Origin of the sequence: Pseudomonas brassicacearum, assembly GCF_000585995.1 — a bacterium.
GTDB lineage: Bacteria > Pseudomonadota > Gammaproteobacteria > Pseudomonadales > Pseudomonadaceae > Aquipseudomonas > Aquipseudomonas brassicacearum_A.
The window spans coordinates 169,530-227,200 of sequence record NZ_CP007410.1; the positions used below are offsets into that span (position 1 = coordinate 169,530).

General features: G+C 62.0%; 32 protein-coding genes and 4 pseudogenes (2 of these 36 cut by a window edge). 18 read left to right on the plus strand and 18 right to left on the minus strand.

The genetic code is table 11. The features are described from left to right. A protein-coding gene (locus CD58_RS00800) for an AraC family transcriptional regulator (RefSeq protein WP_025211200.1) crosses the window boundary here: on the minus strand, window positions 1-179 show its 5' portion. Its footprint begins 826 nt before the window's first position; 179 of the gene's 1,005 nt are visible here — the first part of the coding sequence; its start codon is at window positions 177-179; the stop codon falls past the left edge of the window. A 100-nt stretch (window positions 180-279) separates the two neighbouring features. Here CD58_RS00800 and CD58_RS00805 point away from each other — a divergent pair, with 100 nt between their 5' ends. After that, entirely contained in the window at window positions 280-1,353 is a 1,074-nt protein-coding gene (locus CD58_RS00805) for a fatty acid desaturase (RefSeq protein WP_025211201.1), read from the plus strand. 140 nt (window positions 1,354-1,493) lie between these two features. On the opposite strand, the gene CD58_RS00810 is transcribed toward CD58_RS00805, so the two are convergent. From CD58_RS00810 to CD58_RS00820, 3 genes are all read right to left on the minus strand, one after another. Then, window positions 1,494-3,998 (minus strand): TonB-dependent siderophore receptor, encoded by a 2,505-nt coding sequence (locus CD58_RS00810; protein ID WP_025211202.1) that lies wholly within the window; start codon window positions 3,996-3,998, stop codon window positions 1,494-1,496. An 85-nt stretch (window positions 3,999-4,083) separates the two neighbouring features. Further along, window positions 4,084-5,085, minus strand: coding sequence for a FecR family protein (locus CD58_RS00815; RefSeq protein ID WP_025211203.1), 1,002 nt, complete (start codon window positions 5,083-5,085; stop codon window positions 4,084-4,086). Further along, entirely contained in the window at window positions 5,075-5,575 is a 501-nt protein-coding gene (locus CD58_RS00820; RefSeq protein ID WP_025211204.1) for a sigma-70 family RNA polymerase sigma factor, read from the minus strand. The genes CD58_RS00815 and CD58_RS00820 overlap by 11 nt, the downstream gene beginning before the upstream one ends. Before the next feature lie 301 nt (window positions 5,576-5,876). On the opposite strand from CD58_RS00820, the gene CD58_RS00825 reads away from it, so the two are divergent. Beyond that, window positions 5,877-7,757, plus strand: a complete 1,881-nt coding sequence (locus CD58_RS00825) for a methyl-accepting chemotaxis protein (protein WP_025211205.1) — start codon at window positions 5,877-5,879, stop codon at window positions 7,755-7,757. A 519-nt stretch (window positions 7,758-8,276) separates the two neighbouring features. On the opposite strand, the gene CD58_RS00830 is transcribed toward CD58_RS00825, so the two are convergent. From CD58_RS00830 to CD58_RS00850, 5 genes are all read right to left on the minus strand, one after another. Then, window positions 8,277-8,741, minus strand: a complete 465-nt coding sequence (locus tag CD58_RS00830; RefSeq protein ID WP_025211206.1) for an SRPBCC family protein — start codon at window positions 8,739-8,741, stop codon at window positions 8,277-8,279. 32 nt (window positions 8,742-8,773) lie between these two features. Further along, window positions 8,774-12,199, minus strand: a complete 3,426-nt coding sequence (locus CD58_RS00835; protein ID WP_025211207.1) for a non-ribosomal peptide synthetase — start codon at window positions 12,197-12,199, stop codon at window positions 8,774-8,776. A 10-nt stretch (window positions 12,200-12,209) separates the two neighbouring features. Beyond that, window positions 12,210-13,142 (minus strand): diiron oxygenase, encoded by a 933-nt coding sequence (locus CD58_RS00840; protein WP_025211208.1) that lies wholly within the window; start codon window positions 13,140-13,142, stop codon window positions 12,210-12,212. Next, window positions 13,139-13,915: a DUF3050 domain-containing protein gene (locus CD58_RS00845; protein WP_025211209.1), complete on the minus strand. Its 777-nt coding sequence runs from the start codon at window positions 13,913-13,915 to the stop codon at window positions 13,139-13,141. Before CD58_RS00845 ends, CD58_RS00840 begins: the two co-directional genes overlap by 4 nt. A 686-nt stretch (window positions 13,916-14,601) precedes the next feature. Next, entirely contained in the window at window positions 14,602-15,294 is a 693-nt protein-coding gene (locus CD58_RS00850) for a GntR family transcriptional regulator (RefSeq protein ID WP_025211210.1), read from the minus strand. A gap of 202 nt (window positions 15,295-15,496) precedes the next feature. On the opposite strand from CD58_RS00850, the gene lapG reads away from it, so the two are divergent. The 3 genes from lapG (at window position 15,497) to CD58_RS00865 (ending at window position 18,973) form a co-directional block, all read left to right on the plus strand. Next, complete coding sequence (gene lapG, locus CD58_RS00855; RefSeq protein ID WP_025211211.1) at window positions 15,497-16,189, plus strand: cysteine protease LapG; 693 nt, start codon at window positions 15,497-15,499, stop codon at window positions 16,187-16,189. A 14-nt stretch (window positions 16,190-16,203) separates the two neighbouring features. Beyond that, window positions 16,204-18,150: a cyclic di-GMP receptor LapD gene (gene lapD / locus CD58_RS00860; protein WP_025211212.1), complete on the plus strand. Its 1,947-nt coding sequence runs from the start codon at window positions 16,204-16,206 to the stop codon at window positions 18,148-18,150. A 496-nt stretch (window positions 18,151-18,646) separates the two neighbouring features. Beyond that, window positions 18,647-18,973, plus strand: a complete 327-nt coding sequence (locus CD58_RS00865; protein WP_025211213.1) for a DUF6124 family protein — start codon at window positions 18,647-18,649, stop codon at window positions 18,971-18,973. Between the two features lie 294 nt (window positions 18,974-19,267). Here the strand turns inward: CD58_RS00865 and CD58_RS00870 are convergent, their stop codons facing one another. The 3 genes and pseudogenes from CD58_RS00870 to CD58_RS31715 all read right to left on the minus strand — a co-directional run. After that, window positions 19,268-19,606 (minus strand): hypothetical protein, encoded by a 339-nt coding sequence (locus CD58_RS00870; RefSeq protein WP_025211214.1) that lies wholly within the window; start codon window positions 19,604-19,606, stop codon window positions 19,268-19,270. A gap of 184 nt (window positions 19,607-19,790) precedes the next feature. After that, window positions 19,791-30,857 carry an immunoglobulin-like domain-containing protein gene (locus CD58_RS00875; protein WP_419178850.1) on the minus strand — a complete coding sequence of 3,689 codons (11,067 nt, stop codon included), beginning with the start codon at window positions 30,855-30,857 and terminating at the stop codon, window positions 19,791-19,793. 12 nt (window positions 30,858-30,869) lie between these two features. Beyond that, window positions 30,870-31,295 (minus strand): annotated as a pseudogene (locus CD58_RS31715) (retention module-containing protein); the annotation flags it as partial. 360 nt (window positions 31,296-31,655) lie between these two features. Between CD58_RS31715 and CD58_RS00880 the strand changes: the two are divergent. From CD58_RS00880 to CD58_RS00890, 3 genes are read left to right on the plus strand one after another with little or no spacing between them, the layout of a single operon-like run. Then, on the plus strand, window positions 31,656-33,005 hold the full coding sequence (locus tag CD58_RS00880) for a TolC family outer membrane protein (protein ID WP_025211216.1): 1,350 nt from the start codon (window positions 31,656-31,658) through the stop codon (window positions 33,003-33,005). Between the two features lie 39 nt (window positions 33,006-33,044). Continuing rightward, a complete protein-coding gene (locus CD58_RS00885) occupies window positions 33,045-35,201 on the plus strand; it encodes a type I secretion system permease/ATPase (protein WP_025211217.1) in 2,157 nt (718 codons plus the stop codon). Continuing rightward, window positions 35,191-36,558, plus strand: a complete 1,368-nt coding sequence (locus tag CD58_RS00890) for an HlyD family type I secretion periplasmic adaptor subunit (protein ID WP_025211218.1) — start codon at window positions 35,191-35,193, stop codon at window positions 36,556-36,558. Before CD58_RS00885 ends, CD58_RS00890 begins: the two co-directional genes overlap by 11 nt. Window positions 36,559-36,885: 327 nt before the next feature. Here CD58_RS00890 and CD58_RS00895 read toward each other — a convergent pair whose 3' ends face one another. The 4 genes and pseudogenes from CD58_RS00895 to CD58_RS00900 all read right to left on the minus strand — a co-directional run. Then, entirely contained in the window at window positions 36,886-37,089 is a 204-nt protein-coding gene (locus CD58_RS00895; protein ID WP_025211219.1) for a DUF6124 family protein, read from the minus strand. A 286-nt stretch (window positions 37,090-37,375) separates the two neighbouring features. Then, window positions 37,376-37,521, minus strand: a pseudogene (locus tag CD58_RS31720) (DUF6124 family protein); the annotation flags it as partial. A gap of 343 nt (window positions 37,522-37,864) precedes the next feature. After that, a pseudogene (locus CD58_RS31725) lies at window positions 37,865-38,010 on the minus strand (DUF6124 family protein); the annotation flags it as partial. A gap of 343 nt (window positions 38,011-38,353) precedes the next feature. Next, a pseudogene (locus tag CD58_RS00900) lies at window positions 38,354-38,557 on the minus strand (DUF6124 family protein); the annotation flags it as partial. A 617-nt stretch (window positions 38,558-39,174) separates the two neighbouring features. On the opposite strand from CD58_RS00900, the gene CD58_RS00905 reads away from it, so the two are divergent. From CD58_RS00905 to CD58_RS00935, 7 genes are all read left to right on the plus strand, one after another. Next, entirely contained in the window at window positions 39,175-39,663 is a 489-nt protein-coding gene (locus tag CD58_RS00905) for a hypothetical protein (protein WP_025211221.1), read from the plus strand. Further along, window positions 39,656-41,098: a TIGR01777 family oxidoreductase gene (locus tag CD58_RS00910; protein ID WP_025211222.1), complete on the plus strand. Its 1,443-nt coding sequence runs from the start codon at window positions 39,656-39,658 to the stop codon at window positions 41,096-41,098. The genes CD58_RS00905 and CD58_RS00910 overlap by 8 nt, the downstream gene beginning before the upstream one ends. 9 nt (window positions 41,099-41,107) lie before the next feature. Then, the gene (locus CD58_RS00915; protein WP_025211223.1) at window positions 41,108-43,543 is read left to right on the plus strand and encodes an alpha/beta hydrolase; all 2,436 of its coding nucleotides are present in this window, start codon (window positions 41,108-41,110) and stop codon (window positions 43,541-43,543) included. Window positions 43,544-44,012: 469 nt separating this feature from the next. After that, a complete protein-coding gene (locus CD58_RS00920) occupies window positions 44,013-44,792 on the plus strand; it encodes an efflux RND transporter periplasmic adaptor subunit (RefSeq protein ID WP_025211224.1) in 780 nt (259 codons plus the stop codon). Beyond that, complete coding sequence (locus CD58_RS00925) at window positions 44,789-46,108, plus strand: efflux RND transporter periplasmic adaptor subunit (RefSeq protein ID WP_025211225.1); 1,320 nt, start codon at window positions 44,789-44,791, stop codon at window positions 46,106-46,108. Before CD58_RS00920 ends, CD58_RS00925 begins: the two co-directional genes overlap by 4 nt. Window position 46,109: 1 nt before the next feature. Then, window positions 46,110-48,206, plus strand: a complete 2,097-nt coding sequence (locus CD58_RS00930; protein WP_025211226.1) for an efflux RND transporter periplasmic adaptor subunit — start codon at window positions 46,110-46,112, stop codon at window positions 48,204-48,206. A gap of 9 nt (window positions 48,207-48,215) precedes the next feature. Beyond that, window positions 48,216-48,707, plus strand: coding sequence for a GNAT family N-acetyltransferase (locus CD58_RS00935; RefSeq protein WP_025211227.1), 492 nt, complete (start codon window positions 48,216-48,218; stop codon window positions 48,705-48,707). Window positions 48,708-48,856: 149 nt separating this feature from the next. On the opposite strand, the gene CD58_RS00940 is transcribed toward CD58_RS00935, so the two are convergent. After that, a complete protein-coding gene (locus CD58_RS00940) occupies window positions 48,857-49,168 on the minus strand; it encodes a DUF6916 family protein (RefSeq protein ID WP_025211228.1) in 312 nt (103 codons plus the stop codon). Between the two features lie 48 nt (window positions 49,169-49,216). Next, entirely contained in the window at window positions 49,217-49,804 is a 588-nt protein-coding gene (locus CD58_RS00945) for a phage tail protein (RefSeq protein WP_025211229.1), read from the minus strand. A gap of 305 nt (window positions 49,805-50,109) precedes the next feature. On the opposite strand from CD58_RS00945, the gene CD58_RS00950 reads away from it, so the two are divergent. The 3 genes in view from CD58_RS00950 to CD58_RS00960 are tightly spaced (at most 52 nt apart) and all read left to right on the plus strand, a layout consistent with a single transcriptional unit that may run on beyond the window. After that, window positions 50,110-50,955 (plus strand): sulfotransferase family protein, encoded by an 846-nt coding sequence (locus CD58_RS00950; RefSeq protein WP_025211230.1) that lies wholly within the window; start codon window positions 50,110-50,112, stop codon window positions 50,953-50,955. A 52-nt stretch (window positions 50,956-51,007) separates the two neighbouring features. Further along, window positions 51,008-57,328, plus strand: a complete 6,321-nt coding sequence (locus tag CD58_RS00955) for an Ig-like domain-containing protein (protein WP_025211231.1) — start codon at window positions 51,008-51,010, stop codon at window positions 57,326-57,328. A gap of 40 nt (window positions 57,329-57,368) precedes the next feature. Then, a protein-coding gene (locus CD58_RS00960) for a TolC family protein (protein ID WP_025211232.1) crosses the window boundary here: on the plus strand, window positions 57,369-57,671 show its start. 1,209 nt of this gene lie beyond the right edge of the window; 303 of the gene's 1,512 nt are visible here — the first part of the coding sequence; it begins with the start codon at window positions 57,369-57,371; the stop codon falls past the right edge of the window.

The following is a 57,671-nucleotide window of genomic DNA, read 5'->3' on the forward strand; positions in this document are numbered from 1 at the left end:
TGCACCGCCAATGTCCACAGGCGGGTGGTGGCCGAGAGCGGGTAGCGGGCGTTCGGGTCGTCCATCCACTGCGGGTCGAGGCCGGCCTCGACGCAGAGGGCGTGGCTGTCCAGGCCCAGCGCATCGAGCTGTTTGCGCAGGGCGCGGGTCCAGCTGGCGAGGGAGGTCGGTTCAGTCATGACGATTGGCGCTTGCGGTCAACAGGTTGGCGTTTACGGCTACCACCCCATGGGACAACGCCCGGCAGGATGAGCACATCTCTAACAGAGGATGTAAGCCATGCACGGCACTTGCGCAAGCCCCGAGCGATTGAATGCACAACAGCGATCCGCCCATATTCGCCAGGTGGTCCTGGCCCGGGGTGAGGAATTGCGTCAGCGCTACCCGATTTTGCGTTACCAGGATGCGTTGGGCGCGGGCATCCTGGCGTTCGCCCTGGTTGGGATGATCGGTTCGGCGCTGCTCTACCTCAATGGTCACCTGGCCGGATGGGCGTGCTTGCTGCTCAACGCTTTTTTCGCGTCCCTGACCCACGAGCTGGAGCACGACCTGATCCACAGCATGTATTTCCGTAAGCAACGCCTGCCCCATAACCTGATGATGGGCCTGGTGTGGCTGGCGCGCCCGAGCACCATTAACCCGTGGATCCGCCGCCATCTGCACCTTAACCATCACAAGGTGTCCGGCAGCGAGGCCGATATGGAGGAGCGCGCCATCACCAATGGCGAGCCCTGGGGGCTGGCGCGGTTGTTGATGGTGGGCGACAACGTCATGTCGGCCTTCATCCGCCTGTTGCGAGCCAAGACCTGGGCGCACAAGCGCAGCATCCTCAAGCGCACGCTGAAGGTGTACTTCCCGCTGGCGCTGCTGCATTGGGGCGCCTGGTATGCGTTTCTCGGTTTTCATGGGGCCAACGGCGTCGCCAGCCTTTTGGGGACTTCGGTGGAGTGGTCGGCGACCACGCTGTCGGTCATGCACGTGATCGACATCGCGGCGGTGGTGATCATCGGGCCGAATGTACTGCGCACCTTTTGCCTGCACTTCATCAGCTCGAACATGCACTACTACGGCGACATCGAGCCGGGCAATGTCATCCAGCAAACCCAGGTGCTCAACCCCTGGTGGTTGTGGCCGTTGCAGGCGTTCTGCTTCAACTTCGGCAGCAGCCATGGCATTCATCATTTCGTCGTGAAGGAGCCGTTCTACATCCGCCAACTGACGGTGCCGGTGGCCCACAAGGTGATGCGGGAGATGGGGGTGCGGTTCAATGACTTCGGCACTTTTGCTCGGGCCAATCGGTTTGTGCGCCAGGAAGGTGTGGTGCGGGAGGCAGGGGGGACGGTGCGGGTTTGAAACTAACCTGTACGAAGGGCCAGAACTGAACCTGTGGCGAGGGAGCTTGCTCCCGCTGGGCTGCGCAGCAGCCCCAAAAAAAACGGGCCGCTTCGCGTCCAGCGGGAGCAAGCTCCCTCGCCACAGGGAACGGGTTGCAGTTAGAACTGGTAACTCACCGTAGCCGCCACATTGCGCTCTTCGCCCATGTAGCAGAAGCTCAGGCTGGCGCACGAAGCGACGTAGGTTTCGTTCGTCAGGTTGTTCGCGTTCAGGCGAACGTCCACGCCTTTCAAGCCGACCTTGCCCAGGTCATACCCCACCGATGCATCGAACAGCGTGTAGGACGGCACCTTCATGGTGTTCTCCGCGTCGGCCCAGCTGTAGCCGACATACCGCACGCCGCCGCCCAGGCGCAGGCCATCGAGTGTGCCGCTGTCGAATTGGTAGTCTGCCCAGACCGAGGCCATGTGACGCGGGGCCTGGGTCGGTGAGTTACCCTTGTTTTCGATGATGTCGGTGGGCGTGCTCAACGTACTGATCATCGATTTCGAGTATTCGATGTCGGTAAAGGTGTAGCTGCCCAGCACTTTGAACTGCTCGGTCAATTGCAGATGCGCTTCCAGTTCCAGGCCTTGGGAACGCACGGCACCGACAGCACGGTAGAAGTTGTCCTGGGGCAGTTTGGTCGCCAGGTTTTCCTGGTCGATGCGAAACAGCGAGGCCGTGTACAGGTCATCCGTGCCCGGTGGCTGGTACTTCAGGCCCAATTCCCATTGCTTGCCATCGGTGGGCGGCAGCGGGTTGCCGGCGCTGTCGGCGTAGGAGTTCGGGTTGAACGACTCGGAGTAGCTGATGTACGGCGCCAGGCCGTTGTCGAACAGGTACAGCGCCCCGGCGCGGCCGGTGAGCTTGGTGCGTTTGTCGTTGATCTCGGTGCCTTCCGGACGACCGAATTCGGCAATGCGGTTTTCATCCGAGGTTTCGACCCAGTCCTGGCGCAGGCCGAGGGAGAAACGCCATTTGTCCATTTCGATCAGGTCTTGCAGGTAGACACCGGTTTGCTCCAGGCGCCGCAGGTAGCTGGTGGGACTGAAGTAGCTGATGGCCGAGTTGCCATAGGCCGGGTCGAAGGCATTGATCGGGGCCAGGCTGCCGCTGGTCCAGTCGACCACGGTCTTGCGCCGCTGGTAGTCGGCGCCCATCAGCACGGTGTGCTTGGTCGCGCCGGTGAAAAACTCAGCCTGCAACATGTTATCGACGATGAACGAATGGAGCTTTTCTTCGGCGCCGGTGTAATAACGGTTCAGCTCGTTGCTGGTGGGCGTGGTCCAGCCGAAGGCGTAGACCTGGTCGTTCTTGACCTCGGAATCCAGGTAACGGAAGTTCTGCCGGGCGGTGAAGACATCGTTGAAACGGTGTTCGAACTGGTAGCCGAACGACTGCTGGTCACGCTCATAGCGGTCGATACCGGGTTCGCCTTCGAAGAAGTGTTCGGAAATCCGCCGGCCGTTGCGCGGGTGCAAGGCGCCGTCGGCCGGCATGCCGCCGTGGTAGCCGCCATCGGGGTCATGTTGCAGGTAGGCCTGGAGCGTCAGTGAGGTGTCTTCGCTGAAATCGATGTTCACCGTAGGCGCGAGGGCGAAGCGTTTTTCCTTGTTGTGGTCGAACTGGGTGTCGGAGGAGTCCGCCAGGCCGATCAGGCGATAAGTGATGCGTTTGTCTTCGTCCACGGGCCCAGTGAAGTCGAAGCCCATGCCGCGTTGGCCCTGGGTGCCGACGGTGGCCTGGACCTGGTGATAGGCCTCGTACTGGGGCTTCTTGCTGGTGAGCGCCACCAGGCCACCCGGCGAGCTGCGGCCATAGAGCACTGAGGAAGGCCCCTTGAGAATATCGACCCGCTCCAGGAAGTACGGGTCGACCTGCATGGAGCTGTAGGTGCCGCTGTCGCCCATGGACTTGAGGCCGTCGAGGTAGATGTTGTCCACCGAGCCATCGTTGAAGCCCCGCATCGCCACGTAGTCGTAACGGTGGGTGGCGCCGTAGGGATTGGTCAGCACGCCAGGGGTGTAGCGCATGGCCTGGGACACGGTTTGTGCGCCCTGATCGTCCATTTGCTGGCGGGTGACCACGGACACGCTTTGCGAGGTTTCCCGCAGGGCCGTACTGGTCTTGGTGGCGACCTGGCTGTGGGTGGCGTTGTAGCCTTCCATGCTGCCCAGGGCGTTACCCAGGGCGAAGCCTTTGATGTCGGTGGCCGGCAGCGCCAGGCTGTTGCCCTGGACCTCGGTTTGCAGCACGTAGCTGCTCCCGTCCTGGCTGACGGCAACCAGTCCCGAACCGCTGAGCAGATGACTCAGGGCCTGGTCCGTCGAGTACTCGCCTTTGAGTCCCGGCGACTGGACGCCGCCGGTTTGCTCCGGGGTGCTTGCCAGGGTGATCCCGGCCCGACGGGCGAACAGGTTCAGTACATCGCTCAACGGGCCGGCAGGAATGTTGTAGCTCTGGCGGCCGGTGGACAGGCCGTCCTGGGCGGCGATAGCGAGCATTGGCACGGCGCCGATGCCCAGCGCCATGGAGAACAGCGCGGCATGGATCGCCTGGCGCAACAGGCCCGGTGGCGAAGAAACGTCGAAGGAGGTCTTGAGAGGTACGCGCTCAGTCATTGTAGGTTCCGTTGGAGTCACTGAAAGCCAATAAGCGTTGCTTACTGTCCTAGCCGGACGTCCCCGCAAAACCCGCCAAAAAAAATCAAACCGCACGTTCCAGCGTGACCCACCAACGGGTGCGATAGCGCAGTTGCACGGGAAGCATGCGAGGCAGGACGGCCAGCAGCTTGTCGGTGTCCTCCAGGCGGAACACCCCCGACAAGCGCAGATCGGCAATCGACGCGGCGCATTTCAAATAGCCGGGGCGGTAGCGTCCTACTTCGTTGAGGAAGTCTTCCAGGCGCATGTTGCGCGTGACGATCAGCCCGTCCGCCCAGGCGCCGACATCCATGTCCAGCGCTGGCGCCAGCAGGGCTGTCGATGAGGTGATCACATAGCTCTGCCCGGCAGAGACCTGGATAGGTGTGCCGGCGTCGCTGCGATGGGAACGGATCGCTACGCTGCCGCTGGCGACGCTCAAGCGCGTGCAGTCGCGGTCCTGGCGCACGACGAAGCGCCCGTCCAATCCTTCGAACAGGCCGTGGCGGCTTTGGACCAACAGGGGGCGCCCCGGGTCGCGGGCGCAAGTGACCATGACTTCACCGCGGGCCAGGCTGATCAGGCGCTGCTTGGCCGTGTAGTCCAGGTCGGCGGCGCTGTCGGTGTTGAGTTCAAGCCGCGTACCGTCCGGCAGCTGGAAGCCTCGTCGTTCACCCGTGGCGGTGGCGAAGTCGGCGTTCCACGGCTGCCAGCCCAGGTCTTTGCCCAGCCATGCGGCGGACCCCATCAGTGCAACGCCCGACAACAGCTTCAGGGCCTGCCGTCGGCCGAGTCGCTGGGCGCTGTTTTCCAGGGTTTCGAGGGCGATGTGGGCACCGGGCACTGCCCGCAGGTTCGAGGTTAACTCGCTGTGCAGCGATTGCACCCGTTGCCAGGCCAGTTCGTGCTCGTGATGGGCGGCGCGCCAGGCATCGCACTGTTGGCGCAACGTGGGGTTGGCGGCATGGTTGCGCAGGCGCAGCAGCCAGTTGATCGCCTGCCTGACCACCTGCTGGGACGGGCCGTTGCGTCGGTTCTGTGAGTGATCCATGGGTTCAGCTTTCATAGCGCAACACATAGCAGTGGTACAGCGCATCGGCGACGTAACGTTCCACCGAGCGCAGCGAAATGCCCATCTGTTCGGCAATCTGCTTGTACGTCAGGCCTTCGCACTGGGCCAGCAGAAACGCCCTGCGCACTTTCGGCTTGAGCCCTTCGAGCATTCTTGCAATGGCTTCGAGCAATTCCAGGATCAAGGCCTGGGCTTCGGCACCGGGGGTTTCGGTTTGTGGCAGGTGAGCTATGGTTTCGAGGTAGGCGCGCTCGATTTCTGTTCGACGCCAATGGTCGATCACCAGGCCTTGGGCGATGGTGCGCAAAAAAGCGCGTGGCGCCTTGAGTTCCAGGCGTTCGGTACGTTGCAGCAGGCGAACGAACGTGTCCTGGGCCAGGTCCGCCGCATCGGCGGCATTGCCCAACCGGTTGCGCAGCCAGGTATTGAGCCAGCCGTGATGGTGGTTGTAGAGCGTCTGTACTGCAAACTCGGGAGATGACATGAACGCGACGGCCTGGCTATCACAAATGATAATAGGTCGCATTGTCATCATGGGGTGGCGAATTTGCAACCACCGTTGGACCGACGCAAACGAGGACGATCGTTCCATCCACGGCCAAAAGGACAATCGGCGCTGTGCCCCTCGTCGGCCAATGTCATAAAGCCCTAATTTTTTTCAAGCGCTAGCCGACAGAGTGATAAGCGTGCACCAAAGTGGAGCATGGCAGAATGCCTGCTCGTGCTTTTCACATGAAATATTGCAATTGGAATGCAACCCCACTCTTTGCATAAGAAGCCCATCGATGAATCTAAAATTCAGCCACAAAATCCTTCTGGCCGCCTCGGGTGTGGTGGTTCTGGCTTTTGCCCTGTTCACGCTCTACAACGACTATCTGCAGCGAAATACCATCGCCCGCAGCCTCGAGTCCTCCATTGAACAATCCGGTGACCTGACGGCCAGCAGCATCCAGAACTGGATGAGTGGCCGGATACTGGTGCTGGAAAACCTGGCGCAGAACATCGCGCATCAGGGCGCCGGTGCCGATTTGCCGGGCCTTGTCGATCAGCCGGCACTGACGTCGAATTTCCAGTTCACCTATGTGGGCCAGGTCAACGGTGTGTTCACCCAACGCCCCGACGCAAAAATGCCCGACGGCTACGACCCGCGTCAGCGCCCTTGGTACAAACAAGCCGTCACTGCCGACAAAACCATGCTGACCCCGCCGTACCTGGCGGCGGTCGGTGGCTTGGTGGTGACTGTCGCACTGCCGGTGAAGCACAACGGTGAACTGCTCGGCGTGGTGGGTGGCGACCTGAGCCTGGAAACCCTGGTGAAGATCATCAATTCCGTGGACTTCGGTGGCATCGGCCATGCTTTCCTGATCAGCGGCGACGGGCAGGTGATCGTCAGCCCGGACAAAGACCAGGTGATGAAGAACCTCAAGGACATCTACCCCGGCACGCCGGTGCGCATCGGCAAGGGCATCCAGGATGTTGAGTTGAACGGGCAGGACCGCATCCTTTCGTTCACCCCGATCACTGGCCTGCCGAACGCTGAGTGGTACATCGGTCTGTCGATCGATAAGGCAAAAGCCTACGCACCGTTGAGCCAGTTCCGCACGTCTGCGTTGATCGCGATGTTTGTCGCGGTGGCGGCCATTGCGTTGCTGCTGAGCATGTTGATCCAGGTGTTGATGCGTCCGTTGACCACCATGGGGCGCGCCATGCAGGACATCGCCCAGGGCGAAGGCGACCTGACCCGGCGCCTGGTCGTGCAGGGCAAGGACGAATTCGCGGTATTGGGTGGTTCGTTCAACCAGTTCGTGGAGCGGATTCACGCCTCGATTTCCGAAGTATCCTCGGCGACACGGCAGGTGCATGACCTGTCGCAGCGGGTAATGACTTCGTCCAACGCTTCGCTCATCGGCTCGGATGAACAGAGCGCTCGCACCAACAGTGTGGCGGCGGCCATCAACCAGTTGGGCGCCGCGACCCAGGAAATCGCCCGCAACGCCGCCGACGCTTCACAACATGCCAGCGGTGCCAGCGAGCAGGCCGATGACGGGCGCCAAGTGGTGGAAAAAACCATCCATGCCATGACCGAGCTGTCGCAAAAAATCAGCCTTTCGTGCACTCAGATCGAAACCCTGAACGCCAGCACCGATAACATCGGGCACATCCTGGACGTGATCAAGGGCATCTCCCAGCAAACCAACCTGCTGGCCTTGAACGCCGCCATCGAAGCGGCCCGCGCCGGTGAAGCCGGACGTGGTTTTGCGGTGGTGGCCGATGAAGTGCGCAACCTGGCGCATCGCACCCAGGAGTCGGCGGAAGAAATCCACAAGATGATCACCTCGCTGCAGGTCGGTTCCCGTGAAGCGGTAACCACGATGAACGCCAGCCAGGCGTCCAGTGAAGAAAGCGTGGAAGTCGCCAACCAGGCCGGCCTGCGGCTGGTCAGCGTGACGCAGCGCATTGGCGAGATAGACGGCATGAACCAGTCGGTGGCCGCCGCGACCGAAGAGCAGACCGCCGTGGTGGAAACCCTCAACATGGACGTCAGCCACATCAACCTGTTGAACCAGCAAAGCGTGGCCAACCTCAATGAAACCCTGAAGGATTGCGATGCCTTGTCCCAACAGGCCAACCGGTTGAAGCAACTGGTGGACAGCTTCAAGATCTGAGGCCTCAGCTGACATCACCGCAAGCTGAGCCACCGCTTTCGCGAGCAAGCTCGCTCCCACAGGGGAATGGTTGTGAAGCTGAAACTCGGGTCCACCTCGGAACCAATGTGGGAGCGGGCTTGCCCGCGAAGGCGGCGGCACAGGCTACATCACCGACACAGATCCACCGCTTTCGCGAGCAAGCTCGCTCCCACAGGGGATTGGCGGTGGGCCTGGATCTTGGGTTCACTCCAACTCAATGTGGGAGCGAGCTTGCTCGCGATGGCGATCTTCAATGCAGCACAGGCCGCTCAGCCCAATGCTTGAACCTCAAGCCAACCCAATCCCTGTGGCGAGGGAGCTTGCTCCCGCTCGGCTGCGAAGCAGTCGTAAACCGGCGGGTGCGGTGTGTCTGATGCTCCGCATTTGGCGGGTTTTGGGGCCGCTTCGCGGCCCAGCGGGAGCAAGCTCCCTCGCCACGGGGTTTGTCGATTGCCTTGAGTGAACAGCATTAGCCCCACATCGAGGAAGGGCTGTGCCTTAGGCGAACATCACTTGCACATTCCCCATCGCCTCATCGGCAAACCCTTGCAGGAAGTCCCTGAACCCGGACGGGGTATGGGCGTCGGTGTGGTCGGCGATGATGGTCCAGGTGGCGCGGCAGCGGTTGTCTGCCAGGGGCTCGACGCGCATGGCCGCCCAGAGATTGTCGATGCCCAGGGTGTTGTAGATCAGCGTCCAGGTCATGTGCATGGCCTGGTCGTCACGGCTGTTGAGCTGTTCCACCACCAGGTTCTGGCCGTCGCGGAAGAATTTCTTGCGCAGGGAGCGCACGCCGTCGCCGGTCATTTCGATATGCTCCAGCGCCGGAATAAAGCGCTCGAATCCGCCAAAATTACCCACCACTTCCCAGACACGCGCCGCGTCGGCCGTTACTTCCACCGAGGTTTCGACCTGGCAGGCGTGGGGGGTTTTGATCAGGGTGTCGGGTTGAAATGCACTCATGGTCTTGCTCCTTGCTTTGGGTTGAGGGTGTTTCAAATGAAGTCGATGGCCTTGAGGTAGTCAGCGCCACGGCGCAGCAGGGCCGGGGATTTTTCCGGGTAGCAGGCGCCCATCTGCCGAACACCGGCACGGGCGTTGTCGTGGCTGATCAACGAGATATCGCCAATGTCTTCCTCGAAGCCGTTGAGGTAGAAACCCAGCACGCCAAACAACGCGTTGTCGGCATCGACCCGGCCTAATTGCCGCTGCCAGTCGGCGACGCTCACCAACGAGAATTCCCGGCCGCTGTCGCGGAACGACGCCACATAGGCGTCCCAGCTCAAGGGTTCGGGGTTGTGCAGGTTGAACACCGCTTGCGTCGGCTGATAACGGCTGGCGTGGAAGGCGATGAAGCGGGCGAGGAAGTCCACCGGCATCAAGTCGAAATTGAGGGACAGGTCCGGCACCTGGCCGAGTTGAATCGAGCCCTTGAGCATCAGCATCAAGCGGTTTTTATGGGGTTGGCAGACCCCGGTCAGGCTGTTGAAACTGATGTTGCCAGGGCGGAACAGATTGACCAGCACCCCTCGTTCGCGGGCCCTCTGCAGGATCCGTTCGCCGACCCACTTGGACAGGTTGTAGCCGTTCTTGATGTAGATCGGCGGCGTCTTGGCGGCGGGTTGTTCCAGGACCTGTCCATCGGCGTCCAGGGCGCTGGACGCCGAAAGCGTGGAGACGAAGTTGAAGATCTTCTTGCTGCGCCCTTCACACAGGCGCAGGCATTCGAAGATCGGCTCCACGTTGTCCGGTGCCAGCGACGCATAGTCGAGCACATGATTGACATGGGCAGCGTTATGCACCAGCGCGCCGAAGGTGCGGTCGATGCGAGCGTAGACGTCATCCGGCAAACCCAATTGCGGCTGGGTGATGTCGGCGGCATAGACACTGACGCGACTCAGGTCCAGGTGCGACAGACGATTGTCCCGCAAGGCCTGGGAAAAGCGCTCAGCCGCGCTTTGCTCTGCGGACGCGCGCACCAGGCAGGCGACTTCGGTGGCGCCCCAGGCCAGCAACGCCTCGACGATGTGCACGCCGAGAAAGCTGTTGGCCCCGGTCACCAGCACCTTATGCACATCACCGCACTGGCTGATGGGCAACGGGTCGAGGTTGAGTTCCGCTTCGGCATCGATGAAGGCCTGGGGGCTGAGGGTCGATGCGCTGCTCTGTCCGGAGTCGTCCAGCAACTGCGCCAAGGTCATCAGCGTGGGCGCCTCGATGAAACGATTGATCGACAAGCTGCGCCCGAACGTCTGGCGGATGCTCAACAGCAGTTGCGACAGCAGGATCGAATGCCCGCCCAAGTTGAAGAAGCTTTCGTCCGTGGCAATGTCCTCGACCGGCAGTTCCAGCAGCTCGGCCCACAGTTGCTGCAATTGTGTTTCCAGGGCGTTCTGCGGCTGGCGCCGCTGGCTGCCGACATGGACCTGCACCGCCGTTGCCAGCAATGCCCGGCGATCGACCTTGCCGTTGCTGGTGTAAGGCAGGCTGGGCAATTCGACATAGGCCGCCGGGTGCATGTAGCTGGGCAGCGTGTTTTGCACATGCTCGCGCAAGGCCTGGAGGGCAGCGCCGGGCCGCTCCTCCCGGGGATGCACCAGGAACGCCAGGATCCGCCGCCGCTCATCGACCCCCACCGCCACCTGGCGAAACAACTGGCTGTCCCGCAGGCAGTGTTCGATTTCCTCGGGCTCGACCCGAAAGCCACGGATCTTCACCTGATTATCGCGACGTCCACTCAGCTCAATGCCACTGTCGGTCCACTGGCCGATATCGCCAGTGCGATACACCCGCAAGGTTTGCCCGGCGGGCAGCGTCAGGTTGAGGTAACGGGTCGCGGTCAGTGTCGGGTCGTTCAGATAGCCCAGGCCCACCCCCGGCCCGGCGATGTACAGCTCGCCTGGCGTGCCTTGCGGTACGGGCTGCAGCTGTTCGTCCAGGATCAGCACCCGGCCATTGGCGATGGGCACGCCGAGGTTGCGGTTGTTGTCGCCGATGCCGAATTGCCGCGTTGTCGCCAGCACCGTGGTTTCGGTCGGGCCATAAATATTGTGGAACCTGCACTGCGGCGCGAGCTGTTCGATCACGAACGGCTCGCAGACATCGCCACCGGTAATCAAGTGGGCCAGGCCCAACGGCGCCTCCAGCGGCATCACGCTCAGGAGTGCGGGCGGCAGGAACGCGTGAGTCACCTGCTGTGCGCCCATCAGTTCCACCAATTGTTGTGGATCGCGGCGCTGGTCTTCGCTGGGGACAACCAGTACCGCGCCCTGGATGAAGGTCGGCAGGATATCCAACAGCGACGCGTCGAAATTGATGGTGGAAAATTGCAGCGCCCGACTGTCGCGCTGCAAGCCGACATAGTCGCCATACCAGGCGCAGAAATGGCTGAGGTTGCGATGGCTGAGCAACACGCCTTTGGGTTGGCCGGTGGTGCCGGAGGTGTAGATCGCCACGGCGGGCTCGTCGATGGCCATCACCCGACGGATCAGCGAGGTCGGGATGCCAGGCTTGGACGCCGGCAGCCGATGCACATTCAGCGTCGGCAGCATGAGGTCGTCCAAGTCGCTGTCGCCGTCGTGCAGCAGCAGGTCTGCCCGGGCGTTCTCCAGGATAAAACGCCGACGTTGCGCCGGGTGTTGCGGGTCCAGCGGCAGGTACACGGCACCACAACCCAGCACCGCCAGGATCGCCGCGTACAGTGGCGCTGACTTGGGCAGGCAGACGCCGATCACCAGCGGTTGGTCGGAGGCTTGCCGAAGCTTTTCCAGCATGGCGTGCTGCAACCTCAGCGCCAGGCCACGCAAGGATTTGTAGTCGGTGAGCTGACCATCGACCCACAGGGCCGGTTGCGTCGCGTCATCGAGCATGCGCTGTTCGATGCTGTGCATCACCGGCACTTCGGCCGCGGTCAATAGCAAGGGTACCGGTGGCCGGTTGAGACGGTGCTCGAAGGCCAATGGCTCCAGGGCATCGAGCGCCTGCAAGGGCTGGTCGGCAGCGTCAGCCTGCACCGTCGGCCAGTGATCGAAGCAGGTTTCATCCCGGGAAAACTGACTGACCAGCCGCGCACCGTCCTCGACCACCGCTGCCAGCGTACGCAGCCGCAGGGACTGGCCGTTGCCGTCGCTGTGCTCGGCGATCATCTGCCGCGACAACAACCGCTGCGCACCGTCGTGAATAACCACCACCGATTGCGGCAATGCCTGATCGGGTATTGCCTGCAATGCCACGCGCACCTGAAGGCACAACCGGGCCTGGATGACGCTCGGCGCCGTACCGTCGTCGATCAACACATCCACCGCATCGTGGCTGGCCAACGATTCATGAGCGACGACCCCATGGCCGTGCAGTTCGAGTTCCTGGGCCAGTTCGGCCATGGCCTGGCTTGTGCCAGACACTGCAATTTCGAGGCGTCTCATCGAAGGGTCCTCATGGGGTCAAGTAGTCGGCGAGGGCGTCGCGTACGCAGGGGGAGGCGAGCATGGAGCTGCCGCGCAAAAAGCGCGTGATGTTGCCCACCAACGGGTGAAAACGATTGATGGGGTAGGCCAGCGCGCTGGCGTCTTCACGCAGCGACTGGCGCACCGATTCGTCGACGGGCAGGTGGGCGATCAGCTCGAAATCGAACGCCTGCTGCAGATCGCTCGCCAAGTACTGGGCGATGAAACCGGGCAGCAATCGCGCAAGCGCCTCGCGGTCCTGGTCGGGCGCGGTGCGCCAATAGATCTGCACCAACCGCGTCCAGAAACCGGAGTGGCGGCCTTCGTCCAGCAAGTGGTCGGCCATCAGTCCCTTGATCGAGGCCTTGACCGAATCATCGCGAGCGAACGCCGCCACTTCGTTGGTCACGGTGTTCTCGGCAATAGCGATGCAGATCAACTCCACGGCGCTGAGCAAATGCTCCGGCGCCTGGGCCAGCGTTGCCGGGATCGCACGGCTGAGTTCGATCTGCGAAGGCAACGGGATCGGTGCGATGCCGGTCATGTCGATGGTCTGCTGCATGAAGTCCATTGCCACCAGGGCGTGGTAATCCTCGTCCACCACCACGGTCATTGCGTCATAGCGGCAGGCGAACGGGAACTCGATGCCGAAGCTGTTCTTGGCGATACGCCGGGCGGTGTGGTCCACCAGTTCTGTCTCGAAAATCACCACGTCGTTGATGAACTTGTAGAGGCTCTGCACCAGCACAAAATCGCGCAGCTGCGGGCAGTGGCTGAGAAAGGTCTGGCTGTGCACCAGCGGCTGACGGCTCATGGGGAAGATCAGCTTGTCGTCGTCCTCCACCCGACGCCGTGGTCGGGTGCGGATGGTGGCGCGGCTTTCCCAGGCATCGGCAAAGGATTGGTATTCAGCGGCGTTCATGGCATCACCTGCGCAACCGGCTGGGCCATGCTCTGGCGCAGACCGTCCCACAGTGCCGCGCGGCTGTGGACGGCGGCGAGGGCAGCGGCCAATACCTCCGTTTCGCGCTGGGGGTCGCCGTCGATCAGCCGGGCCAGCAGTTTTTCCGCCGCCGGGCCGTGGTCTTCGGAGTCGACCTCGATGTGTCGTTGCAGGTAGTAACGAAAGGTCGGCGCCTGATCCAGGCCAATGCCCCAGGCGTCCAGCATGCGCTGGAACATTTGCGGGATGACACTCTCGCGACCATGCACGAACGCGGCGGCGACGCTGTGGGCCGGGGCGTGCAGGGCGGTGTGCAGGGTCTGGCGAACAAAGCGTGCCGCGGCGGGTTCTACCTCGACGCTTTCCAGTGCCGTCTCGGGGCTGACACCTTCCTGCTGCAGAGTGATGAATTGCTCGATCGCACGGGTATCGGCACCGACCTCCCGCATGGCGTCCAGGTACAGTTCGAAATGGCTGCAATAGCCGGCTCCGGGGCGGTCATCCGATTCCTCGCCCAAGACAATTTCGTTGATCAGGCGTGCAGCGTGTGGGTCCGCCGGCGGCAGCCAGGGCAGGTGGACACAGGTCAGCTCGCGCTGCAGCCGTTTGGTCAGTGACATGAAGTCCCATACGGCAAACACGTGGCTTTCCATAAAGCGGCGTAACAGATCAATTGATGTTATTTCGGAAAAAACCGGGTGTTGGCCAAGTTCGTGCTTTTTCAAAAATAATTGTTCTTTGGTTGGCTGCATTGGAACGTCCTCATCAATGATGTTGTGTTCGGAAAGTTGCCCGTTTTTTATTGAGTCGAACGGGCGCCTGAACCGAAGTCCATGATTTACCCAAGTGGCTCAATTTGTTGCTTTGAATGCGTATTGTCGGCTTGGAGCGCCCGATTCTTAAGCGTTGGTCGGAAGCGGACACAGTCGATAACAATTCGACGATTAAAAAACTAATACACAAAACAAGTAAGCGGCAAGAGATTTTTTAATTATTTAAAGTGGCAAGTTTATTAGGCGCGAAGTGGGCTATTAAAACTTTTTATATAAGTTTTATTCAGGCGAAGAGGCTCCTTCCGATTTAGGGGTATCAGAATCGAATAGTTCGAGTGAATGCCTCACTCGGAGCACTTCAGGGATCAGGGAATTAAGAAATTTGTGATTTATGGGAGGGACGCCGGTCGGACAGCCGATCATCCCGCCAGTGGGCGACGCTCCTTGCGTATTGGCTTCGATTCGCTTGGCCTATGGCCAGGCGCTGACTTCTTCAGGTCTGTTTTTTAATCGACAAGCGCAAGAGTGAGCCCAAATCGATGGCAGTGCCATTGAACTGATTGGGCGACGCGCTGCGGCCACGGTCAGACCGCGCTGGGCAGGCGAGCGTAGGGTCGGAAGGATATGTAAGAAGTTTTTACGCCGGCGGGACCGCCGGCGTGGGATCAACGATTTGACTGCTGCTCCAGATACCGGCGCATGGTGACGGAGGCTTTTTCCAGGTGGAGTTCCAGCAAGCCAATGGCTTTATCAATGTCTTTGGCACGCGCGGCGTCAAGCAGCGCGCGGTGATCGTCCTGACTCAACTTGCCCAGCCCCATGGACGACAGATGAAAGCGTAAAAAACGCTCTTCTTCATTGAGCTCGCGCTCGACCAGGTCCAGCAGTTTTCCGTTGGGCGCCTTATGGTAAAGCGACATGTGAAACAGCCGGTTGAGCTTGCCGATCTCTGCGTGGTTGGTTTCCGTTTCCAACTGTTCGATGTATTGGGCGGCCAGGGCCAGATCGCTGTCATCGAGCAGCGGAATGGACAGGCGCAGGGCGAAAGACTCCAGGACCGAACGCAGGGCGTAGGTCTCGACCGCATTGTTGGTGATCAACGGCGCTACCACGGCGCCTTTGTGCTGGACCACATTGAGCAGTGATTGGGCCTCGAGTTGGCGCAACGCCTCGCGTACCGGCATGCGGCTTACTCCGAACAGGTCCGCCAGTTCCTGCTGGCGCAGGGCGGTGCCGCAAGGCAGGCGCCCATCGAGAATGGCTTCGCGCAGGGATTCTTCGATGATCGAGCGTGCCTGGTCAGCGGGAATGGGTCCGTTGACCTGGATAGTGCTGAGCGGTTTGGGCTTCTGTGTCACGACAACGCACCCTGAATGGTTATAGCGAATTGGATCCAAACGAACATTAGTTACAGATTGCCAAGCCGTCAAAGTATCGCGGCCGCGGCTCCTGAACTAAAGTTTAGCGTGCCTGCGGTGATTGCACCCTGCCATTGTTTTTTGCCGGCCCAGGCTTCACCATCCAACGAATTTCCAACGGCCCTTTTCGGACGTATTTCCCTTGGCTGCACCTTCTCCTGTCCTCAGGTCCTTGCGCTGGTTGTGTTCGGCATTGTTGCTGGCCGGCCTCCTGCTGGGCGGCCTGCGGGCTGACTGGGACTTTGCGCAGATCAGCCGACGGGCGCAAGCGATATATGGCCCGCTGGGCGAAGGGCAACAACGAATCGACGCATGGCAACAATTGTTAGCGACCCAGAAGCAGATTCCGGAGCTCGAGCAGCTCAAGGTGGTGAACCTGTTCTTCAACAAACAGGTGCGCTACGTGGAAGACATCGACCTGTGGCATGAGGTCGACTATTGGGAAACGCCGATCCAGGCCCTGTGGAAGGGCGCCGGTGATTGCGAGGACTACGCCATCGCCAAGTACTTCAGCCTGCGTCATCTCGGGGTGTCCAGTGACAAGCTGCGCATCACCTACGTCAAGGCCTTGCGGCAGAACCGTGCGCACATGGTGCTCACCTATTACGCCACGCCCGAGGCGATGCCGCTGGTACTCGACAGCCTGATCGACGGCATCCAGCCGGCCAGCCAGCGAACCGACCTGTTGCCGGTCTACTCTTTCAATGCCGAAGGGCTGTGGCTGCCGGGTGCCAAGGGCAACAAAAAAGTGGGTGACACCAAACGCCTGTCTCGATGGCAGGACGTGTTGAAGAAAATGCAGGCCGAGGGTTTTCCGGTCGAGACGACTAACTAGGAGCGCGCGCTCAGATGTCCTTGTTCAAACAGCTGTTGATCGCTATCTGTCTGTTCCTGGTGGTTGCCTTCAGCGGCAGCTTCATGGTCAGCCTGGAGAGTTCGCGGGCCCAGTACGTCAACCAGTTGCGCTCCCACGCCCAGGACGCGGCCACGGCGCTGGCGCTGTCGTTGACGCCGAACATCGACGACCCGGCGATGGTGGAGCTGATGGTCAGCTCGATCTTCGACAGCGGCTACTACGCCAGCATCCGCGTGGTCGACGTGGCGACCGACAAGACCCTGGTCGAGCGCACCGGCACGCCGGACGCCGGCAGCGTGCCGCAGTGGTTCATTAAGCTCATTGGCCTGGAGCCGGCCGGTGGCGATGCCATCGTCAGCCGCGGCTGGGAGCAGGCGGCGCGAGTCGAAGTGGTCAGCCACCCGATGTTCGCCCTCGCCAAGCTCTGGCAGAGCGCATTGGGCAGCCTGGGCTGGTTGTTGCTGTGCGGTGCCGTGAGCGCGGTGCTGGGGGCCTTGCTGCTGCGTCGCCAGCTCAAGCCGCTGGATTACATGGTGCATCAATCCCATGCCATTGCCCGGCGCGAATTCTTGAGCCTGCCGGAGCTGCCGCGCACCCCTGAGTTGCGTCGTGTGGTGCAGGCGATGAACCAGATGGTCGAGAAGCTCAAGGCGCTGTTCCAGGAGCAGGCCGAGCGCAGCGAGAAACTGCGGGTCGAGTCCTACCAGGACAACCTGACGGGCCTGGCCAACCGGCGTTACTTCGAAATGCAGCTCAATGCCCGGGTGAGTAACCCGGAGCAGGCCAGTTCCGGTTATCTGCTGTTGCTGCGGGTCAAGGACCTGGCCGGTTTGAACCAGCGCCTGGGCGGGCAGCGCACGGACCAGTTACTCATGGCCGTGGGCGAGCAATTGCTGCGTGAGTGCGCCCGGCATCCGGAAACCCACAACCTGGTGACGCGCATCCGCGGCGGCGAGTTCGCCGTGCTGGCGCCAGGGCTGGTCCGTGACGAAGCGCTGCAATTGGCGCAGAACCTCGAAAACGCCTTGGCGAGCTTGCACGCCACTGGCGCGACCGATGTGGCCTCGGTGGCTTCCATCGGACTGGCGCCGTTCATTCATGGCGACTCGCCGCAAGCGGTGCTCCAGCTCGGCGACCAGGCTCTTGCCCAGGCCGAGAGCCAGGGTGAGCCGGGTTGGGCGTGCCTGGACCATAGCGCGTCGGCCAGCGTTGGCGACGATCACCATGCCTGGCATACGTTGCTCGACCAGGCGTTGAGTCATCAGCGTTTTGAGCTGTACTTCCAACCGGTGGTGGCCGCTCAGGACACCCAAGTGGTGTTGCATTACAAAGTTCTGTCGCGATTGCTGGATGAGCACGGCCAGACCATTCCCGCTGGGCGCTTCCTGCCCTGGCTGGAGCGCTTTGGCTGGACTGCGCGGTTGGACCGCTTGATGCTTGAACAAGTGCTCAAGCAGATGGCTGGGCACGAACAGTCCCTGGCGCTGAACCTGTCCTCCGCGACCCTGGCCGACCCTCAGGCGCTGAATAAAATCTTTGAAATCCTGCGGGCCCATTCCAACCTCGGGCCGCGCTTGACCCTGGAGATTGGTGAAGAGCAATTGCCAGAGCAAGCGGTGCTGGAGCAGTTGACCCGGCGTCTGCGCGAACTTGGCTTCTCCCTGAGCCTGCAGCGCTTTGGTGGGCGGTTCAGCATGATCGGCAACTTGTCGCGGCTGGGGTTGGCCTACTTGAAAATCGATGGCAGTTACATTCGTGCCATTGATCAGGAGAGTGACAAGCGTCTGTTCATCGAGGCTATCCAGCGTGCTGCTCACAGTATTGACCTGCCGTTGATTGCCGAGCGGGTGGAGACTGATGGGGAGCTGGCGGTGATTCGGGAGATGGGGTTGTTTGGGGTGCAGGGGCAGTTGGTTGGGGAGCCTCGGCGTTGGGGGTGAGGCTTGGTGACGAAGCGGGCTGTAGCCTTTTGACCGAGTACATATTCATTGCTGCGGTAACGGCCACTTAGGGTTCCGCCCTGACGGCGGGTCACTTTCGAAGAGCGAAAGTAAGCAAAGCGCTTTTGCCCCACCACTCGGTGCCTCGCCTAGGCTCGGCATCGAGTGGTGGGGCAAAAGCGCTTTGCTTACTTTTGCGCTTCTCAAAAGTGAGCCGCTGTAAGAGCGGAACCGCCAGTAGCCGTTACCGCAGAAACGGATATACACCCCCTCCAAAAGCAAGGTCCTAGGAGATTTCCTTCAAGTTGTAGCGAACTTGGTGAACTTGTCCGGCGTCTGCCTCATGGCTAGCCTGGGTTTGTCACTGAAAAAACGGTGACACGGACGTGCAAGTCCGGAATATCTGTTTAGGGCGAAACGGCCCATGCCATTCAGCGACCTCATTTGGACTCGCTGTGTAGCAAAGGCTCCTTACTAGTCGTTTAGGAGTACCCCAATGACAACTTCACACAGTTCCAACACACTCGACGAAGCTGCCCAGCGCGCCCTCGACTACTACCTCAATCCCAAACCTACCGATGAAGCCCCGGGAAAACCCCCAACCGCCCAGCTCTTCATGGTTTCCCCAGACATCGACACCGAAACCCTTCTGGCCAATGCCTCCGAAGACTTGCTGTCCATCAGCGCCATCGCCGCCGACCTGGCTGACGACGTCGACGGCTCACGCCGCAGCGTGATCCTGGCGATCAGCCGGATGGCCGATGGGGTGCAGTTGTTGGTGGAGCGGGCGATGGATCGGCTGGAGGTTCAAGCGGCGGGCTGACAGGCCTGCGGTGAATTGAGGACTGTCATCGCGAGCAAGCTCGCTCCCACACGGGGTCTGTGTCGAGCCGGACTATCGAGGTCAACACCGATCAACTGTGGGAGCGAGCTTGCTCGCGATAGCGTCAGTCCAGACAACACGTCCCACTGTGGCGAGGGAGCTTGCTCCCGCTGGCCTGCGAAGCAGGCCCCCAGCAGCTCTTTAGGCAGACCGCGTTGCCTGGTTTTGCGACTGCTGCGCAGCGGAGCGGGAGCAAGCTCCCTCGCCACAGGGATCGGGTTGTGTCATTTGAGGCTAGATCAACCCCTTCTCATCATCATCGATCAACCGGCTCAACCCGCCCAAGGCTTCCCGGGCCTGGGTGCGGTCCATCAGCTTGGCCTGGGCTGCGGCTGGCAGGTCGGTGACGCGGATGACGCCTTTGCTGGTCAGCACCTGGATCAAGTCATCGAGTACCCGGATCATCTCCAGGTCGCTCTGCTTGAGCTGCTTGAGGCTGTTTTCTACCGCCTGGTTGGCGAACCAGTCCTGGATCTCGTGGCTGTCGGCCGGCAGGGTTTCGGTGGCTTCGGCATACGTGGCGGCTTCCACGCGCACCAGCAGGCCTTGTGCATCGCGTTGCACATAAAACATCGGGCATCCCTCATGTATGAAGCGGCGTCATGCTGGGCAGCATAGGCCAACTGTAGGGGAGTATGAACACTTATCCCGTGGCGAGGGAGCTTGCTCCCGCTGGGCTGCGTAGCAGCCCCTAAAAACAGGGCCGCTTCACGCCCCAGCGGGAGCAAGCTCCCTCGCCACGGGTTTTGTGTCAGGTTCAGCTGTTGTTGTGATCGACCTTGATGGTCGGGTCACTGCCGGCGATCAACGAGTTCAGGTTGACGTTCGACCAGTTGTTGCCTTCGAGCTTGATCGTCACGTCCGGTGTGGCCGTTGCGCCGTTGGCCGCGTTGAACTGGCCGGTGGTACTGACTTGCAACGACGACACGCCATCGACCGTGCTGATTTTCAGGAAGTGGTCGATGGTGCTGCCGGTTTCGCCCTGCAACAGATCCCGCAGGTCGATCCGGTCGCCGTCGCCGACCTTGAAGTCCTTGATCACGTCGGTACCGGTGTCGCCGGCCTTCCAGACAAAGGTGTCGCCTCCCAAGCCACCGATCAGGGTGTCATTGCCTTGGCCGCCGATCAGCGTGTCATTGCCACTGCCACCCAGCAGGATGTCATTGCCCTTGCCACCGTTGAGCGTATCGTTGCCGCCCTGGCCGAAAATGATGTCGTTGCCGGCGCCGCCCAACAGGGTGTCGTTGCCATCGTGGGCACCGGACACATCGAACGCGGTGTAGTGCTCGGTGATGTATTGGTGCACGTTGCTGGTGGTGACTTTGCTGACGTCCACGCCGCTCTGCTGGGCCACGAACGCCTGGATGGCTTGGTAACCCTCGCCAGCGACGCCGTTGAAGCTCACCAGGTCGCCGAACAGGATGTCGTTGCCTTCGGCACCGTTGACGGTGTCGGAGCCCGGCAGGGTGGCCTCGGTGTGGCCGATGATCGAGTTGGCCAGGTTGCTCGGGTCGATGTTGGTTTGTGGCTTGCCATCGGAGTCGTAGGGGGCGAGATCGGACAGGGTGACGCCGTTGTTCAGGCCGATGGCTTCAACGTTGCTCAGACCTTTGAGCAGGGTGAAGCTGGCCGTTGAGCCGTCTGCTGCCGAGGAGTCGCCCCACCAGCCGCCGGCCTGGTTGGAGAACTCGAACGTGCCATTGCCCTCGGCATGCACCGTGCCGACGTAGTTTTCATCCCACTTCTTGCCGTTCTTGATCGACAGGAACATGTCCCCATTTTCTTCGATGATGAATTTGTGTGTGCTGTCGATCGTCTGGGTGTAGTACTTGCCAACGGTGTAGTTGGCCGCGCTCAGGACGTCGTCGAGCTTGACGGTGCCGTACAACACTGGGTTCGTCTCTTCGCCGGACTGGTAGCGCGTTGGCTCACCGTCGGTGATGAAATACGTCAGGTTCTTCGCGCCGGTATTGCTCAGGGCCTGGGTGCTGTTGAAGAAGTTTGCGGTGGTCTTGAACACGTCTTCATAGTTGGTATTGCCGCCGGACACCATCGAGTCGAGCACGCTCTTGAGCAGTGTCAGCGCGTTCGGATCGTTGAGGTTGACCGCAACGTTCTTGTTTACCTGGTTATCGAAGTCCGCCAGGAAAATGTTCACAGTCCCTGAGTTGCTGCCCAGGCTCTGCTTGAGGGTGTTGAACACTTGGGTCAACGAGTTCTTCGCGGCGGTGACGGACGAATCGCTCATGCTGCCAGAGCTGTCGACCATGAACGCGATGTTGTAGTTGACCCCTGGCACCACGGTCAGGCCGCCAATGTCGGCGACCACGATGTCGTTGCCGTCGGTGCCGGTGACGTTGTCACTGCCCGAGGTGGCGGTGACGGCGTTATAGGTCGCCGGGTGAACGGTGACGGGGATCTGCGCCGTGCTCGTGGCCGAGCCGCCGAGGGCTTCGGTGGAGGTAGACGTTACGGTCAGGTTGAACTGGCCGTTGTAGTAGGTCGGTGGCGTCAGGGTCAGGCTGCCGAGGTTCCAGCCAGTGACCGAGGCGTCGCCGTTGCTGCCCACGGTCGCGGTGTGGCCGGCGCCGTCGCTCAGCACGCTGCCTTCCGGAATGCCGCCAACCTTCACGCTCAGGCTTTCGGAGCCGTCGGTATCGGTCAGGGCCGTGGTGATTTTCGACAGGTTGACGCTGGTGCCTTCGGCGCCTTCGTTGAGCTTGTAGCCGTCGTAATAACCTTCGCCGTTGGTGCCGTGCAGGTCGGAGACGGTCACGCCGGCATTCGCCAGGTCGGACACGCCGGTGTACAGCGGTACGCCGGCACTGCTCAGGTCGACCGGTGTGCTGCCGTTGACCGACAGGTTCACGTCATAGCTGCCCGGGCCGGTCTGGTTGTGGTGGTAGATGTCCAGGGTGTAGTAGCCGCTGGTGGTCGGTGTGAACGAGCCGTTCAACTTGCCGCCCGCGCCCCAGGTAATGCCCGCCACGTCCTTGCCGCCGATGGTCACCAGCAGGCTGTCGTCGCCGGTGCCGCTGAAGGTGTAGGTCTTGCCGGCTTCGAGGAAAATCAGGCCCGAGGTTTTCGACGCTGTACCGGCGTTCACGTTGCTGTCGGACTGCACGTTGGTCACGGTGCTGCTGCTGTTCGGCGTGCCGGCGGCATCGATCACCGATTTGAGCGTGCCGGATGGCGCACCACTGCCGTCGGTGCCCAGGCCCGACAGGCCGGTCCAGACTTCCTTGATCAGGCCGGTGGAGGTCACGCTGTTGCCGGCCACGTTGAGGCTCGGTGCGTCGGCGACCGGTGTGATGTCGATCTTCACGGTGCCGGTATTGCCCAGCGCTTGGCCGTCGGTTGGCTGGAACTGGATCTGCGCGTAATCAGACTTCTGATTGCCCACGCCGCTCGGGTTGCCATTGGCGCCAGATTCGTTGGCGTCCGGGGTGAAGCGCAGCTTGCCGGCGTCGATGTCGGCCTTGGTGAAGGTCTGGTTGTTGGCCACGTCCTTCCAGGTCGCGCCGTCGAGGTATTGCAACTTGCCGTCACCCGGCAGCCCGGTGATTTTCACACCCTGGCTTGCAGCGGTGCTGTCCACGTCGCTGATACCGAACGTCGACCAGCCGAGGACCAGTGAAGTGTCTTCGGTACCGGTCACCGCGCCACCGGTGGCTACTGGTGCGTCGTTAACCCCGACCACATTCACGGTGGTGGTCGCTGTGTTCGAGTAGTTACTGCCGTCGGTCACCGTCACGGTGATGATGCGCGGTACGGTGCTCGGATCTTCGCTGTTGTTGATGAAGCTGATGTTTTTGATCTGCTGCATGTAGTCGGCCAGCGTCGCATTGCCCGACAGCGTCAGGACGACCTTGCCGTCGGTGCTGTTGGCGTTGATGCTGATGCCGTTGACGCTGTTGCCCAGGTTCAGCGCATCGCCAGGCTGACGGTTGGTCAGCACGATGGTGGCGCCGGTCAGCATGGTACTGTCCGGATCGGTGATTTTCAGGTCAGTGTCGCCAATCGACACACCCGGGCCGGCGGTGCCTTCGGTGAAGGTCACCTGGTAGTCGGCCCCGGTCTTGCCGCTGGAGTTGTTGGCGTCCAGGTCGAGTACCGGCGGTGCATCGTTGTCGATGATCGAGGTGCTGACGCTGCCGTTGGTGCCGCTGACTGCCAGGTGCTCGAAGTTGCCACCGGTGGCCGAGTCGATCTTGACCACGAAGTTTTCGGTGCCTTCGGTGATCTTGTCGTCCAGCGTCGCCACGTTGAAGGTAGCGCTGGTGGCGTTGGCCGGGATCTTCACGGTGTAGACCCCGGTGAAGTCCGTGCCGTCGGCGGCGGTGCCGCTGTAGACGATCTTGACCGTCACCTCGGTCTGCGCCGGGTTCGTCAGGTTGAGGGTGTACGTGGCGGCCTGGCCTTCGGTAACGGACGTGCTGCCGGTGATGCTGACCGTGGTGTTGTCGACGGTGTCGCCGACGGCCGTCGACGCGCCGGTTTTATCCACGCCGATGGCTTCGAGGTTGCCGCCGGAGGCCGATTTGATCGTTTCGGTGATGGACGGTGCACCGGTGTAGACATCGTTGCCGACGGCGACGTCGAGCACGCCCGAGCTTGCGCCGGCGGCGATGGTGATGGTTTTACCACTGTCGAGGGTAACGGTTACAGGGCCGTTTTGCGCGGTGACGGGTTTGCCGTCGGCACCGGTCAGCGTGGCGGTGTAGGTGATCGTGCCGTTTTCGTTCACGGTTGGTGTGGCGGTCAAGGTCACCGTGGTGGTGTCGTTGACGTCACTGACGATGGTGCTGACCGGCGCTGTGTTTGGAGCGATGGCTTCGAGGTTACCGCCAGTGGCAGTGCTGATGCTTTCGGTGACGGTGGTCGGCCCTTGATAAACGTCATTACCTACCGCTACGTCCAACACGCCCGAGCTCGCGCCGGCTTCGATGGTGATGGTTTTGCCGCTTTCCAGCGTCACGGTCACAGGGCCATTCTGCGCCGTGACGGGTTTGCCGTCGGCGCCGGTCAATGTGGCGGTGTAGGTGATGGTGCCGTTTTCATTCACTGTTGGTGTGGCGGCCAGCGTCACGGTGGTGGTGTCGTTGACATCGCTAACGATGGTGCTGACCGGCGCTGTGTTTGGAGCGATGGCTTCGAGGTTACCGCCAGTGGCGGTACTGATGCTTTCGCTGACAGTCGTTGGGCCTTGGTAAACATCGTTACCCACAGCGACATCGAGCACGCCCGAACTTGCACCTGCTGCGATGGTGATCGTTTTGCCGCTGTCGAGGGTCACGGTGACCGGCCCGTTCTGCGCGGTGACGGGTTTGCCGTCGGCACCAGTCAGGGTGGCGGTGTAAGTGATCGTGCCGTTTTCGTTTACGGTCGGTGTGGCGGTCAAGGTCACGGTGGTGGTGTCGTTGACATCACTGACGATGGTGCTGACAGGCGCGGTGTTCGGTGCGATGGCTTCAAGGTTGCCGCCAGTCGCCTCTTTGATCGACTCAGTAACCGTCGTTGGGCCTTGGTAAACATCGTTACCCACAGCGACGTCCAACACACCCGAGCTTGCGCCAGCGGCGATGGTGATCGTTTTACCGCTGTCGAGGGTCACGGTCACAGGGCCATTTTGCGCGGTGACGGGTTTGCCGTCGGCACCAGTCAGGGTGGCGGTGTAAGTGATCGTGCCGTTTTCATTCACGGCTGGTGTCGCGGTCAAGGTCACCGTGGTGGTGTCGTTGACGTCACTGACGATGGTGCTGACAGCGCCAGTGTTGGGCGCGATGGCTTCAAGGTTGCCGCCAGTCGCCTCTTTGATCGACTCAGTAACCGTCGTTGGGCCTTGGTAAACATCGTTACCCACAGCGACGTCCAACACACCCGAGCTTGCGCCAGCGGCGATGGTGATCGTTTTACCGCTGTCGAGGGTCACGGTCACAGGGCCATTTTGCGCGGTGACGGGTTTGCCGTCGGCACCAGTCAGGGTGGCGGTGTAAGTGATCGTGCCGTTTTCATTCACGGTTGGTGTCGCGGTCAAGGTCACCGTGGTGGTGTCGTTGACATCGCTAACCACGGTGCTGACCGGCGCTGTGTTTGGAGCGATGGCTTCGAGGTTGCCGCCAGTGGCGGTACTGATGCTTTCGGTGACGGTGGTCGGCCCTTGATAAACGTCATTACCTACCGCTACGTCCAACACACCCGAGCTCGCGCCCGCTGCGATGGTGATGGTTTTGCCGCTTTCCAGGGTAACGGTCACCGGGCCATTTTGCGCGGTGACGGGTTTGCCGTCGGCACCGGTCAGCGTGGCGGTGTAAGTGATGGTGCCGTTTTCGTTCACTGTCGGCGTGGCGGTCAAGGTCACGGTGGTGGTGTCGTTGACATCGCTAACCACGGTGCTGACAGGCGCGGTATTCGGTGCAATAGCTTCCAGATTGCCGCCAGTGGCGGTGCTGATGCTTTCGCTGACAGTCGTTGGGCCTTGGTACACGTCGTTGCCCACAGCGACGTCCAACACACCCGAACTTGCGCCAGCGGCGATGGTGATCGTTTTTCCGCTGTCGAGCGTCACGGTCACCGGACCATTCTGCGCGGTGACGGGTTTACCGTCAGCACCGGTCAGCGTGGCGGTGTAAGTGATGGTGCCGTTTTCATTCACGGTCGGTGTGGCGCTCAACGTCACGGTAGTGGTGTCGTTGACATCGCTGACGACGGTGCTGACAGGCGCGGTGTTTGGAGCAATGGCTTCCAGGTTACCGCCGGATGCCGAGGCAATCGACTCGGTGACGGTGGTTGGGCCTTGGTACACATCGTTGCCGACGGCTACGTCCAATACGCCCGAGCTGGCGCCGGCTGCGATGGTGATCGTTTTACCACTGTCGAGGGTAACGGTCACAGGACCGTTCTGCGCAGTGACGGGTTTGCCGTCGGCACCGGTCAGCGTGGCGGTGTAAGTGATGGTGCCGTTTTCATTCACGGTTGGTGTCGCGGTCAAGGTCACCGTTGTGGTGTCGTTGACGTCGCTAACCACGGTGCTGACAGGCGCGGTATTCGGTGCGATGGCTTCCAGGTTACCGCCGGATGCCGAGGCAATCGACTCGGTGACGGTAGTCGGGCCTTGGTACACGTCGTTGCCCACGGCGACGTCCAACACACCCGAGCTTGCACCAGCCTCGATGGTGATGGTTTTACCACTGTCGAGGGTAACGGTCACAGGACCGTTCTGCGCGGTGACGGGTTTACCGTCGGCGCCGGTCAAGGTGGCGGTGTAGGTGATGGTGCCGTTTTCGTTTACGGTCGGTGTGGCGCTCAACGTCACGGTAGTGGTGTCGTTGACGTCGCTGACGATGGTGCTGACTGGCGCGGTGTTTGGTGCGATGGCTTCCAGATTGCCGCCAGTGGCGGTGCTGATGCTTTCGCTGACAGTCGTTGGGCCTTGGTACACGTCGTTGCCGACGGCTACGTCCAATACACCCGAGCTGGCACCAGCGGCGATGGTGATCGTTTTACCGCTGTCGAGCGTGACCGTCACAGGGCCATTCTGCGCGGTGACGGGTTTACCGTCGGCACCGGTCAAGGTGGCGGTGTAGGTGATGGTGCCGTTTTCATTCACGGTTGGTGTCGCGGTCAAGGTCACCGTGGTGGTGTCGTTGACATCGCTAACGATGGTGCTGACCGGCGCTGTGTTTGGAGCGATGGCTTCGAGGTTACCGCCAGTGGCGGTACTGATGCTTTCGCTGACAGTCGTTGGGCCTTGGTACACGTCGTTGCCAACGGCTACGTCCAATACACCCGAGCTGGCACCAGCGGCGATGGTGATCGTTTTACCGCTGTCGAGGGTTACGGTCACAGGGCCATTTTGCGCGGTGACGGGTTTACCGTCAGCACCGGTCAATGTGGCGGTGTAGGTGATGGTGCCGTTTTCATTCACGGTTGGTGTCGCGGTCAAGGTCACCGTTGTGGTGTCGTTGACGTCGCTAACCACGGTGCTGACAGGCGCGGTATTCGGTGCGATGGCTTCCAGGTTACCGCCGGATGCCGAGGCAATCGACTCGGTGACGGTAGTGGGGCCTTGGTACACATCGTTGCCAACGGCGACGTCCAATACACCCGAGCTTGCACCAGCCTCGATGGTGATGGTTTTGCCGCTGTCGAGGGTCACGATCACCGGACCATTCTGCGCGGTGACGGGTTTACCGTCAGCACCGGTCAAGGTGGCGGTGTAGGTGATGGTGCCGTTTTCGTTTACGGTCGGTGTGGCGCTCAACGTCACGATAGTGGTGTCGTTGACGTCGCTGACGATGGTGCTGACTGGCGCGGTGTTTGGTGCGATAGCTTCCAGATTGCCGCCAGTGGCGGTGCTGATGCTTTCGGTGACGGTGGTCGGCCCTTGATAAACGTCATTACCTACCGCTACGTCCAACACGCCCGAGCTCGCGCCCGCTGCGATGGTGATGGTTTTGCCGCTTTCCAGGGTAACGGTCACCGGGCCATTTTGCGCGGTGACGGGTTTGCCGTCGGCACCGGTCAGCGTGGCGGTGTAAGTGATCGTGCCGTTCTCGTTCACGGTTGGTGTGGCGCTCAACGTCACCGTGGTGGTGTCGTTGACGTCACTGACGATGGTGCTGACCGGCGCTGTGTTTGGAGCGATGGCTTCGAGGTTACCGCCAGTGGCGGTGCTGATGCTTTCGCTGACAGTCGTTGGGCCTTGGTACACGTCGTTGCCAACGGCTACGTCCAATACACCCGAACTTGCGCCAGCGGCGATGGTGATCGTTTTGCCGCTGTCGAGCGTCACGGTCACCGGACCGTTCTGCGCAGTGACGGGTTTGCCGTCGGCACCAGTCAGGGTGGCGGTGTAAGTGATGGTGCCGTTTTCATTCACGGTCGGCGTGGCAGTCAACGTCACGGTGGTGGTGTCGTTGACGTCGCTAACCACGGTGCTGACTGGCGCGGTGTTCGGCGCGATGGCTTCGAGGTTACCGCCGGATGCCGAGGCAATCGACTCGGTGACGGTGGTTGGGCCTTGGTACACATCGTTGCCAACGGCGACGTCCAATACACCCGAGCTGGCGCCGGCTGCGATGGTGATCGTTTTGCCGCTGTCGAGGGTAACGGTCACAGGGCCGTTCTGCGCGGTGACGGGTTTACCGTCTGCACCGGTCAGGGTGGCGGTGTAGGTGATGGTGCCGTTTTCGTTTACGGTCGGTGTGGCGCTCAACGTCACGGTAGTGGTGTCGTTGACATCGCTGACGACGGTGCTGACTGGAGCGGTGTTTGGAGCAATGGCTTCCAGGTTACCGCCGGAGGCCGAGGCAATCGACTCGGTGACGGTAGTGGGGCCTTGGTACACATCGTTGCCAACGGCGACGTCCAATACACCCGAGCTTGCACCAGCCTCGATGGTGATGGTCTTGCCGCTGTCGAGGGTCACGGTCACCGGACCGTTCTGCGCAGTGACGGGTCTGCCGTCGGCACCGGTCAGCGTGGCGGTGTAAGTGATGGTGCCGTTTTCGTTTACGGTCGGTGTGGCGCTCAATGTCACCGTGGTGGTGTCGTTGACGTCGCTAACCACGGTGCTGACAGGCGCGGTATTCGGTGCGATGGCTTCAAGGTTGCCACCGGATGCGGAAGCAATCGACTCAGTAACCGTCGTTGGACCTTGGTAGACGTCGTTGCCAACGGCTACGTCCAATACACCCGAGCTTGCGCCGGCGGCGATGGTGATGGTTTTACCACTGTCGAGGGTCACGGTCACAGGACCGTTTTGCGCGGTGACGGGTTTGCCGTCGGCACCGGTCAGGGTAGCGGTGTAAGTGATCGTGCCGTTTTCGTTCACGGTTGGTGTGGCGGTCAAGGTCACCGTGGTGGTGTCGTTGACATCACTGACGATGGTGCTGACAGCGCCAGTGTTGGGCGCGATGGCTTCAAGGTTGCCGCCAGTCGCCTCTTTGATCGACTCAGTAACCGTCGTTGGGCCTTGGTAAACATCGTTACCCACAGCGACATCGAGCACGCCCGAACTTGCGCCGGCTTCGATGGTGATGGTTTTGCCGCTTTCCAGCGTCACGGTCACCGGACCATTTTGCGCGGTGACGGGTTTACCGTCGGCACCGGTCAGCGTGGCGGTGTAGGTGATCGTGCCGTTTTCATTCACGGTTGGTGTCGCGGTCAAGGTCACCGTGGTGGTGTCGTTGACGTCGCTAACCACGGTGCTGACAGGCGCTGTGTTCGGTGCAATGGCTTCCAAGTTGCCGCCGGATGCCGAGGCAATCGACTCAGTAACCGTCGTTGGGCCTTGGTACACGTCGTTGCCCACAGCGACGTCCAATACACCCGAGCTTGCGCCAGCGGCGATGGTGATCGTTTTGCCGCTGTCGAGGGTCACGGTGACCGGCCCATTCTGCGCGGTGACGGGTTTACCGTCTGCACCGGTCAGGGTGGCGGTGTAAGTGATGGTGCCGTTTTCGTTTACGGTCGGTGTGGCGCTCAACGTCACGGTAGTGGTGTCGTTGACGTCGCTGACGATGGTGCTGACTGGCGCGGTATTCGGTGCGATGGCTTCCAGGTTACCGCCGGATGCCGAGGCAATCGACTCGGTGACGGTAGTCGGGCCTTGGTACACGTCGTTGCCAACGGCGACGTCCAACACACCCGAGCTTGCACCAGCCTCGATGGTGATGGTTTTACCACTGTCGAGGGTAACGGTCACAGGACCGTTCTGCGCAGTGACGGGTTTGCCGTCGGCACCGGTCAGCGTGGCGGTGTAAGTGATGGTGCCGTTTTCATTCACGGTCGGCGTGGCGCTCAATGTCACCGTGGTGGTGTCGTTGACATCGCTGACGATGATGCTGACAGGCGCGGTATTCGGTGCGATAGCTTCGAGGTTGCCACCGGATGCGGAAGCAATCGACTCAGTAACCGTCGTTGGACCTTGGTAAACATCGTTACCCACAGCGACATCGAGCACACCCGAGCTTGCACCAGCCTCGATGGTGATGGTTTTACCACTGTCGAGGGTCACGGTCACCGGACCATTCTGCGCGGTGACGGGTTTACCGTCGGCGCCGGTCAAGGTGGCGGTGTAAGTGATGGTGCCGTTTTCATTCACGGTCGGCGTAGCGCTCAACGTCACCGTGGTGGTGTCGATCGAGTCGGTAATCGTAGTAACCGCAGGCGCAGTGCTCGGCACCAGGTTTTCAAAGTTGCCACCGGTCGCACCGGTAATAGTGGTGCTGACGGTACTGCCGTTGTTGTAGACGTCGTTGGCGGGTGTCTCGACATTGACGGTGCCAGTGGTCTGTCCCGCAGCGATGGTAATGACCGAGCCGTTGCTCAAGGTCACGGTCACCGGGGTTTGGGCCGGGCTGGTCAACGTGGCGGTGTAGGTGATCTGGCCGCCCTCCGTTACCGTATTGCCTGCCGTCAGGGTAACGGTGGTGGTGTCGATGGTGTCGGTAATCTGGGTCACGGCTGGCGTGGTGGGCAGGGTCACGGCAATGCCGCTGCCGCCGGTGGTGCCGGTGACGGTCACGCTGATCTGGCTTGGGTCGTTATAAACAGTGTCGTTCGGAGCCAGCGGCACGTTGACGCTGCCAGTGGTTTGTCCGGCAGAAATCACGATCACGGAGCCGTTGGACAGGGTTATGGTCAGATCAGTCTGGGGCGCCTGGGTGACGGTCGCGGTATAGACCAGCACGCCGCCGGCCTCGGTCAGGGTCGGGGTGGCGCTCAGGGTCAGCGTCGAATTGAGCAGCGCGTTGGCTGTCGTGTTGGCGTTGGTATCGACGCCGGTGATGTCATTGTTGGTGGCCGCTGCCGTGCTCAAGCCTTCGGTCGGGAAACCGACGGTAGGGTCGACGCTGCCAGCGGTGGCATCCAGCACCACAAAACTGTGCCCGCCACCGGCGGCGCCACCCGTGCCCGCGGCGGTAGCGCCGGCGGCGGTGGCTTCCAGGGCTGTCGTCGGGTCGACGCCCGCGGCAATGGCTTGTTGCAGCTCTTCTACCGATGGCGCGGCCTGGGCCGTGGCCTGTGCGAGATCAGTAGAAGCGTCTGGAGCGCTGGCGCTCCACTGAGTGTCGCGCCCCAGGTCCAGGGAGCGACCGTCCGCCAGTTCCAGCGTGACGGCGCCAGCAGGACCGGTATCCAGCTGGTCGCCGGTGTACAGGCGATCACCCTCAATGAGTACGCGTCGAATGCCCTCGGGGGATACGACGAAAACCTGGCCAACAATGCTTTTGACAACGGCAACAACACTGCTCATTGAAGATTCTCCGGGTGCCACGCTCAGTAGACTTCCATGGACCCGGCAGCCTGAAGGCAGCAGCGGTCTGGACGTTCGTGCTTCATTGAATAAAATTATTTTGACGCATTAGCTAGTCAAATTTCTGGCTTTGTTTTTTCGGATATTTTGTTTATGCCAAACTATTGACCTTCTGCCGGCCATCCTAAACAATCGTCGCGGTAATGTCACATTGATATTGAAGCGGCGATCTGTTCTTTCGGTGCGTGTTCCAGCCCCCGTTTTGAACTTTCCGACATACGGTCATTCCGGTCGCCATCATCTGATGCAGCGCCCCGTTTCGCTGTGATCCAAGACAAGAGTTTCAGGAAGAAATCCATCATGCGTGCGCAACTGTTCAAGGCTTTACCCTTTGTCCTCGCCGCCGGCTTCGTACAAGCACAAACCTTGCCGCAGGCCATGCAACAGGCGCTGGATGTCCATCCTGAAATTCAGGCGGGTGTGAACAGTCGCCTCGCGGCGGACTACCAACTCAAGGCGGCCAAGGGCGGCTACCTGCCTAGGGTGGACCTTGCAGCCGGATACGGTCGCGAAGGCACCGACAGCGTTACCACCCGCTCGGGCAGCACTGATCATTGGGAAACCCTGAACCGCAGCGAGTCGAGCCTGCGCCTGTCGCAGATGGTTTTTGACGGTTTTGCGACGTCCAGCGAAGTGGGGCGTCAACAAGCCACCGTCAATGCCCGCGCCTATTCGTTGCTGGATGCGTCTGAGCGCACCGGGCTGACGGTGGCCCAGGTTTATCTGGCCGTGCTGACCCGTCGTGAGTTCGTGCGCCTGGCCGAGGAAAACCTCAAGAGCCACGAACGTATCTTCGACCAGATCAAGTTGCGCACTTCGCGTGGCGTGGGCAGCGGCGCCGATCTGGACCAGGCCGAAGCGCGCATGGCCCAGGCCCGCAACAACCTGATCACCGAGCAAACCAACCTGGCCGATGCCGAGACCAACTACCTCAGCGCCGTCGGTCAACTGCCCGACCAACTGGAGCGCCCCGCCGACTTTCTGGCGCTGTTGCCGGCCAACCTGACCGAAGCGCGCGCCCAGATGCTGGAAAACAGCCCGGTGTTGCGTTCGGCCGAGTCGGATATCGCCGCCGCCGAGCAACAGTACGAAGCCGCCAAATCGAGCTTCTACCCACGTTTCGACGCCGAACTGGGCCGCACCGCCGACAACGACCTGGACGGCCAGAACGGTCACAACAACGAATGGCAAGCCATGCTGCGCATGCGTTTCAACCTGTATGCCGGCGGTAGCAACAAGGCGGACCTGGAGTCCAAGTCGTACCTGTCCAACCAGGCCCTGGACATCCGCAACAACGCGCTGCGCCAGCTCAATGAAGAGCTGGGCCTGGCCTGGAACGCCTTGAACAACGCCAACGCCCAGGTGCCGATCGCCCAGCAATACGTGGATCACAGCACCAGCGTGCGCACCGCCTACCAACGGCAGTTCAGCCTGGGCGAGCGGACCCTGCTCGATTTGCTCGACAGCGAAAATGAACTGTTCAGCGCTTCCCGTCGCCTGGCGGAAATCAAGAACGTGCAGTTGTTCACCCAATACCGGATCAAGGCAACCATGGGCCAGTTGCTCAAAAGTCAGGGCGTAGTCGCGCCGTTGGCATCGGTTGTGCAGAACGACGTGAAACCCAAGGTTCAGTTGCCTGGGATGAATTGAGTCATCCATCCAGTTTTGATCAGCAAAAGAGTGCCAAGCGTGGAATCAGAAGTCAGTCGAGTCGAACTCATCCATGATCCACGCACCCTGCACGACGATCCGTTGCTGGACGGTTTACTGGCGCTCTGCATGCTGCATCAAAAACCGGCCAGCGCCGCGATGCTCACCACCGGCCTGCCGCTGCCCAAGCAACGCTTAAGCGTCGAATTATTGTCGCGCGCGGCGGCCCGTGCCGGTTTGCAAGGCCGGGTGCTGCAACGCAAGCTTGAACAGATCCCCGCCATCGCCATGCCGGCCCTGTTGTTGCTCAAGGACGGGCGCAGCGCCGTGTTGCTGGGCTGGGTCGGTGACGACCAGGCACGGCTGCTGCTCAGCGAAAGCGATGGCGGTGAAGTGACGGTCAGCCGCGAGCTGTTGGCCGACGACTACAGCGGCAAAGTCTTCTTCGCTCAACCCCAGCACAAATTCGACGTGAACCACGGCACGCTGATTCCCCGGGCGCGTTCGTGGTTTCGCGACACCCTCAAGCGCTCCCGTTGGTTGTACGCCGATGCTATCGCCGCCAGCCTGTTGATCAACATCATCGCCATGGCCGCGCCACTGTTCGTGATGAATGTCTACGACCGCGTGGTGCCGAACCAGGCCGAATCGACTCTGTGGGTGCTGGCCGTCGGTATCACCGGCGCCTACGTGTTCGACCTGATCCTCAAGATGCTGCGCAGCCTGTGCCTGGACCTGGCGGGCAAGAAAACCGACCTGATCATCTCGGCGACGCTGTTCGAACGCATCGTCGGCATGGCCATGAAGTACCGTCCGGCGCGGGTCGGCAGCTTTGCCCAGAACATCCATGAATTCCAAAGCCTGCGGGACTTCCTTGCCTCGCTGACCCTCACCACCCTGATCGACCTGCCGTTCACTTTGCTGATCTTCGCGGTCATCGCGATTATCGGCGGGCACCTGGTATGGATTCCCGTGCTGGCGTTCCCGATTGCCCTGCTGATCGGCTATGCGTTGCAGAAGCCCCTGGTGGCGACCATGGAGCGCACCATGGCCCTGGGCGCCGAGCGCCAGTCCAGCCTGATCGAGACCCTGGCCGGCCTGGACGCAGTGAAGGTCAACAACGCCGAGAGCGAGCGTCAATACCAGTGGGAACAGACCATCGGCACCCTCAGCCGCCTCGAACTGCGAGTGAAGATGTTGTCCGGGCTGGCGATGAACATCACCTTGCTGATCCAGCAATTGGCCGGGGTGATCATGATCGTCTTCGGCGTTTACCTGATCATCGCCGGCAACCTGAGCATGGGTGGGCTGGTTGCCTGCTACATGCTCAGCGGCCGCGCCCTCAGCCCGCTGGCGTCGCTGTCGGGCCTGTTGACCCGCTACCAGCAGGCGCGGGTGACCATGACCTCGGTCGACCAGATGATGGAGCTGCCCCAGGAGCGCAATTTCGACGAGCGTCCGCTGAGCCGCAAGGTCTTGCAGGGCGCCATCGAATGCCGTCAGTTGAATTTCACCTACCCGAACCAACAGAACGCCGCGTTGAAGAACATCAACCTGGTGATCAAGCCAGGCGAGAAGATCGGCATCATCGGCCGTAGCGGCTCGGGCAAGAGCTCCCTGGCCAAGTTGCTGGTGGGCCTTTACCAACCCGACGATGGTTCTTTGTTGGTGGATGGCGTGGACATCCGCCAGATCGACGTCAGCGAGCTGCGCTACAACATCGGCTATGTGCCCCAGGACATCCAACTGCTCGCCGGCACCCTGCGGGACAACCTGACCTCCGGTGCCCGTTACGTCGAAGACGAGCTGGTACTCCAGGCCGCAGAGCTGGCGGGGGTGCATGAATTCGCCCGCCTGCATCCGCAAGGCTATGAACTGCAGGTCGGTGAACGTGGACAGAACCTGTCCGGCGGCCAGCGCCAGAACGTCGCCCTGGCCCGTGCGCTGCTACTCAATCCGCCCATTCTGCTGCTGGACGAACCCACCAGCGCCATGGACAACACCGGTGAGGAACGCTTGAAGCAGCGCCTGGCCGCCGTGGTGGAAAACAAGACGGTGTTGCTGGTGACGCACCGGGCTTCCTTGCTGTCGCTGGTAGACCGCCTGTTGGTGATCGACCGTGGACAAATCCTGGCCGACGGCCCGAAAGCTGCCGTGATGGAAGCGTTGAAGAAGGGGCAGATCAGTGTTGCTTAAGTCGGGTTTCAAGGATTCCGTGGGGCGCTATTTCAAAGGCTCTGCCTCGCTGCAAGGGCAACCGCTGCCCGAGGTCAACAAGGCCCTGATCGAGGATGCTCCACGCGTGGTGCGCCTGACGATCTGGGGCATCATTGGCTTCTTTGTGTTCCTGGGAGTTTGGGCCAATTTCGCCGTGCTCGACGAAGTGACCAAGGGCGACGGCAAGGCGATCCCATCGTCCAAGATCCAGAAAATCCAGAACCTGGAAGGCGGGATCGTCGCCGAGCTGTTCGTCAAGGAAGGGCAGATCGTTGAAGCCGGCGCGCCGTTGATTCGCCTGGACGACACGCGGTTCGTCTCCAACGTGGGCGAAACCGAGGCCGATCGCCAAGCCATGCTGCTGCGCGTCGAACGCTTGAGCGCCGAGGTTGATGACCGGCCGCTGAATTTTCCCGCTGATGTACTCAAGGCCGTACCGCGCCAGGCCGCCAGCGAAGAATCGCTGTACCTCAGCCGTCGCCAGCAGCTGCACGATGAAATAGGCGGGTTGCAGGAACAGTTGATCCAGCGTCAGCAGGAACTGCGCGAGTTCATCTCCAAGCAGGCGCAGTACCGCTCCGGCCTGGCGCTGCAACGCCAGGAAATCAACATGTCCGAGCCGCTGGTGGCCCAGGGCGCGGTGTCGCCGGTGGAAGTGCTGCGGCTCAAGCGCGGCGAGGTGGAAACCCGTGGGCAACTGGATGCCACGACGCTGGCGATTCCCCGCGCCGAATCGGCGATCAAGGAAGTGCAGCGCAAGATCGACGAAACCCGCGGCAAGTTCCGCAGCGATGCCCTGACCCAACTCAACGAGGCGCGCACCGACCTGAACAAGGCCCAGGCTACCGGCAAGGCCCTGGAAGATCGGGTGAGCCGTACCTTGGTGACTTCGCCGGTGCGCGGCATTGTCAACAAGCTGCTGGTGAACACCATCGGCGGCGTGATCCAGCCTGGCAGCGACCTGGTGGAAATCGTGCCACTGGACGACACCATTCTGGTGGAAGCGAAAATCCGTCCCCAGGACATTGCCTTCCTGCATCCCGGCCAGGACGCCACGGTGAAATTCACCGCGTACGACTACACCATCTACGGTGGCCTGAAAGCCAAGCTGGAACAGATCGGCGCCGATACCATCACCGATGAAGACAAGAAAACCACCTACTACATCATCAAGCTGCGCACCCAACGCAGCCATCTGGGCACCGATGAAAAACCGCTGCTGATCATTCCCGGCATGGTGGCCTCGGTGGACATCATCACCGGCAAGAAAACCGTGCTCAGCTACCTGCTCAAGCCGATCATCAAGGCCCGGTCCGAGGCGTTGCACGAGCGGTAGAGCCCCAATAGCTCGGGCCGGCGAGTGTGGGAACAATCTATTGGTGGCTCGGTAGCTTTTGTGGCGAGGGAGCTTGCTCCCGCTGGCCTGCGGAGCAGGCCCCTGCGTTTCTTCAGGCGGACCGCGTTGCCTGGTTTTGCGACTGCTGCGCAGTCGAGCGGGAGCAAGCTCCCTCGCCACGGATTCTGGGTTGTCTGGGCTGGCGTCATCGCGAGCAAGCTCGCTCCCACACTGGATCTGTATCGAACCGAAATATTGAGATCAACACTGTTCAACTGTGGGAGCGAGCTTGCTCGCGAAAGCGGTCTTCAATCCAACACAGGAATGTCAGCCCGCAGCCTGAACCTCAAGCCGATCCATCGCCCGCTCCACCAATAAATGCACCCCATCGGCCATCCGGCTGATCGCCAGGATGACACTGCGGCGACTGCCATCAACATCATCCGCCAAGTCGGCGGCGATGGCGCTGATGGACGTAGGGGCCCAATAGCTCGGGCCGGCGCTCTCTGTGGCGAGTGTGGGAACAATCAAATGGTGGCTGGATAGCTTTTGTGGCGAGGGAGCTTGCTCCCGCTGGCCTGCGGAGCAGGCCCCTGCGTTTCTTCAGGCGGACCGCGTTGCCTGGTTTGCGACTGCTGCGCAGTCGAGCGGGAGCAAGCTCCCTCGCCACGGGGTTTGAGTTGTCTGGGCTAGCGTCATCACGAGCAAGCTCGTTCCCACACTGGATCTGTGTCGAACCGAAGTATTGAGATCAACACCGTTCAACTGTGGGAGCGAGCCTGCTCGCGAAGGCGGTCTTCAATCCACCACGGGAACGTCAGCCCGAAGCCTGAACCTCAAGCCGATCCATCGCCCGCTCCACCAATAAATGCACCCCTCAGCCATGCGACTGATCGCCAGGATGACACTGCGGCGACTGCCATCAACATCATCCGCCAAGTCGGCGGCGATGGCGCTGATGGACGTAGGGGCCCAATAGCTCGGGCCGGCGCTCTCTGTGGCGAGTGTGGGAACAATCAAATGGTGGCTGGATAGCTTTTGTGGCGAGGGAGCTTGCTCCCGCTGGCCTGCGGAGCAGGCCCCTGCGTTTCTTCAGGCGGACCGCGTTGCCTGGTTTGCGACTGCTGCGCAGTCGAGCGGGAGCAAGCTCCCTCGCCACGGATTCTGGGTTGTCTGGGCTGGCGTCATCGCGAGCAAGCTCGCTCCCACACTGGATCTGTGTCGAACCGAAGTATTGAGATCAACACCGTTCAACTGTGGGAGCGAGCCTGCTCGCGAAGGCGGTCTTCAATCCACCACGGGAACGTCAGCCCGAAGCCTGAACCTCAAGCCGATCCATCGCCCGCTCCACCAATAAATGCACCCCTCAGCCATGCGACTGATCGCCAGGATGACACTGCGGCGACTGCCATCAACATCATCCGCCAAGTCGGCGGCGATGGCGCTGATGGACGTAGGGGCCCAATAGCTCGGGCCGGCGCTCTCTGTGGCGAGTGTGGGAACAATCAAATGGTGGCTGGATAGCTTTTGTGGCGAGGGAGCTTGCTCCCGCTGGCCTGCGGAGCAGGCCCCTGCGTTTCTTCAGGCGGACCGCGTTGCCTGGTTTGCGACTGCTGCGCAGTCGAGCGGGAGCAAGCTCCCTCGCCACGGATTCTGGGTTGTCTGGGCTGGCGTCATCGCGAGCAAGCTCGCTCCCACACTGGATCTGTATCGAACCGAAATATTGAGATCAACACCGTTCAACTGTGGGAGCGAGCTTGCTCGCGAAAGCGGTCTTCAATCCAACACAGGAATGTCAGCCCGCAGCCTGAACCTCAAGCCGATCCATCGCCCGCTCCACCAATAAATGCACCCCATCAGCCATGCGACTGATCGCCAGGATGACACTGCGGCGGCTGCCTTCAACGTCATCCGCCAGGTCGGCGGCGATGGCGCTGATGGACAGCAGGTCTTCGGAGGCATTGGCCAGCAGGGTTTCGGTGTCGATGTCCGGGGCGACCGGCTTCCTTTTCAATTAAGAACCGCCCTGGCTCGCTTGCACGCGATGTAAGGGTGGCAGCTATGTGAGGGTGTGCAAGACCGAGTAAACGACGCCCAAAAAACTCGGTAGACCCGAAGGTCTCCCCGCACACAGCCGCCATAAAATACGAGCACGAATGCTCGATAAATGGCTGGTGGCATTTCTTGGGCGTTTTTTAACGGACTTGCACGTCCGTGTCACCGTTTTTTCAGTGACAAACCCAGACTAGCGGTGAGCACCAAGCCGTACAAGTTCACCAACATCGCTACAACTTGAAGGAAATCTCCTAGGACCTGTTGCTTACTAAAATGGAACACCGAACCTGTGGCGAGGGGATTTATCCCCGTTGGGCTGCGCAGCAGCCCTGAAACCAGTCTCCTCGGTGTGTCAGGCTGCGGGTGTTCAGCCATTTGGGGCTGCTGCGCAGCCCAGCGGGGATAAATCCCCTCGCCACAATTGCGTTCGGATTGGGTGTGGGGAACGCCTCAGGTGCTCAGGCGGTGGATTTATTTATCGTTGGCCGGCCCGTTAGCCAGATAAAGCCACGTCCTTTTCCATTAGACTTGCGACCCTCCAGCAAGCCTTCAGGACACGGAATGCCAGCCCCTCAAAGCACCCTTCGCAAAGCCCTGGTCGTTTGGCTCTATGCCGCCGCCCTGATGCATCTGCTTGCCGGTCTCACCCTGAGCTGGGCGGGGCATTCGGGCTTGCTCGATGGCTACCTGCAAAACATCGAACAGACCTTCTGGGGCGCCGCCGCCGTGCCCGCCACGGCCAGCGCACAACAGGTCTGGTGGCTGGCCTTGTTCGGCGCCACGTTGCAAAGCTACGCGCTGTACATGCTCGCCCTCGTGCACATCGGCAATCGGCTGAAAAGCGCTATGCCTTGGGCCTGGATAATCGCCGGCATCCTGCTCTGGGCGCCCCAGGACATGCTGATTTCCGCCCAGGCCCGGGTCTGGTCGCACCTGTGGCTCGACAGTCTCGCGCTGCTGCTGTTACTGCCGCCGCTGTTCTGGCTCTATCGCCACGACCGCCGCACCTCCCTGACTGACCACGCGCCGAGTGATTCAAAGCATGCCTGACTTTTCATTGCTGGACTGGGCCATCGCGCTGTTGATTGCCCAGGCGATCCTGGGGGCGCTGGATACCCTGTATCACCACGAACTGACCGTCGCCTTGCCCTATCGCCACAGCGCTCGCCTGGAACTTTCCATCCACGCCCTGCGCTCGTGCTTCTACGGGATCCTGTTCCTGGGCATGGCGCACCTGGCCTTTCAGGGGGCGTGGGCGATTGTCATTGGGTTGCTGTTTGCGCTGGAGATCGGCCTGACGCTCTGGGATTTCGTGGTCGAGGACCGTAGCCGCAAACTGCCCGCCATCGAGCGCATCATGCACACGGTGTTGGCAGTCAATGGAGGGGCGTTTTTCGCGCTGTACGGTGTGCAACTGGCGCAGTGGGCGAGTTTGCCGACCGACCTGGTTGCGATCGATTTCGGCTGGCGCGGCTGGCTGCTGACCTTGTTTGCCATCGGCGTGACTGCCTCGGGTATTCGTGACGGGTTGGCGGCGCTGCGCATGCAACGTCAGGGCAAACCGGCCAACCCGTTCGCGGGCGGCGCCTATAAGCGTGTGTTGGTGACCGGTGGCACTGGGTTCATCGGCGAGGCGCTGGTCAACCAATTGCTCGACGCCGGGCACACGGTCAGCGTGCTGGCTCGCGATCCCTTGAAAGCGGCCTATCTGTTCGACGGCCGCGCCCGGTGCCTGCGTTCGTTGGGCAAACTGGGCCATGACGAAACCTTCGACGTCGTGATCAACCTGGCGGGCGCACCGGTGGCCGGGCCGCGTTGGAGCCCCAAGCGCCAGGCGCAACTGATCGCCAGCCGGGTCAATACCACCGAAGCCTTGATGGCCTGGTTAAAAAACGCCCGACACAAACCGGCGTTGTGGATACAGGCCTCGGCCGTCGGTTTTTATGGCGTGCGGGACGCCAGCGAAAGCCTCGATGAAAGTGCTACCCGGGGCGATGGCTTCATGGCTGAGCTCTGTGTGCGTTGGGAAGCCTCCGCCCGGCCCGCCACGGAGTTGGGTGTGCGGCAGGTGGTGATGCGCCTGGGTGTGGTGTTCGGCCCGGGCGGTGCATTGCTGCCACTGCTGATTCCGTTTCGCCTGGGATTCGGCGGGCGGATGGGCGATGGTCGGCAAATCATGAGTTGGGTGCATCGCGACGACGTCATCCAAGTGATCGCCCGTGCTTTCGATGACGAGAGCCTGAGCGGTACCTACAACCTGGTGGCACCGGAGACGGTCAGCCAAGCGCTGTTCGCTGAACGCGTCGGTAAAATCCTCAAGCGCCCGGTGTGGTTCCACATTCCCGCCGCGCCGGTGCGTGCCCTGGCCGGGGAAATGGCCCAGTTGTTTTTCGACGGCCAACGCGTGCTGCCCAACCGTCTCACCGAGGCCGGCTATACGTTCCGTTACCCGACCGTCGACGCCGCCCTTCGCGACCTGGCCTGAGGAGCGTCCATGAGCAAGCCCCGGATGTACCTGCTGGCCGGCAACGGTAGCGCCGCCGATTGGTGGGATGACGCGTTGCCGCATTTTCAGCACCACGACGTGGTGCCGCTGGAACTGCCAGGCTTCGGTAGCAACCCACAAGCCCCTTGCGAAGACCTGGCCGCCTACGCGCAAGCGCTGCTGGCGGCGACGGTCAAGGGCAGCGCGATCATGGCGGTGGGGGTGAGTGCGTTGCTGGTGCTGCATGCGCTGCAACGCCAGCCGGGGCATTTTTGCCGCAGCGTGTTGCTGGCGCCGGTGGGCGCATTTTTGTGGCAGCGGCGATTGCCGGCGTTGATGTCGCCGCTGCCGATTCGCAAGACTATTCACTGGCTGCTCTCGAACAAGCCGACGCTGTTTGCCCACAAGTTCTCCCGCCAGGCCTGGACGCCCGCGCAATACCAACGCATGGGTGCCGGATACGCCCGCTGCCGGGCCTTTGTGCCGCTCTGGGATCAGCTGCGTGCGGACACCGCGTTGCCGTTGCTGGAATGGATCACCGACCCGGTCGAACTGGTGTGGGGCGATCAAGACAAAGTGCTGGGCGTGGCGCAAGCGGCGGCCTGGTCGGCCATTCTCGCCCGAGCCGATCTGACCATCAGCCTGAAACCCGGTTGGGGCCACTACCCGTGGATCGATGCGCCGGCCGAGTTCGCCGCATGGCTGGAGTCCGGTGAGCGTGGTTTCGTCGCGCACACCAAGGGTGGGCGCTTGCGTCTGGCGGAACTGGCCGGGCAAGCGGTGCCTGCGGCGCTGTCACTCAACAATTGCCACGACTCGCGCTTGCCGACGTTTCTCGACGGTCAACCGGACGCCACTTGGGCGGTGCGTTCCTCCAGCTACGGCGAGGACCAAGCCGATGCGGCGAATGCCGGCTTGAGCACCACTTTCCTGCGTGAACCCACGCACAACGTGCCGGCGCGCATCGCCGAGTTGACGGCTGCGGGTGTCGAGGAAGTGGTGGTCCAGCGTTTCATCACGCCACGGTTGTCGGGGATCGCTTTCGTGCGTCACCTGTCCGTTGAACTGGAGTGGGTCGAAGGTCACCTGGAGTCGTTGGCCGATGGCCAGGTGAGCCCCGAGCGCGCGATCATTTCCCGCCTCGGCGCGTCATGGAGCAGCGCCACATTCAAGCCCGCCCATGGTCTGACCGAAGATATGCTGTGGCGTTTTCTCCAAGGCGTGCTGCGGGTCTTCCACTACGTGCCCGGCGACGTCGAATGGGCTTGGGACGGCACGCAGTTGTGGCTGTTGCAGTACCGGCCAATCAGCGACTACGGCTGGCGCCGCCACCTGACCGCCGCCAACATCGCCGAGATCCTGCCGCCGCAACCCAGCGCCTTGGTGGAGTACGCCCAGCGCCGCGCGGCGGCGAGCATTCCGGCGATCATGGCCCGTTGGGACTCTAGGGTGTTGCAGGACAGCGAGCCGTTCACGGCGGTGTTTGGCGGTGCTTCGTATATCAACAATGATTTGTTTCTCGCCCGGCTGGCCGACTGGGGCATCAGCGCCAGCAGCTACGCCGGCGAGGTCGGCGGCGCGACACCGCATTTGCCCTGGCGGCCGTTGCGCCTGATGCGTTCGCTGCCGTTGTTCCTGCGCATGCAACGCATCGCTCGTGGGCATCTGCTCACGCTCGAACACGGCTTGCGGCGCTTCGATCGGGAGCTGCTCGAACTGACCGTACAAGGCGCCGACGGCCAGCAATTGGCCGACTGGTTCACCCGCTTCTACGTGTTCGTGGTGCAAGGCAACCTGTGCATCGCCAGTGCGTTGGCCAGCAGTGGCGGCGACTGGCTGGGGCGGCCGCCGACCGCCTATGACAACCTTGAACACAGCCCCCATCGCCTGCCCTGGGAAACCGATCCGGCAACGCCGCGCCCGGCGCCAACCGAGTTGCCCTTGCAGGCGTTCCCGCAATGGCCCCTGGCGATTCGCCTGGCTCATGGGGCCGGTCTGCCGGGGCTGCGCGGTTACTACCTGCAAGTGCGCGAATGGTATCGCGACAACCTGATGCGGATGTTCTTTCGCCTGCACCACGGCATGCCGACGGCTGACCGGACACATTGGTTCGCGCCGCACCCGGACATCCGCACCCGCGATGGCAGCTTCTGGCAGGACGGTCGTGAAGGCACCGAGCAGGCCAGCGGCTTCATGATTTATCCGGGGCAGGCCCGGGGGATTCTGGGTGAGGACATTCTGCTTGAAGACACGTTGGACCCTGGCCGCCACGCCCACTATCAAAGCGCTCGAGCCGTGATCGCACGCATGGGTGGGCGTTTGTCCCACGGCTCGACGTTGTTGCGTGAGTTGCGCAAACCTTCGGCGGTGCTGCCGCAGGTCGATGTGGGTTGGTTGGGGCGTGAGGTGGTGTATTGCGATGGGGAGTTGAGGTTGGTGGAGTAGGCAGCGCGAAGGCTGTCGATCACGGAACCTGTGGCGAGGGAGCAAGCTCCCTCGCCACAGGGGTGAGTTCAATTCAGGGGCTGTTCTCAATCCCCAGAAACGAAAAAACCGGCCGAAGCCGGTGTTTTCACCCCAACAGCCAGAGAATTTAATCCCTGCGTACGGGGTTGAGTGAGTGAATCCTAGGTTGAAGAGCCCGAGAGGTCAACACTATAAGTGCTGATGTTACTTGACCTGTGGCGAGGGGATTTAGCGAAACGTCGCACCCCCCGCTGGGCTGCGTAGCAGACCCAAATGGTTGAAGAACAGCAGCCAGACACACCGAGATGACTGCTTTCAGGGCCGCTTCGCGCCCCAGCGGGGATAAATCCCCTCGCCACAGGGCGTGTATGACCACCAAATTTCTTGCCTCCCTTGACGCCCCCCACCGCTGTCGTAGACTCCGCCCATCCGTCAGGGAGTAACGGTCATGCGACGTTTGAGTAGTTGGGTTGTGGGATTGACCTTTGTAGCGTGCACGGTTCAGGCGCAAACGCCTGCTGCCGACGATCCTTTGCTGGAAAGCAATGTCACGGCCAGTGCGCCGAGTGGCAATGAGGCGCGTGGGGTGCTTCGGGCGCGGGACCAGGCGGTGCTGGCCAGCGAGTTGGCCGGACGCATCGTCGAGTTGCCGTTCAGTGAGGGCGAGTCGTTCAAGAAGGGCGACACCCTGGCGCGTTTCGATTGCTCGGCCTATCAGGCTCAGCTCAATGCGGCGCAGGCGGCCAGCCGAGGGGCCGGCGAAGAGCTGGCGCATAACCGGCAACTGGCGCAATTGAAATCAGTCGGGCGTTTTGAGGTGTCGCGGGCCGAGGCCCGGCTCAATGAAACCCAGGCGCAGTCCCAGGTGTATCAGGTTCAGGTCAAGCGTTGCAGCGTGATCGCACCCTTCGACGGGCAAGTGGTAGCGCGCAAGGTCCAGCGTTATGAAAGCGTGGCCGCTGGGGCGCCGTTGCTCGATGTGGTGGACAACCGCACCCTGGAAATCCATCTGCTGGTGCCGTCGCGCTGGATGAGCCGGCTCAAGCCCGGCCAGCCCTTCACATTTGTTCCCGATGAAACCGGCAAGCCGCTGCAAGCGACGGTCAAGCGCTTGGGCGCGCGCATCGACGAAGGCAGCCAGACGCTGTTGTTGGTGGCGAGTGTGCCGGATGCCAGCGGCTTGCTGTCCGGCATGAGTGGTACCGCGCGTTTCGCGGAGTCCAAGTGAACGCGCCGATCACCGGCAACGCCGAGCAGGTGTTCGCCCGCTTCCTCGATCTGGAGCGCCAGACGCGCGCTGCACGTACCCCGGCGCAATTGAGCTACAGCCTGGTCAACGACGGCCAGGCTCTCTTCGGCTTTCGCCACGCCGCGCTATTGATCGCTGGCAAGGTCCAGGCCGTGACGGGCGTCAGTGCCGTGGAGCCGAATGCGCCATTCGTGGCGTTCGTCGAACAGGCGGTAGCGCAATCATTCAAGCAGGGCGTGCTGAATCAGGCCCGGGTGATCGCCGCCGAGGGGGTGAGCGAATCCATCCGGGCGGACTGGCGAAGCCTGTCGGCCGGGCAGGTGTTCTGGCTGCCGTTGATCGATCATCAAGGCCAGGTGTTCGGCGGCTTATGGCTGGCCCGCGACCTGCCATGGACCCCGGCCGAGCAAGTGCTGTTGTCGCAACTGGGCGACACCTACAGTCATGCCTGGCTGGCCTTGCAGCCGCGCAAACCGTGGCGCCTGCGCTGGACCCGCAAGCGGCAGGTCGCGCTGGTGGCGTTGCTATTGCTGGGGTTGTTGGTTCCGGTGCGCCAATCGGTACTGGCCCCGGCCGAAGTCGTGCCGCTGGGCGGGCAAGTCGTCGCGGCGCCATTGGACGGCGTGATCGCCGAGTTCCTGGTCAAGCCCAACCAGACCGTCAAGAACGGCGACCTGCTGCTGCGTTTCGAAAGCACCAGCCTCAAGGCCCAGGCCGATGTCGCCCAGCGTGCATTGGGCGTGGCCGAGGCGGAACTCAAGGCCAATTCCCAACGTTCCTTTGCCGATGCTGAATCGAGCTCGAAGATCGACCTGCTGGCCGCCCGCGTCGAACAGAAACGCGCTGAGCGCAACTACGCCTTGGAACTGCTCAAGCGCAGCGAAGTGCGCGCCGATCGTGACGGCATTGCGGTGTTCGCCGATGCCGAACGTTGGCTCGGCAAGCCGGTGCAGACCGGCGAGCGACTGATGGAAATTGCCGACCCGAACCAGGCCGAGTTGCGCATCGAGCTGGCGGTCGGCGACGCGATAGCCCTGGAGCCCGGTGCGCAAGTGGCGTTGTTCCTCGACAGTGATCCGTTGCAGCGGCACCTGGCCTGGCTCGAGCGCTCGGCCTACGAAGCGCAACCCACCGCCGCCGGGCAACTGGCGTATCGCCTGGATGCGCGCTTCGATGCGACGGCGCCGCGCATCGGCCTGCGGGGCACGGCGAAGATCTTCGGTGACCGTGCCCCGCTGGCGTTGTACTTGTTGCGTCGGCCACTGGCCGGGCTGCGCCAGAGCGTAGGCCTGTAGCGTGAGTCTGCCGAGCCTGCGGCCGGACCTGCAATTGTCCCCGGCGGCGCCGGACCCGGACGGTTCGCCTCAATGGACTCTGGCCGATCCGGTGCGCGGGCGTTATTTCAAGCTCGGCGCGGCGGCGATGCGCATGCTGCGGCATTGGTCCCTGGGCGATCCGGAGCAGGTGTTGCAAGCCGCGAACCGTGAGCCGGGCCTGCCGCTCAATGGTGAATCGCTGGAGCAGTTGCTGGGTTTTTTGCGCGGTCACGATTTGATCAGCGCAATGGATCCGCAACAGCGCGACAGCTATCAGTTCAAGACGGCCGCCCAGCGCCAGAGCTGGTGGCAGATCCTGCTGCATCAATACCTGTTTTTTCGCATTCCGCTGTGGCGCCCGGACGCCTTTCTCAACCGCGCCTGGCCCTGGTTGGCGCGGTTCGGCCCCGGCATCCTGCGCTATGGCCTGCCGCTGACCCTGGGCGCGGGTATCTTCCTGGTGTCGCGAGACTGGCAGCGGTTTGTGGCGACGTTTCCGCACCTGTTCAGCCTCGGCGGTGCGCTGGCGTTCGGGGTGGCGTTGTTGTTTGCCAAGCTGTGCCACGAGTTTGGCCATGCCTTCATGGCCAAGCGCGCCGGTTGCCGGGTGCAAAGCATGGGCGTGGCGTTCATGGTGCTGTTGCCGATGTTCTACACCGACGTGAGCGATGCCTGGCGGATCAATGATCGCCGGGCACGGTTGCTGATCGGTGCCGGCGGAGTCCTGGCCGAGTTGCTCCTGGCGTGCATCGCGCTGCTGGCCTGGTCGCTGTTGCCTGACGGGCCGGCGCGCACCGCGGCGTTCATGCTGGCCAGCGCCACCTGGATCACCACGCTGGTCATCAACCTGAACCCGTTTATGCGCTTCGACGGTTATTTCCTGCTCAGTGATTTGTGGGCGGTGGATAACCTTCAGGGCCGGGCGTTCGCCCTGTGTCGCTGGCGCTTGCGCGAAGCCTTGTTTGGCTACGGGATGGCGGCACCGGAACCTTGGTCGCCGAAGATGCGCCGCCGCTTGCTGGTGTGGGGATACGGCGCCTGGTTGTGGCGGGCGGCGCTGTTCCTGGGGATTGCCCTGGCGGTCTATCACCTGTTCTTCAAGGTGCTGGGCATTTTTCTGATGATGGTGGAATTGGTGTGGTTCATTTTTATGCCCATCGTGAATGAATGGCGGCAATGGTGGAGCCGCCGCGAGCAGGCCCACGGCCCGCGAGTGCTGCTTGCAGGCTTGGTATTGCTGGGGTTGCTGTTGGCGCTGTTGCTGCCCTGGCGCAGCGCCGTGGAGGTGCCGGCCATGCTTGAGGCCGGCCGCGCCAGCGCCCTGCATGCGCCTGTGGCGGCGCGGGTCAAACAGGTGAATGTGCACGACGGCCAGGCCGTGGCCCAGGGCGATGTGCTGATTGAATTGGAATCGCCGGATATGGCCTCCCGTTTGACCATCGTGCGCCGGGAAATCGAGATCCAGCAGTTGCAGATGCGTCGTCAGGCCGGGCGTAGCGAAACCGCCGCCGATGCCGGCATCGTCGAGCAACAGCTGGCCGAAGCGGTGGCCGAATACCGGGGGCTGGTCGCCCAGCGCGAACGCCTGTTGCTGCGGGCGCCCCATGCCGGCCAGGTGCGCGACCTGTTGCCGCAATTGTCGGTGGGGCGCTGGTTATCGCCCACGCAGCCGCTGGCGCGGGTGGTGCAGACTGATTCACGACTGCGTGGGTATCTGACCGAAGCCGAGCTGTGGCGAGTCGGGGCGGGTGCCACGGGGCGGTTCATTGCCGACGATCCGATGCACCCGTCGATTGCCGTGCAGTTGAATGAAATCGACTCCAACGGCGTGGCCTGGGTCGAACAGCAGGCGTTGACGTCCGATCACCATGGGCCGATTGCCGTACGCCGGGATTCACAGCAACGGGCCGAGCCGGTGCAGGCGCAGTATGGCGTGCGCCTGAGTGCCGTTGACGAGACCTCCGCGCCGGTGCAGCCGCTGCGCGGCGTGGTGGTGTTGCAGGGGCAGGGCGAGTCGGTGTTGGGAGCGGCCTGGCGGCGGTTGGCGGCGTTGGGTGTCAGGGAAAGCGGGTTCTAAGGAGTGAGCATGGATTCAGTGGCGGCAGAAGGATTGGTGGTGCGTCCATCGCGGGTCAGCGATGGTCCGTTCTTGCAGAGTCTTTACCAGGCAGCGCGGCCGGATCTGCAATGGATCGACGGCGAGACTGAGCAGGTGCGAGAGGTGATTGCCCAGCAGTTCCAGGTGCAGGAACAAGGGCTGGGGGAGCGTTTTCCCAACGCCATGCATTACGTCGTGGAAAAACTCGGCACCGCTATCGGCGCCTTGAGCACGGATTTCGGCCCTAATGAAATTCGCGTGCTGTACTTGGCCTTTATCCCCCAGGCGCGCGGACAGGGTTTTGGTCGGGCGGTGCTGCAAGGGGTGCAAAAAGCCGCACAACAGATCCGCTGTCCGGTGGCGACCGTGGTCTGGACCAGCAACCCCCACGCGCGCCGGCACTACCTGGCGTTGGGTTTCGAAGTGCAGGAAAGCAACCCGGCGGCGGAGCGGTTGGTCTGGTATCCGAAAGGCAGCTGAATAGTGTTTCAGAACACATCACATCCCCTGTGGGAGCGGGCTTGCTCGCGAAGGCGGTGTGGCAGTAATAAATTTGCCAACTGACACGCCGCCTTCGCGAGCAAGCCCGCTCCCACAATGGATTTGTTGTGGATTCAAGTTTTGGGCGATTAGTTAAACGCGATATAGAAATACCCCAGCGTCGGATCCCGTCCCATGGGCGGTATCCGCGACACGAACACCTCTTCAATCCGCCCCAGATCAGGCACTTCCAGCGCACACAGCCCGTCCACGAACTCGGTGCTTTCCAGACTGTTGAACTCAACACTGAACGGCATGCGCTCAGCGTTCGGCATCTTCGCCCGTGGTATTTCCTCAAGGAACTCGAACCGCACGGGCAGGCAGCTGCCGTCGGGCAGGGTCAGGCTGCTGGTCTGGCCCAGCAGCGGTTGGAAATGGCGGCTATGAACCTGTTGCAGCATGTCGACACTCCAAAAGGCCGGAGGGCCGCGCAGCCCTCCGGCGGTTCATCAGTTACGGGACGGGAAGAGACCGTTCAAGGCGACGCTGAAGTTGACCGCCAGGAACGGGTTCATGATCGCCATTGGCAAGCCGTTGCCCGCAGGGGAAATCGTGCCGTCGATGCTCGTGCTCACGCCCTTGACCGGCACCGGTGAGGCGCCGATCTGGTCGGAATAAATCGCCGCCGAGCCAGGCCCGGTGCCCGAGGTGCCGATGAATGAATTGGTGGCTGTCGGCGTATTCACCGGGTTGCTGGCCGGGTTCGCCAGTTGCAGGGTGGTCGAGGCGGTGAGCCCCGCCAGAGTGTGAGTGTGGGCGGGCAAGTTGGTGATCGTTGCGGTGACGTTTTCGGCGCCGGAGACTTCGCCCATGACCCGCGGCGTCAGACCCTGGCCGCTGCCTTGTCCCAGGGGCAGGCGGCCTTGCAGATTGGGGAGCATGAAGTTAGTGGTGCCGTTGCCTCCGTAATACGTGCCGAGCAAGGAGAACAAAGCCTGGTACTGAGCAATTGGGAGGCTCTGCCCATTGCACTGAGCCCACCCATTGGGGGCGAAGCTAAAGGCAAACGGTTGGATGGTGCCCATAAATACTTCCATAGAATCCTCATCCCTTCAGATTGTTGGTTGGGTACTGCCGGTAGGGTCCGAGGGAGAGGATTGCGATCAGCCCGACTTCTTCACTCCCTGGCCTGGTCACGCACGGCTGAGCGTAGACCGAGATATTTCATTCTGCCGGGCCAGAAGCGCTGAAAAGTATTGCCGTTTGGCTTAATCGATTCAGGTTTATGAACAACACCTACCGTCCATCTTTTTTACAGAGTTGGATGAATTTGATATCAAAGTACTACTAGGCGGCGTTTGTTTCCTCGGCTACGCTTCGCGATACAAAGGGACTACACACGGTGAATGGATTGTCACAATTTCACTTTATTTCCGGTTTGCCGCGTTCGGGCTCGACCCTGCTTTCTGCCATTTTGCTGCAGAACCCGCGGTTCCATGCCGGCATGACCAGCCCCGTCGGCACGCTGTTCAGCAGCGTCCTGCAGCAATGCAGCGCCGGCAGTGAGTTTGGTTCGGTGATCGACACCGACCTGCGCCGTCGTCTGTTGCGCGGGCTCTTCGATTCCTATTACGCCGACAAAGCCGATAAGCCCGTCATTTTCGATACAAACCGCCAATGGTGCGCGCGCCTGCCTGCCTTGCAGGACCTGTTTCCCCAGGCCAAGACCATCGCCTGTGTGCGCAACGTCGCCTGGGTGCTCGACAGCCTGGAGCGGCTTTATCGCGCCAATCCCTTCGAGAACACCAAGCTGTTCAATGACGATGACGAGCGCAACACCGTCTACAGCCGCTGCGAAACCCTGGCCCAGCGCAACCGCCTGGTGGGATTCGCCTGGACGGCGCTCAAAGAGGCGTATTACGGCGAGAACGCCGAGTCGCTGCTGATCGTTGACTACGACCTGCTGAGCCAGGCCCCGGAGCGGGTCATGCGGCTGGTGTACGAGTTCATCGGCGAGCCCTGGTTCGAGCACGATTTCAATCATTTGACCTACGACGCACCGGCCTTCGACCAGGCCCTGGGTGTCGCCGGTCTGCACAAGGTCAAGCCCAAGGTCGCGCCGCAAACCCGGCGCACCCTGTTGCCACCGGACCTGTTTGAAAAGTTTGCCGAGTTGTCGTTCTGGCGCGATGGGTCCGCAAGCGCCGCCAATGTCATTCGTATGAAAACCGACGCCGCGATCAGTTGATTGCGGTTTTTTTCATTTGCGTGTTCAAGAAGTTCGAGTCCAGGTGATCGTCATGTGGTGGAGCAAAGGCAAATCGCGGGTAACCAAGGGCACACAGGCCCTGGCATCACCAATGATCATGTCCCTGGAGCCGCGAATGCTGTTCGACGGCGCGGTGGCCGCCACCGTGGCCGATGCCGCGCAGCCGGACGCTCATCCCACGGCCGAGGCAGCCAAGACCCCGACTGCCGATCAGCCTGCCGACACCCATGCGCCTCAGGGCCAGGTCGATGCCACCCAGGCTGCCGTTCCCGGCAAGAGCGTGGTGTTCGTCGATTCCCGGGTCAAGGATTCCGCCAGCCTGCTCGAAGGCGTGGCGCCCGGGACCCAGGTGGTGCAACTGGATGCCACCAAGGACGGCCTGCAACAGATCGCCGATTACCTGGACACCCACCAGGGCGTCAGCTCGGTGCAAATCATCGCCCACGGCAACGCCGGTGATTTGTGGCTGGGCAACAGCTACCTGTCGGCGGACAACGTCCAGGCGCGCAGCGAGGTGTTGGCGCAGATCGGCCAGGACATGAATGTCGGCGGCGATATCCTCATCTACGGCTGCTACACCGCCGAAGGTGACCGTGGCCTTGGCCTGGTGAATTCGTTGGCACAGTTGACTGGCCGTGACGTGGCCGCGTCGAACGACCGCACCGGCCTTGGCGGCGACTGGGACCTGGAAATTGCCACCGGCAACATCGAGAGCGCCAACGTGCTCTCGGCCAATGCCATGAGCGAGTACCAATGGGGCCTGGCCACCTGGACCGCCACCAACAATGCCAATTCCGGCGTGGGCTCCTTGCGCGCGGCCTTGGGTTCTGCGCAGAACGGCGACATCGTGACCTTCAATACCAGCATGACCGTCGCGCTGACCCAGGTGCTGGTGGTCGACAGGAACGTCACGATCGATGGTGACCTCAATAACGACAACGTGGCCGACGTCACCCTCGACGGACAGTTCCGCACCCAAGTCATCAACGTGACGGCGGGCACTACGGCCACCCTCGACGGCCTGGTGATTACCCGCGGCATGACGGCGGGCAATGGCGGTAACGGCGGCGACGATGCGCTGGTGTCCAAGGGCGGCGGGATCTACAACGCCGGCACCTTGACCCTGAGGAACGTCACGGTCACCGCGAACGTCGCTTCTGGCGGTGGTGGCGGCGGCGGTGTGACCCCGCAATACGCGGGTGGCGGCGGCGGTGGTGGCGGAGCAGCCGGCAGCGGCACCGGCGGTCGCGGCGGCGATACGCTTAACTCCACGGGTTCTAACGGCTCGACGGGGCAGGGCGGTGCCGGTGGTGGCTTCTTCAATATTGGTGGCCGTGGCGGCTCCTCTACGGGTGGGTCTGGCGGCGCCGCTTATCCCGGCTACAGCACCGGTTCTGCCGGCGGCACGGCCAGCAGCGCCGGGTTGTCCATCGGCGGCGGCGGCGGTGGCGATGGCTATAACGACATCGGTGGTGCCGGCGGTGGCGCGGTTGGCGGTATCTACAACGACACGGGCGCAACCCTGCGGATCATCGGTAACTCGGTCATCTCCAACAACATCGGGGCGGGCGGGGGCGGTGGCGGCGGTGGGGCCGGTGGTGGCTACAACCAGGCGGGCGGTGCCGGTGGTGTCGGTGTCGGCGCTATCTGGAACAAAGGTTCGATCCTGATCACCGCGGCCAACTTCGCCGCCCTGGCCGGCAACGTTGGCGGCAGTGGTATCGGTGGGACGAGTGCGGGCACCGCAGGTGTTACGCCGGCTTCGGTGGCCAACGTCTATGGCGACGGCGGCACCATCAACACCAACTACGTGCCGGACGAAACGCCGCCTACCGCGACTGTCGTGGTGGCCAATACCAACCTGAACTCCGGCGGCACGTCGCAGGTGACCATCACCTTCTCCGAGGCGGTGACGGGGCTGACCGCAGCGGACCTGACTGTGCAGAACGGCACCGTCGGCACGCTGACCAGCGGCGACGGCGGCATCACCTGGACCGGCACGCTGACGGCGGCAAGCAACATCGCCGATACCACCAATATCATCACCCTGAACAACACCGGGGTGGCGGACCTGGCGGGCAATGCCGGCGTGGGCACCACTGACTCGAACAATTACGTGGTCAACGACACCGTGGCGCCCACGGCTTCCATCGTCGTGTCCGATACCGCCCTGAGAGTCGGGGAAACCTCCCTGGTGACCATCACCTTCTCCGAGGCTGTCAGCGGCTTCACCGCCGCCGACCTGACGGTGGCCAACGGCTCGCTCAGCGGGCTGAGTTCCAGCGATGGGGGGATTACCTGGACTGCGACTCTGACTCCAGACGCGGCTGTCACCGACACCAGTAACCTCGTCATCCTGAACAATACCGGGGTGGCGGACCTCAGTGGCAATGCTGGCGTCGGCACCACCAACTCCAACAACTACGCCATCGACACCCTGCGCCCCACCGCCAGCATCGTGGTGGCCGACACCGCGCTGCGTGCCGGCGAAACGTCGCTGGTGACCATTACCTTCAACGAGGCGGTCAGCGGTTTCACCACCGCCGACCTGACGGTCGCCAACGGCACGGTCACCGGGCTGAGCAGCAGCGACGGCGGCATTACCTGGACCGGGACCCTGACCCCGAGCGCCAGCGTCAGCGACACCACCAACTTGATCACATTGGCCAATACCGGTATTGCCGACTTGTCCGGAAACACCGGCACGGGCACCACCGACTCGAACAACTACGCCATCGACACGCTGCGTCCGACCGCTACGATCGTGGTAGCCGATACCGCGCTGAACATCGGTGAGACTTCGCTGGTGACGATCACCTTCAGCGAGGCCGTGACCGGTTTCACCCTGGCCGACCTGACCGTTGCCAACGGCTCCTTGAGCGGCTTGAGCAGCAGTGACGGCGGCATCACCTGGACCGCGACGCTCACCCCGAGCGCCAGCATTACCGATGCCACCAACCTGATCGTCCTGGCCAATACCGGCTTGGCGGATGCCGCCGGAAACACCGGCACCGGCACCACCAGTTCCAACAACTATGCCGTCGATACGCAGCGCCCGACCGCTACCGTCGTGGTCGCTGATACCGCACTGAGCGTCGGCGAAACCTCGCTGGTCACCATCACTTTCTCCGAAGCGGTGACTGGTTTTACCACCGCCGACCTGACGGTGGCCAACGGCAGCATCACGGGCCTTAGCACCAGTGACGGTGGCATCACCTGGACCGGGACGCTGACCCCGACTGCGAGCATCAGCGATACCACCAACCTGATCACGCTGAATAATACCGGCGTAGTGGATGGGGCGGGCAATACTGGCAGCGGTACCACCGACTCCAACAATTACGCCATCGACACCGCGCGCCCCACCGCCACCGTGGTCATCGCCGACACGGCTGTTGCCGTGGGCGAAACCTCGCTGGTGACCATCACCTTCAACGAGGCGGTGACCGGTTTCACCCTGGCGGACCTGACCGTCGCCAACGGTAGCTTGAGCGGGCTGAGCACCAGCGACAACATCACCTATACCGCGACCTTCACGCCCAGCGTTGGCATCAGTGATGCCACCAACCTGATCACGCTGAATAATACCGGCGTAGTGGATGGGGCGGGCAACACTGGCAGCGGCACCACCGACTCCAACAACTACGTTGTCGACACGCTGCGCCCGACCGCCACCATCGTGGTCGCCGATACCGCACTGAGTGTTGGCGAAACCTCGCTGGTCACCATCACCTTCTCCGAAGCGGTGACGGGTTTCGATAATTCCGACCTGAGCGTGGCCAACGGCACGCTGAGTGCGGTCAGCAGCAGTGATGGCGGAATCACCTGGACCGCCACCTTCACCCCGGCCCTTGGGGTCAGCGACACGTCCAACGTCATCACCCTGAACAACACTGGCGTCAGCGATGCGGCGGGCAACACCGGCACTGGTACCACCAACTCCAACAACTACCAGGTCGATACCAACGTGCCGACGGCGACCATCGTGATCGCCGATACCACGTTGAGCATCGGCGAGACGTCATTGGTCACCGTGACGTTCAACTCGGCGGTCAGCGGTTTCGACAATTCGGACCTGACCGTCAGCAATGGCACGCTCAGCACCATGAGCAGCACCGATGGCGGCGTCACCTGGACGGCCACGTTCACGCCAAGCGCCAGCATCTCCGATACCAGCAACGTCATCACGCTGGACAATACCGGCTTGATCAACGGCGCGGGCAACGCGGGCGTTGGCACCACCGACTCCAACAACTACGTGGTCGACACCGTGCGTCCCACCGCGACCATCGTCGTGGCCGACACGGCCATTGCCTCGGGCGAAACTTCGTTGGTGACCATCACCTTCAGCGAGGCGGTGACGGCGTTCACCAGCGCCGACCTGACGGTTGCCAACGGCACGATTTCGGGGCTGGGCAGTAGCGACGGCGGTATCACTTGGACCGCCACCTTCACGCCTACCAATGGCGTCACCGATACCAGCAATGTCATCACGCTCAACGCAGGAAGCGTCGTCGACATGGCAGGTAACATCAACACCGCCTCCGCCAGTTCCAACAACTACGCGCTCGACACGCAGCGTCCGACCGCGACTATCGGGATGAGCGATTCACAGTTGAAACCGGGCGAGACATCGCTGGTTACCATCACCTTCAGTGAGGCGGTGACCGGCTTCACCAATGATGACCTGAGTGTGGCCAATGGCACCTTGAGCGCCGTCAGCAGCAGCGACGGTGGCCTGACCTGGACCGCCACCTTTACCCCGGACCTGGGTGTGACCGATACCACCAACCTGATCATCCTGGACAATACCGGCGTAAGCGATGCGGCCGGCAACACTGGGACAGGCACCACCGATTCGGCTAACTACGCGGTCGAGACGCGGGTGCCGACCGCCACCGTCGTGGTGGCCGATAACGCACTCAAGGTGGGGGAAACCTCGCTGGTGACCATCACCTTCTCGGAGGCCGTCAGCGGGTTCGACAATGCCGACCTGAGTGTCAGCAATGGCACGTTGAGCAACGTCTCGTCCACCGATGGCGGCGTAACCTGGACGGCCACGTTCACCCCGACCGGCAGCATCACCGACACCAGCAACCTGATCAGCCTGGACACCAGCGGGGTGGTCAACGCTTCGGGCAACAGCGGTGTTGGCGTGGTGGACTCCAACAATTATGCGATCGACACAGTGCGCCCAGGAGCCACCATCACGCTGGGTGACACCACGCTGGGCATCGGCCAGAGCACTACCGTGACTATCAGTTTCACCGAGGCGGTGTCCGGTTTCGACCTGTCGGATCTCAGCGTCGCCAATGGCGTATTGTCCAACCTCGCCAGCAGTGACGGTGGCCTGACCTGGACGGCGACCCTGACGCCTACGGCGGGCGTCAACGATGCCACCAACCTGATTCTGCTCGACGCCAGCAATGTGCAGGACGCCGCCGGCAATGCCGGCGTGGGCGTGGCGATCTCGGCCAACTATGCGCTCGACGCCACTCGGCCAACTGCGACCATCGTGGTTGCCAACCCGAACCTGGGCCTGGGCCAGACGACCCAGGTGACCTTCACCTTCAACGAGGCGGTGACCGATTTCGACCTCTCGGACCTCAGCGTCACCAATGGGGAACTGACCAACCTGACCACCAGCGATGGCGGCAAGACCTGGACCGCGACGTTCACTCCGACGGTGAATCTCACCGACCCGAGCAACTTCATTGCCCTGGACACCAGCAACGTCAGCGACCTGACGGGGAATGCCGGGGCCAGCGTGGCGGTGTCGAACAATTATGCGATCGACACCGTGGTGCCCAACGATGTGAAGCCGCCGCCGGAATTCCTGACGTCGGACCCTGTGACGGTCATTGCGCCTTCGGACGTTCCGTTGCAGCCGATCGTCTTCACGCCGCCAACGGGCGATCTTGGTTCACCGCTGGGCTTCCCACCGCTGTTTGAACAGCGGGATGTGGGCGGGGGCCTGCGGCCGATAGGCGATATTTTCATCAACCGTGGGGAACTGGCACCAAGCTATATCGCCCAGGTATTCAGCAGCGACGCCGCAGGCGATGGCTCCGGCCAGGGCTTCCTGGGCTTTGGCGGTGGCGATGGCGGGGTGTTCGGCAGTAGCACCGTGGCGGGTCTCTTCAGCCAGGACTTCGGTTCTGAAGGCGAATCGACGGATACCTTCGACGGCCAGTCGATGCAGGGCGGCGATGTGTCCCAAGGTCTGCGCGGAATGTTCGGCGCACCGACCCTGGGTCAGCAGTTGCAACAGCTTAAAGACATTGAGCAACGTCAGGTCGACGGCCTGGCAATGGCTTTACAACAGGTCGGCATCAGCCAAGTGCAGGCCTGATAACTCAAAAAACAGTGGGCAGCCAGGGGCAATCCAGGGAATGAATAGAAGTCAGAAGTTATTCACAGTGAGTGTGCTGGCGTTGGTGGTCAGCGGATGTGCGATCACCAGCGAGCCGATCGAACGCAGCGTCAGCGAGCAACGCGCCCGGACCGACCTGCAGAACATGTACAAGGATCAGGAGCCCCTCAGTGGTCCGCTAACCTTGCACCAAGCCATGGCCCGTGCGGTGAAGTACAACCTCGAAGGCCGCCTGAAAATCATGGAAGAGGCCCTGGCCAAGCGACAGCTGGACCTGGCCAGTTTCGACATGCTGCCACGCATGGCCCTGGACGCCGGCTAT

What these genes read in the sequence shown, in the direction of transcription:
- CD58_RS00805 (WP_025211201.1), top strand. Translation starts at nt 280, where the DNA reads ATGCACGGCACTTGCGCAAGCCCCGAGCGATTGAATGCACAACAGCGA.
- CD58_RS00810 (WP_025211202.1), bottom strand. Translation starts at nt 3,998, where the DNA reads ATGACTGAGCGCGTACCTCTCAAGACCTCCTTCGACGTTTCTTCGCCA.
- CD58_RS00815 (WP_025211203.1), bottom strand. Translation starts at nt 5,085, where the DNA reads ATGAAAGCTGAACCCATGGATCACTCACAGAACCGACGCAACGGCCCG.
- CD58_RS00820 (WP_025211204.1), bottom strand. Translation starts at nt 5,575, where the DNA reads ATGTCATCTCCCGAGTTTGCAGTACAGACGCTCTACAACCACCATCAC.
- CD58_RS00825 (WP_025211205.1), top strand. Translation starts at nt 5,877, where the DNA reads ATGAATCTAAAATTCAGCCACAAAATCCTTCTGGCCGCCTCGGGTGTG.
- CD58_RS00830 (WP_025211206.1), bottom strand. Translation starts at nt 8,741, where the DNA reads ATGAGTGCATTTCAACCCGACACCCTGATCAAAACCCCCCACGCCTGC.
- CD58_RS00835 (WP_025211207.1), bottom strand. Translation starts at nt 12,199, where the DNA reads ATGAGACGCCTCGAAATTGCAGTGTCTGGCACAAGCCAGGCCATGGCC.
- CD58_RS00840 (WP_025211208.1), bottom strand. Translation starts at nt 13,142, where the DNA reads ATGAACGCCGCTGAATACCAATCCTTTGCCGATGCCTGGGAAAGCCGC.
- CD58_RS00845 (WP_025211209.1), bottom strand. Translation starts at nt 13,915, where the DNA reads ATGCAGCCAACCAAAGAACAATTATTTTTGAAAAAGCACGAACTTGGC.
- lapD (WP_025211212.1), top strand. Translation starts at nt 16,204, where the DNA reads ATGTCCTTGTTCAAACAGCTGTTGATCGCTATCTGTCTGTTCCTGGTG.
- CD58_RS00865 (WP_025211213.1), top strand. Translation starts at nt 18,647, where the DNA reads ATGACAACTTCACACAGTTCCAACACACTCGACGAAGCTGCCCAGCGC.
- CD58_RS00870 (WP_025211214.1), bottom strand. Translation starts at nt 19,606, where the DNA reads ATGTTTTATGTGCAACGCGATGCACAAGGCCTGCTGGTGCGCGTGGAA.
- CD58_RS00880 (WP_025211216.1), top strand. Translation starts at nt 31,656, where the DNA reads ATGCGTGCGCAACTGTTCAAGGCTTTACCCTTTGTCCTCGCCGCCGGC.
- CD58_RS00905 (WP_025211221.1), top strand. Translation starts at nt 39,175, where the DNA reads ATGCCAGCCCCTCAAAGCACCCTTCGCAAAGCCCTGGTCGTTTGGCTC.
- CD58_RS00910 (WP_025211222.1), top strand. Translation starts at nt 39,656, where the DNA reads ATGCCTGACTTTTCATTGCTGGACTGGGCCATCGCGCTGTTGATTGCC.
- CD58_RS00915 (WP_025211223.1), top strand. Translation starts at nt 41,108, where the DNA reads ATGAGCAAGCCCCGGATGTACCTGCTGGCCGGCAACGGTAGCGCCGCC.
- CD58_RS00920 (WP_025211224.1), top strand. Translation starts at nt 44,013, where the DNA reads ATGCGACGTTTGAGTAGTTGGGTTGTGGGATTGACCTTTGTAGCGTGC.
- CD58_RS00935 (WP_025211227.1), top strand. Translation starts at nt 48,216, where the DNA reads ATGGATTCAGTGGCGGCAGAAGGATTGGTGGTGCGTCCATCGCGGGTC.
- CD58_RS00940 (WP_025211228.1), bottom strand. Translation starts at nt 49,168, where the DNA reads ATGCTGCAACAGGTTCATAGCCGCCATTTCCAACCGCTGCTGGGCCAG.
- CD58_RS00945 (WP_025211229.1), bottom strand. Translation starts at nt 49,804, where the DNA reads ATGGAAGTATTTATGGGCACCATCCAACCGTTTGCCTTTAGCTTCGCC.
- CD58_RS00955 (WP_025211231.1), top strand. Translation starts at nt 51,008, where the DNA reads ATGTGGTGGAGCAAAGGCAAATCGCGGGTAACCAAGGGCACACAGGCC.